Annotated in this window: 52 protein-coding genes and 1 riboswitch (2 of these 53 cut by a window edge); of the genes, 13 read left to right on the forward strand and 39 right to left on the reverse strand. The window is 64.6% G+C overall.

The genetic code is table 11. The annotated features are described in order from the left end of the window. From gcvP to KIO74_RS08485, 3 genes are all read right to left on the reverse strand, one after another. On the reverse strand, window positions 1–887 hold the start of the coding sequence (gene gcvP / locus KIO74_RS08475; protein ID WP_213331594.1) for an aminomethyl-transferring glycine dehydrogenase. Its footprint begins 1,987 nt before the window's first position; the window shows 887 of its 2,874 coding nt (coding positions 1–887); the start codon lies at window positions 885–887; its stop codon lies off the left edge, out of view. Window positions 888–1,120: 233 nt separating this feature from the next. Further along, window positions 1,121–1,212, reverse strand: a riboswitch (glycine riboswitch). 28 nt (window positions 1,213–1,240) lie between these two features. Beyond that, window positions 1,241–3,037, reverse strand: coding sequence for an ABC transporter permease (locus KIO74_RS08480; protein WP_213331595.1), 1,797 nt, complete (start codon window positions 3,035–3,037; stop codon window positions 1,241–1,243). 101 nt (window positions 3,038–3,138) lie between these two features. Beyond that, a complete protein-coding gene (locus tag KIO74_RS08485; RefSeq protein ID WP_502762107.1) occupies window positions 3,139–4,170 on the reverse strand; it encodes a Fe(3+) ABC transporter substrate-binding protein in 1,032 nt (343 codons plus the stop codon). 697 nt (window positions 4,171–4,867) lie between these two features. On the opposite strand from KIO74_RS08485, the gene urtA reads away from it, so the two are divergent. The 7 genes from urtA (at window position 4,868) to KIO74_RS08520 (ending at window position 12,139) form a co-directional block, all read left to right on the forward strand. Then, entirely contained in the window at window positions 4,868–6,178 is a 1,311-nt protein-coding gene (urtA, locus tag KIO74_RS08490; protein ID WP_213331597.1) for an urea ABC transporter substrate-binding protein, read from the forward strand. A gap of 251 nt (window positions 6,179–6,429) precedes the next feature. Further along, window positions 6,430–8,031 carry an urea ABC transporter permease subunit UrtB gene (urtB, locus tag KIO74_RS08495; RefSeq protein WP_213331598.1) on the forward strand — a complete coding sequence of 534 codons (1,602 nt, stop codon included), beginning with the start codon at window positions 6,430–6,432 and terminating at the stop codon, window positions 8,029–8,031. 265 nt (window positions 8,032–8,296) lie between these two features. Continuing rightward, window positions 8,297–9,439 carry an urea ABC transporter permease subunit UrtC gene (gene urtC, locus KIO74_RS08500; protein WP_213331599.1) on the forward strand — a complete coding sequence of 381 codons (1,143 nt, stop codon included), beginning with the start codon at window positions 8,297–8,299 and terminating at the stop codon, window positions 9,437–9,439. Window positions 9,440–9,444: 5 nt separating this feature from the next. Further along, complete coding sequence (gene urtD, locus KIO74_RS08505) at window positions 9,445–10,200, forward strand: urea ABC transporter ATP-binding protein UrtD (protein ID WP_213331600.1); 756 nt, start codon at window positions 9,445–9,447, stop codon at window positions 10,198–10,200. A 74-nt stretch (window positions 10,201–10,274) separates the two neighbouring features. After that, window positions 10,275–10,970, forward strand: a complete 696-nt coding sequence (gene urtE / locus KIO74_RS08510; protein WP_213331601.1) for an urea ABC transporter ATP-binding subunit UrtE — start codon at window positions 10,275–10,277, stop codon at window positions 10,968–10,970. Between the two features lie 61 nt (window positions 10,971–11,031). Further along, on the forward strand, window positions 11,032–11,391 hold the full coding sequence (locus tag KIO74_RS08515; RefSeq protein WP_213331602.1) for a GFA family protein: 360 nt from the start codon (window positions 11,032–11,034) through the stop codon (window positions 11,389–11,391). A gap of 43 nt (window positions 11,392–11,434) precedes the next feature. Then, window positions 11,435–12,139 (forward strand): urease accessory protein UreE, encoded by a 705-nt coding sequence (locus tag KIO74_RS08520; RefSeq protein WP_213331603.1) that lies wholly within the window; start codon window positions 11,435–11,437, stop codon window positions 12,137–12,139. A 108-nt stretch (window positions 12,140–12,247) separates the two neighbouring features. Here the strand turns inward: KIO74_RS08520 and KIO74_RS08525 are convergent, their stop codons facing one another. Continuing rightward, on the reverse strand, window positions 12,248–13,012 hold the full coding sequence (locus KIO74_RS08525) for an SDR family NAD(P)-dependent oxidoreductase (protein WP_213331604.1): 765 nt from the start codon (window positions 13,010–13,012) through the stop codon (window positions 12,248–12,250). A 212-nt stretch (window positions 13,013–13,224) separates the two neighbouring features. Here KIO74_RS08525 and KIO74_RS08530 point away from each other — a divergent pair, with 212 nt between their 5' ends. Next, window positions 13,225–14,472: an ArnT family glycosyltransferase gene (locus KIO74_RS08530; protein ID WP_213331605.1), complete on the forward strand. Its 1,248-nt coding sequence runs from the start codon at window positions 13,225–13,227 to the stop codon at window positions 14,470–14,472. 161 nt (window positions 14,473–14,633) lie between these two features. On the opposite strand, the gene KIO74_RS08535 is transcribed toward KIO74_RS08530, so the two are convergent. The 7 genes from KIO74_RS08535 to KIO74_RS08565 all read right to left on the reverse strand — a co-directional run bounded on the left by KIO74_RS08535 (window position 14,634) and on the right by KIO74_RS08565 (window position 20,275). Beyond that, window positions 14,634–14,918: a VOC family protein gene (locus tag KIO74_RS08535; protein WP_249730908.1), complete on the reverse strand. Its 285-nt coding sequence runs from the start codon at window positions 14,916–14,918 to the stop codon at window positions 14,634–14,636. A 50-nt stretch (window positions 14,919–14,968) separates the two neighbouring features. Continuing rightward, entirely contained in the window at window positions 14,969–15,427 is a 459-nt protein-coding gene (locus KIO74_RS08540; protein WP_249730909.1) for a GtrA family protein, read from the reverse strand. 3 nt (window positions 15,428–15,430) lie between these two features. Beyond that, entirely contained in the window at window positions 15,431–16,939 is a 1,509-nt protein-coding gene (locus tag KIO74_RS08545) for a UbiA family prenyltransferase (RefSeq protein WP_213331606.1), read from the reverse strand. A gap of 156 nt (window positions 16,940–17,095) precedes the next feature. Then, window positions 17,096–18,037: a sugar kinase gene (locus KIO74_RS08550; protein WP_213323952.1), complete on the reverse strand. Its 942-nt coding sequence runs from the start codon at window positions 18,035–18,037 to the stop codon at window positions 17,096–17,098. A 54-nt stretch (window positions 18,038–18,091) separates the two neighbouring features. Continuing rightward, on the reverse strand, window positions 18,092–18,565 hold the full coding sequence (locus KIO74_RS08555) for a nucleoside deaminase (RefSeq protein ID WP_213331607.1): 474 nt from the start codon (window positions 18,563–18,565) through the stop codon (window positions 18,092–18,094). 29 nt (window positions 18,566–18,594) lie between these two features. Further along, entirely contained in the window at window positions 18,595–19,641 is a 1,047-nt protein-coding gene (locus tag KIO74_RS08560) for an aldose epimerase family protein (protein ID WP_213331608.1), read from the reverse strand. A 193-nt stretch (window positions 19,642–19,834) separates the two neighbouring features. Continuing rightward, window positions 19,835–20,275 carry a VOC family protein gene (locus KIO74_RS08565; RefSeq protein ID WP_213331609.1) on the reverse strand — a complete coding sequence of 147 codons (441 nt, stop codon included), beginning with the start codon at window positions 20,273–20,275 and terminating at the stop codon, window positions 19,835–19,837. A 77-nt stretch (window positions 20,276–20,352) separates the two neighbouring features. On the opposite strand from KIO74_RS08565, the gene KIO74_RS08570 reads away from it, so the two are divergent. The 3 genes from KIO74_RS08570 (at window position 20,353) to KIO74_RS08580 (ending at window position 26,969) form a co-directional block, all read left to right on the forward strand. Next, complete coding sequence (locus KIO74_RS08570) at window positions 20,353–21,810, forward strand: cation diffusion facilitator family transporter (protein WP_213331610.1); 1,458 nt, start codon at window positions 20,353–20,355, stop codon at window positions 21,808–21,810. A gap of 44 nt (window positions 21,811–21,854) precedes the next feature. Beyond that, window positions 21,855–24,485, forward strand: a complete 2,631-nt coding sequence (pepN, locus tag KIO74_RS08575; RefSeq protein WP_213331611.1) for an aminopeptidase N — start codon at window positions 21,855–21,857, stop codon at window positions 24,483–24,485. A 285-nt stretch (window positions 24,486–24,770) separates the two neighbouring features. Then, window positions 24,771–26,969: a PAS domain-containing sensor histidine kinase gene (locus KIO74_RS08580; protein WP_249730910.1), complete on the forward strand. Its 2,199-nt coding sequence runs from the start codon at window positions 24,771–24,773 to the stop codon at window positions 26,967–26,969. 23 nt (window positions 26,970–26,992) lie between these two features. On the opposite strand, the gene KIO74_RS08585 is transcribed toward KIO74_RS08580, so the two are convergent. The 13 genes from KIO74_RS08585 to KIO74_RS08645 all read right to left on the reverse strand — a co-directional run bounded on the left by KIO74_RS08585 (window position 26,993) and on the right by KIO74_RS08645 (window position 43,028). Then, window positions 26,993–29,986, reverse strand: coding sequence for a bifunctional [glutamine synthetase] adenylyltransferase/[glutamine synthetase]-adenylyl-L-tyrosine phosphorylase (locus tag KIO74_RS08585; protein ID WP_213331613.1), 2,994 nt, complete (start codon window positions 29,984–29,986; stop codon window positions 26,993–26,995). A 42-nt stretch (window positions 29,987–30,028) separates the two neighbouring features. Further along, entirely contained in the window at window positions 30,029–31,426 is a 1,398-nt protein-coding gene (locus KIO74_RS08590) for an ATP-binding protein (protein WP_213331614.1), read from the reverse strand. Further along, window positions 31,410–32,093, reverse strand: coding sequence for a response regulator transcription factor (locus tag KIO74_RS08595; RefSeq protein ID WP_213334629.1), 684 nt, complete (start codon window positions 32,091–32,093; stop codon window positions 31,410–31,412). Before KIO74_RS08595 ends, KIO74_RS08590 begins: the two co-directional genes overlap by 17 nt. Before the next feature lie 339 nt (window positions 32,094–32,432). After that, complete coding sequence (locus KIO74_RS08600; protein ID WP_502762108.1) at window positions 32,433–34,031, reverse strand: Do family serine endopeptidase; 1,599 nt, start codon at window positions 34,029–34,031, stop codon at window positions 32,433–32,435. Between the two features lie 199 nt (window positions 34,032–34,230). Then, window positions 34,231–34,677, reverse strand: coding sequence for a cytochrome c-type biogenesis protein (locus KIO74_RS08605; protein ID WP_213334649.1), 447 nt, complete (start codon window positions 34,675–34,677; stop codon window positions 34,231–34,233). Between the two features lie 90 nt (window positions 34,678–34,767). Then, on the reverse strand, window positions 34,768–36,744 hold the full coding sequence (locus tag KIO74_RS08610; protein ID WP_213331615.1) for a heme lyase CcmF/NrfE family subunit: 1,977 nt from the start codon (window positions 36,742–36,744) through the stop codon (window positions 34,768–34,770). Continuing rightward, a complete protein-coding gene (gene ccmE, locus KIO74_RS08615; protein WP_213331616.1) occupies window positions 36,741–37,205 on the reverse strand; it encodes a cytochrome c maturation protein CcmE in 465 nt (154 codons plus the stop codon). The genes KIO74_RS08610 and ccmE overlap by 4 nt, the downstream gene beginning before the upstream one ends. Window positions 37,206–37,361: 156 nt before the next feature. Then, on the reverse strand, window positions 37,362–38,465 hold the full coding sequence (gene ccmI / locus KIO74_RS08620; protein ID WP_213331617.1) for a c-type cytochrome biogenesis protein CcmI: 1,104 nt from the start codon (window positions 38,463–38,465) through the stop codon (window positions 37,362–37,364). 139 nt (window positions 38,466–38,604) lie between these two features. Further along, window positions 38,605–39,387: an FkbM family methyltransferase gene (locus KIO74_RS08625; RefSeq protein WP_213331618.1), complete on the reverse strand. Its 783-nt coding sequence runs from the start codon at window positions 39,385–39,387 to the stop codon at window positions 38,605–38,607. Window positions 39,388–39,473: 86 nt separating this feature from the next. After that, complete coding sequence (locus KIO74_RS08630) at window positions 39,474–40,784, reverse strand: sensor histidine kinase (protein ID WP_249730911.1); 1,311 nt, start codon at window positions 40,782–40,784, stop codon at window positions 39,474–39,476. Between the two features lie 190 nt (window positions 40,785–40,974). Beyond that, window positions 40,975–41,643: a response regulator transcription factor gene (locus KIO74_RS08635; protein ID WP_213331620.1), complete on the reverse strand. Its 669-nt coding sequence runs from the start codon at window positions 41,641–41,643 to the stop codon at window positions 40,975–40,977. A 52-nt stretch (window positions 41,644–41,695) separates the two neighbouring features. Then, a complete protein-coding gene (locus KIO74_RS08640; protein ID WP_213331621.1) occupies window positions 41,696–42,181 on the reverse strand; it encodes a PepSY domain-containing protein in 486 nt (161 codons plus the stop codon). 85 nt (window positions 42,182–42,266) lie between these two features. Next, window positions 42,267–43,028, reverse strand: a complete 762-nt coding sequence (locus KIO74_RS08645; protein ID WP_213331622.1) for a glycoside hydrolase family 108 protein — start codon at window positions 43,026–43,028, stop codon at window positions 42,267–42,269. Window positions 43,029–43,127: 99 nt separating this feature from the next. Between KIO74_RS08645 and KIO74_RS08650 the strand changes: the two genes are divergently transcribed. Further along, the gene (locus KIO74_RS08650; protein ID WP_213331623.1) at window positions 43,128–43,307 is read left to right on the forward strand and encodes a hypothetical protein; all 180 of its coding nucleotides are present in this window, start codon (window positions 43,128–43,130) and stop codon (window positions 43,305–43,307) included. Window positions 43,308–43,353: 46 nt separating this feature from the next. Here the strand turns inward: KIO74_RS08650 and KIO74_RS08655 are convergent, their stop codons facing one another. From KIO74_RS08655 to KIO74_RS08720, 14 genes are all read right to left on the reverse strand, one after another. Then, entirely contained in the window at window positions 43,354–44,901 is a 1,548-nt protein-coding gene (locus tag KIO74_RS08655; protein WP_213331624.1) for a phage head spike fiber domain-containing protein, read from the reverse strand. 10 nt (window positions 44,902–44,911) lie between these two features. Beyond that, window positions 44,912–45,268 carry a hypothetical protein gene (locus KIO74_RS08660; protein ID WP_213331625.1) on the reverse strand — a complete coding sequence of 119 codons (357 nt, stop codon included), beginning with the start codon at window positions 45,266–45,268 and terminating at the stop codon, window positions 44,912–44,914. A gap of 23 nt (window positions 45,269–45,291) precedes the next feature. After that, window positions 45,292–46,008 (reverse strand): DUF2793 domain-containing protein, encoded by a 717-nt coding sequence (locus tag KIO74_RS08665; protein WP_213331626.1) that lies wholly within the window; start codon window positions 46,006–46,008, stop codon window positions 45,292–45,294. 15 nt (window positions 46,009–46,023) lie between these two features. After that, window positions 46,024–49,926 carry a baseplate multidomain protein megatron gene (locus KIO74_RS08670; RefSeq protein ID WP_213331627.1) on the reverse strand — a complete coding sequence of 1,301 codons (3,903 nt, stop codon included), beginning with the start codon at window positions 49,924–49,926 and terminating at the stop codon, window positions 46,024–46,026. After that, window positions 49,926–50,369: an NlpC/P60 family protein gene (locus tag KIO74_RS08675; RefSeq protein ID WP_213331628.1), complete on the reverse strand. Its 444-nt coding sequence runs from the start codon at window positions 50,367–50,369 to the stop codon at window positions 49,926–49,928. The genes KIO74_RS08670 and KIO74_RS08675 overlap by 1 nt, the downstream gene beginning before the upstream one ends. Further along, window positions 50,366–51,259 carry a phage/gene transfer agent baseplate hub protein gene (locus KIO74_RS08680; protein ID WP_213331629.1) on the reverse strand — a complete coding sequence of 298 codons (894 nt, stop codon included), beginning with the start codon at window positions 51,257–51,259 and terminating at the stop codon, window positions 50,366–50,368. Before KIO74_RS08680 ends, KIO74_RS08675 begins: the two co-directional genes overlap by 4 nt. Before the next feature lie 262 nt (window positions 51,260–51,521). After that, window positions 51,522–52,157: a DUF2460 domain-containing protein gene (locus KIO74_RS08685; RefSeq protein WP_213331630.1), complete on the reverse strand. Its 636-nt coding sequence runs from the start codon at window positions 52,155–52,157 to the stop codon at window positions 51,522–51,524. Between the two features lie 9 nt (window positions 52,158–52,166). Next, window positions 52,167–52,766: a phage tail tape measure protein gene (locus tag KIO74_RS08690; protein ID WP_213331631.1), complete on the reverse strand. Its 600-nt coding sequence runs from the start codon at window positions 52,764–52,766 to the stop codon at window positions 52,167–52,169. Further along, entirely contained in the window at window positions 52,759–53,028 is a 270-nt protein-coding gene (locus tag KIO74_RS08695) for a rcc01693 family protein (RefSeq protein ID WP_213331632.1), read from the reverse strand. The genes KIO74_RS08690 and KIO74_RS08695 overlap by 8 nt, the downstream gene beginning before the upstream one ends. Then, window positions 53,028–53,402, reverse strand: a complete 375-nt coding sequence (locus KIO74_RS08700; protein WP_213331633.1) for a gene transfer agent family protein — start codon at window positions 53,400–53,402, stop codon at window positions 53,028–53,030. Before KIO74_RS08700 ends, KIO74_RS08695 begins: the two co-directional genes overlap by 1 nt. 8 nt (window positions 53,403–53,410) lie before the next feature. After that, complete coding sequence (locus KIO74_RS08705) at window positions 53,411–53,821, reverse strand: phage major tail protein, TP901-1 family (RefSeq protein WP_213331634.1); 411 nt, start codon at window positions 53,819–53,821, stop codon at window positions 53,411–53,413. Between the two features lie 81 nt (window positions 53,822–53,902). Further along, a complete protein-coding gene (locus tag KIO74_RS08710; RefSeq protein ID WP_213331635.1) occupies window positions 53,903–54,355 on the reverse strand; it encodes a DUF3168 domain-containing protein in 453 nt (150 codons plus the stop codon). Then, the gene (locus KIO74_RS08715) at window positions 54,352–54,681 is read right to left on the reverse strand and encodes a head-tail adaptor protein (protein WP_213331636.1); all 330 of its coding nucleotides are present in this window, start codon (window positions 54,679–54,681) and stop codon (window positions 54,352–54,354) included. Before KIO74_RS08715 ends, KIO74_RS08710 begins: the two co-directional genes overlap by 4 nt. A gap of 1 nt (window position 54,682) precedes the next feature. Continuing rightward, entirely contained in the window at window positions 54,683–55,246 is a 564-nt protein-coding gene (locus tag KIO74_RS08720) for a head-tail connector protein (RefSeq protein WP_213331637.1), read from the reverse strand. A gap of 109 nt (window positions 55,247–55,355) precedes the next feature. Here KIO74_RS08720 and KIO74_RS08725 point away from each other — a divergent pair, with 109 nt between their 5' ends. After that, window positions 55,356–56,249 (forward strand): S1 family peptidase, encoded by an 894-nt coding sequence (locus tag KIO74_RS08725; protein ID WP_249730913.1) that lies wholly within the window; start codon window positions 55,356–55,358, stop codon window positions 56,247–56,249. Between the two features lie 6 nt (window positions 56,250–56,255). Here KIO74_RS08725 and KIO74_RS08730 read toward each other — a convergent pair whose 3' ends face one another. Then, window positions 56,256–57,377, reverse strand: partial view of a phage major capsid protein gene (locus KIO74_RS08730; RefSeq protein ID WP_249730914.1) — the 3' portion only. The gene runs 138 nt beyond the window's last position; the window shows 1,122 of its 1,260 coding nt (coding positions 139–1,260); the start codon falls outside the window, past its right edge; it ends in the stop codon at window positions 56,256–56,258.

Here is a 57,377-nt window from a genome sequence, read left to right on the forward strand (position 1 = left end):
GAGCGCTTGTAGGCGTCGCGGGTCGCCATGAAGGCGGCGTGCGGGCCGCCGAAGCCCATCGGCACGCCGAAGCGCTGGCTGGTGCCGATCGCCAGATCAGCGCCAAGGTCACCCGGAGAGGCAAGAAGGGTCAAAGCGAGCAGATCAGCCGCCACCACGGCGATGCCGCCAGCGCCCTTGACCGCTGCGATCGTCTGGCGAAGATCGCGCACATGGCCGTCAGTGCCGGGATACTGGAAGATGGCGCCGAAGACGGCGGCAGGATCAAGATCCTTTTCAGGATCGCCGACGATGACCTTCCAGCCGAGCGGCTCCGCGCGGGTACGGATGACGGCGATGGTCTGCGGATGGCATCCGGCATCGACGAAGAAGGCATTGGCCTTCGATTTCGCAACGCGCTTGGCCATGGCCATGGCTTCGGCGGCGGCCGTGCCCTCATCCAGCAGCGAGGCATTGGCTACGTCGAGGCCCGTCAGATCGGCAATCAGGGTCTGGAAATTGACCAGGGCCTCGAGCCGGCCCTGGCTGATCTCCGGCTGGTAAGGCGTGTAGGCCGTATACCAGGCCGGGTTCTCAAGGATGTTGCGCTGGATCACAGCCGGCAGCAGCGTGCCGTAGTAGCCCTGTCCAATAAGCGAGGTGAAAACCTCGTTCTGCGCCGCAACCCGGCCGAGCTCGGCAAGCGCCTCGCGCTCCGTAAGTCCACGCCCGAAATCGAGCGGCTTTTCCTGCCGGATGGCACGGGGAAGCGTCTCATTGATGAGGCCGCCCAGACTACCTCCGCCGACGGTTTGCAGCATCGAGGCGATATCGGCCGCGGACGGACCGATATGGCGGCGGGCGAAGCCGGAGCCTGTCCGGCTGAGGAGAAATTCGGGATCGGTCATCAATAACACCTCGGGCGCAGGGTCAGGCGGCTCAGAATGGCGGACCCGGAAGGACCTCGCGCCTCAGGAAGCAAATCATGGACCGGAGATCACCGGGATCTCGCCGGACCATGGCTTACCGCCTTCGGCCTCGCGGCCTCCGTGGTGCCCCATCTGTTTCTTTGCCTGAGAGCGTTATCCCGTCGGCGGATGCACGAAGCGCTGGGCTCCGGGCCTCTCTTTCCAGATGTAGTCGCGCGGCAGCGGTCCTTTTGCCTGAGAGATTCCGGGGCGGTTGCTCCTTCGGCGCTCGACCCAAAGGCCGAGTCTCTCCCGCTGCTGCCGGCTGCAAGCTACTCAAAACAGCCAGGAAGTCAAAAGCCAGGTTGGCGCCCGGCGGACAAGTCCCCATCAATATCGTCGGCACGACCCGATGTCGCACGGCGCGACCGCACAAAGCCATGACGGCTGAGCCGTGCCAGCCACACCACCGGAAGGAAGCCGACAAGGACAATGAGAAGGGCCGCAATCGCCCCATCCTCATAGGTACCGCGTGAGGCCTCCGCGTAGAGCTGGGTTGCGAGCGTCTCAAAGTCAAGCGGCCGCAGCAACAGGGTGGCTGGCAGCTCCTTCATGCAATCGACGAAAATGAGAATGGCGGCGGAGGCGATCGCCGGCCACAGAAGCGGCAGATGAATGCGCCTGATCAGCCCGCCGGAATGGGCGCCAAGCGTTCGCGCCGCATCATCGAGGGTGAGCGGCACTTTCGCGAGCCCCGCCTCCAGTCCACCCACAGCGAGAGCGAGAAAGCGCGCGGCATAGGCATAGATCAGGGCAACGACCGTTCCCGAAAGGATCAGTCCCGTCGAAATGCCGAAGCTCGCGCGCAAAGCCGCGTCGATCGTGTTGTCGATGGTGGCGAGGGGCACCATCAGGCCGATGGCGAGGACGGTACCGGGCACCGCGTAGCCTAGGCTTGCGACCCGCGCCGCCAGCCCGGCGCGCCGCACGTCACTCGGGCTGCGGTGGGCGGCGAGCCGCAGCGCGACAATCACACAGGCGCCGAGCGCGAGTGTCACGGCGGTCGCGACGAGCGCGAGGGAGGCGGTATTGCGGATCGCATCCACGAGGCTGTGCGAGAAGCCAGCGAAACGCAGGCGCTTGTAGGCCTCGTTGCACAGGTGCAGCACGGGAACGACGAAGCCGACGAGGACCGGCAGCGCGGCGATGGACATCGCGGCCATGGCGGCCCACCCCGTGAGCTGCTTTGGCTTGAGCCTCCCGGGCTCGGCATCGGCGTAGTCGGCGTGCCGGCGAACGATGCGCTCGATCACGACGAGGGTGATGACGACGGCGAGCATGAACAATGCGATCTGCGCCGCGCCGGCGAGGCTCGAGCGGTTGATCCAGGTCGCGTAGATTGACACCGTCAGCGTTCTGACGCCGAGAAATTCCGACGCACCGATATCGTTCAGGGTTTCAAGGAGAGCAAGCGTGGCTCCCGCCACGATCGCCGGACGGGCCAGGGGGACCGCGATGGACAGGAAGGTTCGGAAACGTCCCGCACCGAGGGAATGCGAAGCCTCGACCACCCCGCCGGCCTGCACGAGGAAGGTCGCCCGTACCGAGGCATAGACATAGGGGTAGAGAACGAAGCTGAGGAGAATGATGCATCCGCCCATCGAGCGAACGTCGGGAAAGCTCAGATCGCGCGGGTTGGTGATCCCAAGCACCGTGCGCAGGACGCTCTGCACGGGGCCGATGGGGTGCAGCACGTCGAGATAGACATAGGCGACAATATAGGTCGGCATCGCGAGCGGCAGCAGCAGTGCCCATTCCAGCAAGCGGCGGCCGGGAAAATCATACGCGACGACGAGCCACGCGAGGCACGTTCCCATGACGATGACGAGGATACCGACCCCCGTCACCAGCATGGCCGTCTGGCGAATGGCCTCAGGCAAGACATAAGCAACAAGATGTGGCCAGACGCTCTCCGCCGCGCCGCCGGCAACCGCCACGATGGCAAGGATCGGGGCCAGCGCGACAAGAGCGACAGCCATCCCCGCGAAAAGCCAGCCGCGCCCGTGCGGCCCGCGCGTGCCGGCACGCGCCGCTGCCCGGCCGTATGTCACGCCGGTCCGATTGGTAGGTGCGGAAGACCCGATAAACATTCAGAGGGCTCTGATACAGCACGAAGCCGCAGCCCTTGCGCAGGGCCGCGGCTTGAACATGGCGCGGCTCCCTCCCCGCAACAGGGAGGGGCGCGTCACGATCAGTTATCGAAGCCGACCTTGTCGGCGAGTTCGCTGGCGGCCTTGCGGTTCTTGCCGATGGCGGTGAGCTCGGCCGGATCGATCTTGAGCTCGCCGAAACTGGCGATGATCGGATCCGCCTTCACACCGGCCTTGACCGGGTACTCGAAGTTCGCCTTGGCATAGAGCTCCTGCGCGTCATCCGACGCCAGGAATTCGATGAGCTTCACGGCGTTGGCCGCATGCGGGGCGTTCTTGGCGACAGCCGCGCCGGACACGTTCACATGCGTGCCGCCCTTCTCGAAGGTCGGCAGGATGACGTTGATGGCTTCGCCCCACTTGACCTGGTCCGGCCCGCCGGCGCCCGAGCGCATCAGGCCGACATAATAAGAATTGGCGAGGCCCACATCACAGATGCCGCCGAGAATATCGCGTGCGACATCACGATCGCCGCCGCCGGCCTTGCGCGCGAGATTGGCCTTCACACCTTTCAACCATTCCTCAGTCTTCGCCGCGCCGTCCTTGGCGATCATGTTGGCGATGAGAGCCGTGTTATAGGGATGCTGACCGGCGCGGATGCAAACCTTGCCCTTCCACTTGGGATCGGCCAGGTCCTCATAGGTGAACGACTTGAGATCCGTGCGATCCTTGGAGGCATAAAGCACGCGCGCGCGCGTCGACAGCGCGAACCAGCGGCCATCCGCGTCACGCAGATTGGCGGGGATCGCCGCATTCAGCGCGTCAGACTTCACGGGCTGCACGACGCCCTTGTCGACGAGATCGATGAGATTGCCGAAATCGACCGTCATCAGGACGTCGGCCGGTGAGTTCGCGCCTTCAGTCGCCACGCGCTCAGCAAGGCCGTCCTTGACGAACAGCGTCTTGACCTGGATCCCGCTCTTCTCAGTGAAGGCGTCGAGCAGCGGCTTGATCAGGCCGGGCTCACGGGTCGTGTAGAGCGTTACTTCTTCCGCAGCCGAAGCCGCCGTGGAGAAGCCTGCGGAAAGACCTGCAATGCCGGCGAGGCAAGCAATCCTGGCGATCCGATTGATGGACATGAACTCCTCCTGACTCTTTCCATTCCGCCGTTGATCCATGACTGCCGCCGCCAATTGCGCGACGACAGCCTCTTCTCACTTCACACTGACGCCGGTTGGGAATACGGCACCGAATCCCGGCCCCGCACCCGCAACGTCATCGCGCGCAAATCGGAAATGGTCATATTTCAAACGAGAAAGCAACGCGCCCATCGCAATAAAAAAAACTATACCCCAGTTTAGATAAATTCTAAATTTACTCCGCGCATGCAAAATAATTATTCACCGATGTAATAAACAAAATATCTCGGACAACACCGATATAAATACTTTATAATACGTTCAAGACAAAGATACTCCCGTTCGGCTACACGAGACCTCATGAGCAGGCCGCCCCCAACCTCGCGATCACAAATTCGTGTACGTACCTCTACCGGGTCGCTGTAATTGCCCAAAACTGCAGGTCTATCGTTGAGCTTACGCCCAAGCATCATCCAGAATGCATAATTTATAGTCGTTTTTTGTGCCTCAGATCGATGCTGCCTAAAATTCAGCCAAGCCAATTTACAGGTCGTTTCAGGGTTTGCCGCGCGAGCCGGCCGTGGACAGCATTTCCTATAGAAGAAGAGGCTCCACACCTATTTCCCATCCGCTGGCACAAGCCTTGCGAGATTTCCCCCGCCAAACAATCCCGAGGTGGGAGACGTCAAACATGAAGAATGGCTTGAGACGTGCATGCGCCGCCCTTGCTCTTGCAGCAGGCCTGGCGATTTCAGGGGGAGCCCCTCACGCCGCAGACGACACCATCAAGGTCGGTGTCCTTCATTCCTTGTCCGGCACGATGGCGATCAGCGAAACGACGCTGAAAGACGTGATGCTGATGCTCATCGAAGAGCAGAACAAGAAAGGCGGGGTCCTCGGCAAGAAGCTGGAGGCGGTGGTCGTCGATCCCGCGTCGAACTGGCCGCTCTTTGCCGAAAAGGCCCGCGAACTTCTGACGAAGGACAAGGTCGCCGCAGTCTTCGGTGCCTGGACCTCGGTATCCCGTAAATCAGTTCTTCCAGTCTTCGAGGAACTGAACGGCATCATGTTCTATCCGGTGCAGTATGAAGGCGAGGAATCCTCGCGCAACATCTTCTACACCGGCGCGGCCCCGAACCAGCAGGCCATTCCGGCTGTCGACTACCTGATGGAGAACGAAGGCGTACAGCGCTGGGTCCTGGCGGGCACGGACTATGTCTATCCGCGCACGACCAACAAGATCCTGGAGGCCTATCTCCAGCAGAAAGGCGTCAAGGCCGAAGACATCATGATCAACTACACGCCTTTCGGACATTCCGACTGGCAGACGATCGTGGCCGACATCAAGAAATTCGGCTCGTCCGGCAAGAAGACCGCCGTTGTCTCGACGATCAATGGCGATGCCAACGTGCCGTTCTACAAGGAACTCGCCAACCAGGGCATCAAGGCGACGGACATTCCGGTCGTCGCGTTCTCGGTCGGCGAGGAAGAACTGGCCGGCATCGACACCAAGCCGCTCGTCGGCCATCTCGCCGCCTGGAACTATTTCCAGTCCGTCGACGTGCCGGAGAACGCCGCGTTCATCAAGGCGTGGAAGGCCTTCACCAAGAACGACAAGCGCGTGACCAACGATCCGATGGAAGCGCACTACATCGGCTTCAACATGTGGGTGAAGGCCGTCGAGAAGGCGGGTTCCACGGATCCGGACAAGGTCATCGATGCGCTCATCGGTGTGTCCGTGCCCAATCTCTCCGGCGGTTTCTCGGCGATGATGCCGAACCACCACATCACGAAGCCCGTACTGATCGGCGAGATCCAGGACAACGGCCAGTTCAACATCGTGTCGCAGACGCCCGGCCTCGTCGTCGGCGACGAATGGTCCGACTACCTCGAAGGGTCCAAGGACCTGATCTCCGACTGGAGAGCGCCCATGTCTTGCGGCAATTTCAACGTGAAGACAGGCAAGTGCGGCGGCCAGGGCGCCCAGGCCGCGGCGAAGTGACCGGAACGCGCTCTCCCAATCGTGCAGGGGAGCGCATAGGCCGGAGCGGCTCTTCACCTCTCCCCGGCGGGGAGAGGGTCGGCCAAAAAGCGGCCGGGTGAGGGGAAATTCCCTCCGCAGAGAGACTTGTTCCCCTTCGCGGAAGGGCATGTTCCCCCTCACCCTGTCCCCTCTCCCCGCCGGGGAGAGGGAACCCAAACTCTCCATGCGATGACGCTGCTATCCACGAAAGGCTGGGCGGGCTCGATCCCATGTCGTCACTGATCAGGCTTTTATCGCTTCTTGGCATCCTCGTGGCCGCCATCGTGCAGCCGGCCTTGGCGCAGGAAACGCGCGCGGCCTTCGCCACTCTCGCCACAGACAACTACGGGGATATTGAGAAAGGCGTCGCGGCCGTCGCCGAGAGCGGCGCACCAACCGCGGAAGCCGTGCTAAACGCGCTCGGCGACAACCGCCTGCTCTACCGTCCATCGGACAAGGCCGTCTTCTACAGGGATGCGAGCGGAACCTTCCGCGACGCGGCCACCGGCGACGCCGTGACACCGGCTCCGACCGGTCTCAGGCCTGTGCGTCTCAACAACCGCGTGCGGCGCGCGGTGGAGGCGGCGGTCGGCACGCTGACGCTGATGTCGCCGGAAGCGTCCAAACGGCGCCAGGCGGCCGAAGCCGTCTTCCGCTCCCGCGACGCGGCGACATTGCCCGCTCTCGCCAAGGCCATCGCGACCGAACGTGACAGCAGCGTGAAACAGGCGCTGCTTCAGGCCCAGGCCGCCATTTTCCTGACCGCCGACGGCATCGCGGATGCCGATCGCATCGCGGCCGTCGATATCGTCGCTGCGCGGGGCGACCAGGACGCGCGCTCCATGCTTACCCAGGTGGCGGGCCGCGGGTCGCCGGTGCTCAAGCTCGCCGCCGATACCGCCATCGCCGCCATCGACCGCCGGCTCGCCATCGCCGCCACCGTCCAGAACATCTGGTACGGGCTGTCACTCGGCTCCGTCCTGCTGCTCGCCGCCATCGGCCTCGCCATCACCTTCGGTGTCATGGGCATCATCAACATGGCGCACGGCGAGATGGTGATGATCGGCGCCTACACCACCTTCGTGGTGCAGGAAATCTGCCGCACCCGTTTCCCGGGGCTGTTCGACTGGTCGTTGCCCGTTGCCCTGCCGCTCGCTTTCCTGGTCGCCGGCGGCGTGGGGGCGCTCATCGAGCGTCTGGTCATCCGCCATCTCTACGGCCGGCCGCTGGAAACACTGCTCGCGACCTGGGGCATCAGCCTCATTCTCCAGCAGGCCGTGCGCTCGATCTTCGGGCCGACGAACCGGGAGGTCGGCGCGCCCTCCTACATGGCAGGCGCCTTCGACGTCCTTGGCGTCACGATCACCTACGGCCGGCTGTGGATCGTCATCTTCAGCCTCTGCGTCTTCCTCGGCCTGATCGCCGTGCTCAAGCTGACGCCGTTCGGCCTCCGGATGCGCGCGGTGACCCAGAACCGCCGCATGGCGTCCGCGATGGGCATCCGCACGCCACGCGTCGACATGCTCGCCTTCGCGCTGGGTTCGGGGATCGCCGGCGTCGCGGGCGTGGCGCTGTCGCAGATCGACAACGTCTCGCCGAACCTCGGTCAGAGCTACATCATCGATTCCTTCATGGTGGTGGTGTTCGGCGGCGTCGGCAATCTCTGGGGGACCTTCGTCTCGGCGCTCACGCTCGGGGTCGCCAACAAGTTCCTCGAACCCTACGCGGGCGCCGTGCTCGGCAAGATCCTGCTCCTCGTCTTTCTGATCCTGTTCATCCAGAAAAGGCCCCGCGGGCTCTTCGCCCTCAAGGGCCGCTCGGTGGAAGCATGATGATCGATACCTCCTATGGCATGCACCGTTCCATGAGCACCCCCTATCCAATCGAGACCGGTGGATTTGGCTTGCGTGAATTGCACTTGGAAGTGCTGCGCCGAGATCCCTCCCCTCCAGGGGAGGGTGGCTCCGAGCAAAGCTCGGAGCCGGGTGGGGCCGATATCGCCCTGCCTGTCAGCCCCCCTCCGTCGCCGTTTCACGGCGCCACCTCCCCCCGGAGGGGGAGGATCATGGCCGCGCTCGGCCATACGGGAGCGGCTTCATGATCCGCCAGCCCTTCATCCTCACGCTGATCGACGGCAAGGGGCGGATCTTTCTCGCCATTCTCGCGGCCGTGACCGTGCTTGTCGCCGCCTCCAATCTCATGCTGCCGCCGACCTCGCCGCTGCATGTGCCGACCTACGCCGTCTCGCTGATGGGCAAGTATCTCTGCTATGCCCTGCTTGCCGTCGCCCTCGATCTCGTATGGGGCTACTGCGGCATCCTTTCGCTGGGACATGGCGCGTTCTTCGCGCTCGGCGGTTATGCCATGGGCATGTATCTCATGCGCCAGATCGGCACGCGCGGCGTCTATGGCAATCCGGTGCTGCCGGATTTCATGGTGTTCCTGAACTGGCAGGAGCTGCCCTGGTACTGGTACGGCTTCTCGACCTTCCCCTTCGCGATGGTGATGGTGGTGCTCGTCCCGGGGCTGCTCGCCTTCGTCTTCGGCTGGCTCGCTTTCCGCTCGCGGGTCACGGGCGTCTATCTCTCCATCATCACCCAGGCGATGACCTTCGCGCTGCTGCTCGCCTTCTTCCGCAACGACATGGGTTTCGGCGGCAATAACGGCCTGACCGATTTCAAGGACCTGCTCGGCTTCAACATTCAGGCGCAGGGCATGCGCGTCACGCTCTTCGCCGTCAGCGCGCTGGCGCTGGCGCTCGGCTATCTCATCGCGCGGGTGATGGTGACCTCCACCTACGGAAAGGTGCTGGTGGCGATCCGCGACGCGGAATCGCGGGCGCGCTTCCTCGGCTATCGCGTTGAGCACTACAAGCTCCTCGCCTTCACCGTTTCGGCGATGATGGCGGGTATCGCCGGCGCGCTCTACGTGCCGCAGGTCGGCATCATCAACCCGCAGGAGTTCGCGCCCGCCAATTCCATCGAAGCCGTGATCTGGGTCGCCGTCGGGGGGCGTGGCACGCTCGTCGGCGCGGCCCTTGGCGCGGTCGTCGTGAATTTCGCCAAGACCTGGCTCACGGGCGCCCTGCCGGAAATCTGGCTCTTTGCCCTTGGGGCGCTCTTCGTCGTTGTCACGCTCTATATGCCCAAGGGCATCCTGGGCCTCTTCCAGAAATTCAGCCGTCGCCGTGCCGATGATGGCGTGGCCGGCACGCCCGTGCCGCAACCGGCCGCGGAGTAGAGGTGATGCTCAATACCACGCTGACCAGCGCGCTTCTCTACCTCGACGGTGTCAATGTCACCTTCGACGGGTTCCGCGCCCTGAACAACCTGTCGCTCGCGATGGCGCCCAATGAAATGCGCGCCATCATCGGACCGAACGGCGCGGGCAAGACCACGATGATGGACGTGATCACCGGCAAGACACGGCCTGACGAGGGCGATGTCATGTTCGGCGGCACGGTCGATCTCACCAAGCTCGACGAGGCGGCCATCGCCGAGCTCGGTATCGGCCGGAAATTCCAGAAGCCGACGGTCTTCGAGAGCCACACCGTCGCGGATAACATCCGGCTCGCCCTGAAGGGTGAGCGGGGGCCCTGGTCAGCCTTGTTCGGCGCGCGAAACCATATCGCCGAGGACAAAATCGACCAGGTTTTGACAAAGGTCCGGCTGATCGACCATCGCGAACGGCCGGCCGCCGACCTCAGCCACGGCCAGAAGCAATGGCTCGAGATCGCGATGCTGCTCGCCCAGGATCCCAAGCTCCTCCTCGTCGACGAACCGGTGGCCGGCATGACGGATGCAGAAACCGAGGAAACCGCGCGCCTGCTGCGCGAGATCGCGCGTGATCATACGGTCGTGGTCGTCGAACACGACATGGCCTTCGTGCGCGATCTCGACTGCAAGGTGACCGTGCTGCACGAGGGGTCGGTGCTGGCCGAAGGCTCCATCGATGCGGTCTCCGCGAATGATCGTGTCATCGAAGTCTATCTGGGACGGTGAGATGGCATTGACCGCAGACCGCCTCTTCCACCTCCCACACCTCCCCGCAAGGCGGAGGAGCGAAAGCGCCGGCCATGCTCACCGTTAACGCCATCGACCTCCACTATGGCGCCGCCCAGGCTCTGCGAGGCGTCTCGCTCAGCGCGGCCGTCGGCAAGGTTACCTGCGTGCTTGGCCGCAACGGGGTCGGCAAGACCTCGTTGCTGCGCGCCATCGTCGGGCAGCAGCCGATTTCGCGCGGGAGCATCAGCCTCGACGGGCAGGATCTGAAACGTCTGCCGCCCTATGAGCGGGCGCGCCACGGCATTGCCTTCGTGCCGCAGGGGCGCGAAATCTTTCCGCTTCTCAGCGTCAAGGAAAACCTGGAGACGGGCTTCGCGCCTCTCAAGCGGCGCGACCAGACGATCCCCGAGGACATCTTCAACCTGTTTCCTGTGCTGAAAGACATGCTGCACCGGCGCGGCGGCGACCTGTCGGGAGGGCAGCAGCAGCAGCTCGCTATCGGCCGCGCCCTCGTGACCCGTCCACGGTTGCTCGTGCTCGACGAACCGACCGAAGGTATCCAGCCATCTGTCATCAAGGACATCGGCCGCGCGATCGACTATCTCAGGAACAAGGGAGACATGGCGATCCTGCTCGTCGAACAGTATTTCGAGTTCGCACGCGATCTCTGCGACAGCTTCGCGGTGATGGAGCGCGGACAGGTGGTATTGGCGGGCACGCGCCCCGAGATGGTCGACACCGAGGTGCGCCAGAAGCTGTCCGTCTAGGCCACTTCGTGCTAGTCATGCCGCTGCCGCATGTCGATGCGGCCCAGCGAGCGGGTGACCGATGAGCGAAACGCAGCATTTCGAGGGGCGCTGTCATTGCGGTGCCGTGCAATTCTCGACAGAAGCCGACCTGTCCAACGTCATCAGCTGCAATTGCTCGATCTGCTCGAAGCATGGGCTCATCCTGACCTTCGTGCCCGCGGATCAGTTCGCGCTCGCGGCGGGCGAGGACACGCTGAAGGACTATCAGTTCAATACCATGCGCATCCGCCATCGGTTCTGCGGCAACTGCGGTGTTGAGCCCTTCGCGGAAGGCGCAATGCCGGATGGGACGCCGATGCGCGCCATCAACGTGCGCTGCCTCGACGGTGTCGATGTCGCGGCCTTGAGCCCCGCGCCCTTCGACGGCCGCAGCCGCTGATACATCAGGTCCAAGAGACACAGGGTCCAAAGAGGTATAGGCAATGACCAAGGCTACGGCCATCGTTCGCAAGGCAGCCGTGAAGGCTGAGCGCGTCGTCGATACGGTCACGCTCGACCATGTCGCGCGCGACAACCCTCCCGCGCATTTCACAGCAGCGGCCGGCCTGCATGTCCATCTCCACCTTCCCGACGGCTCGCAGCTCAATGACGGCGATGCGCTGAAGCTCGAGGACGGTGGCCTGGTCACGGTGAAGGCCGCGGACGAAAAGCTGATCGAGGCGAAAGCGGAAAATCCTCTCCGGCTGATGCGCGTGCTCTGGCATCTCGGTCAGAACCACACCGCCGTGGAAGTGACGAACGACGCGATCTATGTGGCGGAGGACAATGCCGTTGCGGAACTGATCCGCGGTCAGGGATGCAGCCTTGCCTCCGTCGAGCGTCCCTTCCGGCCGGAGCGCGCGATCGCCGGCCACGACTGTGGACATGATCATCACGGACATCATCATCATGGTCATCACCACCACGATGATGATCATCATGACCATGGTCATAAGCATCATGACCATCACGCGCATGAACACAAAGATGCTCACGCGCATCACGATCACGGGGCCTGCGGCTGCGGCCATGACCATGGCCATCACCATCACGATGACCATGATCACCACAAGGATCATCACGGCGAAGAGCACGGCCACCGGCACCACAGCCACGCCCATCACGGACATGACCACGGCAAGGACTGACCGTAGGCCGTGACCGGATCGCCTCGTCTATGCAAATCAGCTGCGGACGAACGGGCACAACGCATTTCCGGGACCGATAGTCGATCCCGGACGTTGCGAGCCGGCGGATCAGGGCATCAGCTGTCCGCCGTTGACCTCGATGACCTGGCCGGTGATGTAGCCGCTCGCGGACGCGGACGCGAGGAAGAGATAGGAACCCACACATTCCTCAGGCTTGCCGAGCCTGCCCATGGGAATGGTGAGCCGCATGGTTTCCAACTGCTCCGCTGTTGAGAAACGTTCGTGGAACGGCGTCAGGATGACACCCGGAGCCACAGCATTCGCGCGGATGTTATGAGGCGCGAATTCCTTGGCCATGTTGCGCGTGATATTGGCGACGAAGGCTTTCGCGCTTGCATAGAGGGCAGCACCCGGCCCGCCTCCGTTCCGCCCCGCGATCGACGCGGTGTTGATGATTGCGCCACCTCCTGCCGCCTTGAGGTGTGGAATGGCGGCCTGGGTCGCCGCGATCACGGACCGGACATTCAGATCCAGCACCGTATCATAAAGAGCATCGTCGATCTCAAGAAGAGGCACGCGCTTGACCAAAGCGCCAGCGTTGTTGATGAGCACATCGAGCCCGCCGAGCGCGGCGACCGCCCCATCGACGACTTGTCTCGCACTCGCGCTCTTAGCGACATCACCCAGCACGAGTTGAGCATCTCCGCCCTGACCACGAATCGCCTCGACGACTGCATTCGCCTCTGCCTTGCTCGCATGGCCATGCACCACGACGCGCGCACCGGCCTCGGCAAAGCCACGGGCGACGGCCGCACCGATGCCGGTGCTCGAGCCAGTTATCAGTACCCGCTTGCCGGCCAGATCCTTGAACATGTCGCCTCCATCAGCGCTAGTAGATTACTTTCGTTCAGTCAGTGAGAAAAACACTGTCCGCCAGTCTATTGCGGGTGATCGCCTGCGGGAAGCCAGGGGCAATGGCATGGCTTCTGCTGATAGGCTGTACAGGACCATGACGCCGTGCCATTTCGATACAGGATGTGCGCGCTTGCCCAACGCCACGCTAATGACCCAGACAGGATCGCGCGATGACAGCCGCCGTTGATCAGCCCGCCAAGCGTGGCTTCACGCTCGACCGATGGACGCTCCTGACCCTGGCGGCGCTCGCCATGGCGGCGTTGTTCGTTACGGGCATACTGATGCGTGTCCTGCAGGAGAGCGGTGGCACCAACAGCTACGCACTTCTTGCCGAAGCCTTTCTCCATGGCCGCTTTGACGTCGATCGCTGCTTCGATGGCGACTGCGCCATGGTGGCCGGGCGAGGCTATGTGATCTTTCCGCCCGTGCCGGCCCTTGTCGCCATGCCCTTCGTGGCCCTGTTCGGCCCGCATTTCGCCGGCTTCATGATCATTGGCCTCCTGTTCTTCGCCGCGACGCTGGCCTTGTGGTGGCGTCTTTTCTCTGCCATGGGCGCCCGCGGCGACACCCGTCTGTGGTTGATGCTGGCGCTCGCCTTCGGCTCGCCGGTCTATTTCATCACGCTGCGGGCAGACGGCATCTGGTTCTTCGCCCAGGTCGTCGGGCTTTTCCTCTTGACGCTCGCCCTCCACGAAACACTGAACAAGCGACTCGTCGCGGCGGGCATCGCCATCGGCCTCGCCTTTCTTTGCCGGCAGATGGCCATACTCGTCGTACCCTTCCTGTTCGTGCTGGCCCTCGACAAGGACGAGGGCCTGTTCAGTCTCAATCGTGCGAGCTGGTGGCGGAAGTTCATCGCGTTCGCCATGCCTGTCGCCATCGCGCTGATCGCCTATTTCGTCTACAACGGCGTGCGCTTCGGCAATCCGCTCGAAACCGGCTACAGCTATATCGTCCCGGACGGACATAGCTATCTCGGCCAACGCATCGCGGAAGCCCTTTTCTCCCCGCGTTATGTGCTGTTCAACCTGTTCTATCTCTTCGTCCAGGGGTTCCACGCGGAGTTCACCGGCCCGCTGATGACGCGGCTCGCGGGCCTCGATTCCAACGGCACGTCCTTGTTGGCAGCGAGCCCTTTCGTGCTCTTCGCCTTCTTCCTGCCATGGCGGCGGGACGTGGTCATCGCCGGACTGACGGCGCTGGTCATCGGCGGGGCGACGCTGTTCTACCACTCCAACGGCTATTCCCAGTACAATGTCCAGCGCTACACGCTGGACTGGCTGCCTCTCCTGTTTCTCTTCCTGCCGCTCACATTGACGAGCGAGCGCCTACCGGTCTTCCGTCTGCTGGTGACCTATGCGCTTCTGCTCAATGTGGCGACGATGGGCGTGCTCGCCGTTACAAGCGGCGGCGCGTGACCCGAAGCGACTTCAGGGCGACCCGGGACGGTCGCGAACAAGCGCGCTTTGTTCGCGGGAACCGCTATCGGTCTCGGCTGACGGGCTCCGCGATCTCAATGAGGGTGAGATCCCGATCATGGATAAAGACCGACCGGATCGGCCCCGTTGCGTCACTGCGCTCAACTGACCCATCGACGATCGTGACCACGCACACGGTCAGATGTCGTCAAGCCGCAGGTGCGACAGAAACGATAAATCTGCGGATCCCGGCGTGGGACGCTTCGCTTTCGCCTCAAACTCTCAACCATGTTCGTGCAGGTTGATTTCCGATCACCAAACGCGAGCGCTTTGCGATCATCGCCGAAGGTCACCGCCCGCATACCAGGGACGTCAACATAGAAAGCGATGCTGGTGTCGATGGAGTCGACCATCAGGACAATATGGTCGAGCCGCACGATATTCATGTTTCACGCTCTGCAAAACGTGCTGCATGTGCACGATACCAGCGTCGCTATCACCCCTGCCTGAATGTCAGGAACTTGTGTCCCACATAGCTCGTCGCGGCGCCCACACCGATCGATACACCATGCGCGATAGCCTCATGCTGCCAGCCAAGGCCAAGCCAGGGCAGCAAGGCGGCGAGGCCCATGGTCATCAGCCAGACCTGCACCCCGCTGACGCAATTGACACCGACGAAGCGCATGATCTGGCGGCTGAGCGGCAGATCCGACGCCGGGAAAACATAGGCGCGGTACAGCGTGAAGCCGGCCGTCATGCCGATGATTTGCGCGAGGGCAACGGCGGCGCCGAAGGGCATGAACCACGAGAGGGGGAAGCGCACGAGCCAGTTGACGGCGGCGGCTGCGAGGCCAAGCACGAGGAAACGCACAAGACGCCGCAGCTCTTCCTGGCGCCCTTCCTCGCCGCGTGCTGGATCCGACGCGATCGCGGGCGCTGCGTCAACACCCGGCATCGCTCAGACCATCCCGAGATGCGCGGCGAGAAACGCCAGGACCATGACACCGCCAAGCGCGATACTGGTGCGATCCTTCAGGGCGAACGCCACGGGATCATCCTTGAGTTCACCACGTTGGCACAGTAGCCAGACGCGTCCGACCCAGAGGAAGAGGACGGCCGGGAAGGCCCACAGGAAGGCAGGCTTGGTGTAGTATCCCGCAGGGAAGGCCTCCTGGATCAGATAAAGCACCATGACGAGCACGGAGCCGACACCCGCCGATGCCCCGACTGCCAGGAGAAGCGGTCCATCGCCAGCGCGGTAGCCACGGCCGGCCGTCTTCTTGAGGCCATGCTGGACCATCCGCTCCACTTCCGTATGTCTCTTGGCGAAAGAGAGGGACAAGAAGAGGAACATCGAGAAGGTCAGCAGCCAGGGCGATGTCACCACCTGCGCGAGCACGATGCCGAAGCCGAGCCGCAAGGTGAACAGGCAGGCCAGCACGAAGCCATCGACGATCGGCTCACGCTTCAAGCGTAGCGAGTAGGCCAAAGTCAGAGCGAGGTAGACGCCCAGCATAACAACCGCCGCAGGTCCGAGGGCGGCGCCGATACTGAAGCTCGCGGCGAGCCCGAGTGGCGCGAGGATCAAAGCCGTGCGGATCGGCAAGCTGCCCTTGGCCAGGGGCCGCTCACGCTTCGACCAGTGCCGCCGGTCATCGGGTAGATCGGTCAAGTCGTTCAGGAGATAAGTGGCAGAAGCCAGGAGCCCGAGCGCAAGGAACCCGGCTCCGGTCGTGGTCCATGCGCCCATATCGAATGTTTTGCCGCCGAGGATAAGCGGCACGAAAATGAGAAGGTTCTTCGCCCACTGATGAAGACGTAGTGCCTTCGCATAGAGCCGGAAACCCGTCGCGGATGGCGGAAAGACGGCCACGGGTTCGCCGATCGCGCGCGCCGCTTTCTCCACACCGGGCGACACGCCAACCAGCAGGATTTCACTGCTCTTGCGCCAAACCGCAAGATCGGCCCGGCAATCTCCGGCATAAGAGAAACCATCCGGGAACTGCACCGCGAGCGCCTCAGCCTTATGCGGGCCTTTGAGATTCGTCATCCCATCGCTGGCGATGATACCGGTCAGGAAGGGAAACCGGGCAGCGATCCGATGGGCAAGGTCTCCGTCGGCCGCCGTCGCGAGATAGACAGGACGGCCGGCCTCGCGGGCCTCGGCCGCATAAGCCGCGACCTCTTCATTCACCGGCAGGCTCTCGAGATCGAGCGGAGCGGCCTTCGCCAGCTCGCGCTTCAGGTTGGCCTTGCCTTTCGCAACCCAGCCAAAGACCCGCCAGAAGCCGAACGGATTGTGTCTGAGATAGGCGACGAGGGACTCGTACAGCAGATCAGTGCGCAACAGCGTGCCGTCGAGATCAAGCACCAGCGGTGTACGGTCGGCGGCTGTCCCCGCTGACGCCGGAACGGCTTCGTCGGCGTGATCCGGGCTCCGATTCAGAAGCTGCAACGAGACCGACATGGCATCTCCTTTTTCCCGCCGGCAAACCGTTCCAGATCGGGACAAATGATCGTGTCAGAGATACGCTGTGCAAACTTGGTGCCGTACAACCCTTGCTAGCCACCCGGCATGGGGACATTCCGTCGGCGACGCGTTGGAATGCCCCTCTAGGGAAGCCTATTTTCCTTTCAAGAATGCTTCGACGTCACGGCGATAGGGCAGCGGCGCGACCGCGCCCTTGCCGAGCGTCGACAGGGCAGCGGCGGCATTGGCGAACTCAGCGGCGGCGAAAGGATTGCCGCAGCGCAGCCACTCCGCGAGAAAGGCTCCTCCGAAAGCATCGCCTGCGCCACTCGCGTCGACCGCGTCGACCGTCTTCGACGCGATGACCTGGCGCTCACCGGGGATCGCGACCATGGCCCCCTCCTTGCCGAGCGTGAGCGCCACGATCCGGCATCCCAGATTGAGATAGAAGTCGCAGATGTCCTCGGCGCGATCGAGGCCGGTCAGTTGCTGTGCATCGTCCAGGCCGGGCCTTGCAATGTCTGACAGCGCGACCGCCGCGTGGATCACAGCGCGCGCGCGGTCGAGCGGCCACAGGCTCAAGCGGAGATTGGTGTCATAGCTCACGGTCGTGCCGTTCGCCTTCGCATGACGGATCGCGGCAAAACCCGCATCCGCCGCGGTCGTGGAGATGGCCTGGCTGATCCCGGAGAGATGGAGGATCTTCGTGGATGCGATGAGATCGAGCGGTAGATCAGCGGGTGTGACGAGGCTCGCGGCCGAACCCGCGCGATAGTAGCTGAACAGGTGGCCGTCGGGCCCGTAGCTGATGACATAGACGCCCGTCCGGGTCCCCGGCACCGCCTTAACTCGGGAACGGTCAACGTTCTCCCGGTCCCAAAGGTCGAGGAATTTCTGGCCGAAGGCATCGCTCCCGACAGCCGTGAAATAGCCCGCGCGCGCACCCATGCGCGCCGCCGCGATAGCCGCGTTCGAGGTGTCGCCGCCAAAACCCGGCAGGTAAAGCGCCTCACCCTGCCGCTCGGTCTCGGCGAATTCCATCAGAGGTTCGCCGAAAGCGAGAATATCCAATGCTTCGCGCTGCAACGATGCCATCGCAATCCTCCCACGCTTGCCCCTTTGCGATTCACGCGGTCAGGGCGCGCGCCTCTAATAAGCGATGCGATCCGCTTTCGCCAGCCAAGCCGCGAGGGTATCCGTCGCGGTTGCATTTGGACGATGTTCCATTGCCATGCTGCGCGCTTCAGGCTCCTTCGGGATCTCATCATAGATGAAGGCGTCATCGAAGCCGGCAGCGGCGGCCTCGGCCCGCGTCGCCGCGTAGACGATACGGGACACGCGTGCCCAATAGCAGGCGGCAAGGCACATCGGGCACGGTTCGCAGCTGGTGTAAACCGTCGCGCCAGCCAGGGAGAAGTTGCGCTCGGCGGTGCAGGCGGCGCGAATGGCGACCACCTCCGCATGTGCGGTGGGGTCATTGATGGCCGTGACGGCATTGACCCCCTCGCCGATGATGCGCCCATCGCGAACTACAACGGCCCCAAAGGGCCCGCCAACCGCTCCGCCCAGCGACCGGCGAGACAGCTCGGCCGCATATTGCAGAAAGTGCTCATCGCCGCTCATGGACATCCCCTCGCGCAGCCCCCCGCCGATCAGGCCGATTGGAACCGATACTCGCTGATCTGACGATAGACGTCGTCCGGTTGCAAGATGATGGAGGGGAAATGCGGGCGGTTGGGACTGTCGGGGAAATGCTGAGGCTCAAGGCACAGGCCCGAACTCGCCTTGTACACGGCCCCATCAAGGCCGGGCACCGGCACGTCAAGCTTGCGACCGTCATAGACCTGCACGCCCGGTTCGGTCGTCCACACGTCGAGCGCGAGCTTCGTGATCGGCGAAGAGAACTTGGCGGCGTGGGAGAGCCACAGACCGAGCCAACCGGCGGGCTCGATGCGATCGCGTCTCAGCACAAAATTCGCATCATAGGCATAGGGCGCGCCCGTCTCCGCATCGGGAAAACGCACGCTGCGGTTGGATCGGAAATCGTAAGGCGTGCCGCCGACCGACCGGACTTCACCGGTTGGAATGAGCTCAGCATCGGTCGGTGTGTAGAAATCAGCGGAAACCGTAAGACGGTGATCGAGGATCGACGGCGACCCGTCCAGGTTGAAGTAGGAATGATGGGCCAGATTGACGGGGGTTGGCGCGTCGGTAGTCGCTGTGAGCTCCACCCTAAGCGTGGCGGGCTCCACGAGGCGATAGATACAGGTCGTCGTCACCGTGCCGGGAAAGCCGCTGTCGCCGTTCGGCGAAACATGGGTCAGGGTCACGCTGGAACGATCGCGATGAGCGAGCTGCCACAGCGATTTGCCAAAACTCTTGCCGCTGTGGAGCGTATGCTTGTCGCGGAAGTTGCGCTCGAGCTCGTAGGTCGTGTCACCGATCTTGAAGCGGCCATTGCTGATGCGGTTGGCGCAACGCCCGGCAATCGCGCCCATATGCGGCGAGTGCGCGAGATAGTCATCGATGGTGTTCAGACCGAGAACGACGCGTTGCCTGGCGCCGGTCTGCAATGGCACCGTCATGTCGCGAACCACAGCCCCCCAGCTGAGGATCTTCGCTTCCGCCCCGGCGGCAGACCGAATCGTGATCTCCCAAACCGGCGCGCCCTCAATTTCACCAAATTGCCTGACGGACATCCGCCCCCACCCCTTTCATGAATGGCTCCCCGGAATCAAATCGTCGAACCCGACATCCCCCTGCCGGTCACATCGCCGCTACACCGCATGCGCGATCTCGCGGCGCTTCGGTGCAGTTAAAAACAAGGTCCGGTTGGGGAATACAGGAGCGCCCGTCAGCCCAGGCGGACACTCCCACCAACCCGGCGGCCTTCTACCATTTGCCTGTGTTCGGCATCGACGCCCATGGCTCTTGCGGAGGCAAGGCGTCACCTTCCTGCAGAATCTCGATCGAAATGCCTTCCGGCGACCGAACGAATGCCATATAGCCATCGCGCGGCGGGCGATTGATGGTGACGCCGGCCTTCATCAGCCGGTCGCAGAACGCGTAGATATCATCGACGCGGTAGGCAAGATGACCGAAATTGCGCCCGCCGGTGTAGACTTCCGAGTCCCAGTTGTAGGTGAGTTCCAGCTCCGGCGCGCGGTTCTTCTCGACAGCCGACTTATCACCCGGGGCCGCAAGGAAGACCAGCGTGTAACGCCCCTTCTCGTTTTCCGTCCGGCGTGTCTCAACCAGGCCGAACTTGTTGCAATAGAAGTCGAGCGCGTCGTCCAGGTTCGCGACGCGAACCATTGTGTGCACATAGCGCATCTGGCATCCCTCCAAAGAATCTGCACACAGGACAGCCTCGATGGCCTTCTGTCAAACTCCTCTCCGGTATAGGTGCCATGAATAGGGCGACTGGAACTTCCATCTCGGCTGAGAGCGCGGCGCAAATCAGCGCCACCGAGCGGCGCAAGGAACGAGTCGCCCTCGTCTCGATCTTTGTGTCGGCGCTCCTCACAATTGCCAAAGGTTTTGCCGGCTTCACCACCGGATCACTGGCGCTCATTTCGGACGCAGCCAACAGCCTCCTCGATATCGCCGCGACGACGATGACATGGCTTGCCATCCGCGCCGCACACAAGCCGGCCGACGACGAGCATCATTACGGCCACGGCAAGTTCGAATCCCTGTCGGCGCTCATCGAAACTGCCTTTCTGTTCCTTCTTTCCGGCGCCGTTGCCTATGAAGGAATTCGGCGGCTCATGAGCGGGCAAACCGAGATCCTGTTCTCATGGATCGCCATCGCCGTGCTTGTCGGCTCGATAATTGTGGATGGCTGGCGCTGGTGGACCCTGAGAAAGATTGCGGCGGAGACCAACAGCGAGGCGCTGGCTGCGGACGCCCTGCACTTTTCCTCGGACCTCATCAATTCGATCTTCGTGCTGATCGCCATCGGCGCGGCCCAGCTCGGTTTCTCCCAGGCAGATCCGGTCATTGCGATCGGCGTCTCGGTCTTCATCGCGATCGCCGCCTTCCGGCTTGCGCGGCGCACCATCAACACCCTGCTCGACACCGCACCTAAAGGCCTCGGCGACAGCATCGCGGCCGAGGTGGAGGCCCTGCCCGGCGTGGTCGGTGTCGATCACGTCCGCGTTCGCCCGGCGGGCGGCCACGTCATCGGCGAGGTTGGGGTTCGGGTGTCGCGCACCCTGCCGCTGGAAGGTGTGCAGATCTTGAAGGATCGCGTGCGTGACGCTCTGGACAAGGAGCATCCTGGTTCGCTCTTCACCGTGACGACCAACCCGGTGCAGCTCGATGACGAAACCGTGATGGAGCGCGTGATGCTGATCGCTGCGCGTCTGCGGGTCCCTCTGCATCACGTCACTGTGCAAAGCCTTGCACGCCGCCTGTCGGTCAGTTTCGACCTCGAGGTCGATCAGCGCTTGACGCTGGGAGAGGCGCACAAGATCGCGAGCCGCGTCGAAATCGCAATCCGCGAAGAGCTGGGACCCGACGTCGAAGTGGAGAGCCATATCGAACCCCTGGTGCCACAACTCGATGGCCGCGAGGCGGATGCGGCAACGGTCGCACGCGTAGCACTTGCACTGGCTGAGCAGGCGACGGCGACGGATGCCATCCGCGAGGTCCACAGCGTTCGGGTGCGCGAAACGCCAGCCGGCCTCGTGGTGAACTATCATTGCCGCGCGAACGGTGAACTCAATGTCGCGGAGGTCCATGAGCAGGTGGATGTGCTGGAAAGGCTTGTGCGTGCCGACCATCCGGAGATCTGCCGCGTGGTGGGCCATGCCGAGCCGCTCGCAAGCGAACCATTGCGCCTGACGATTGGACACCCGACCTAAGGCAAGAGTTCCCCATCTGCCTCGTAGATCATTCGAGAAACGACATGCGCACCGAGACCGCTCCGATCGTTCGCCTGGAAGACTATCGCCCCACCGATTTTCTCATCGATACGGTCGCGCTCGATGTCATTCTCGACCCGACCGCGACGATGGTCCGCGCGGAACTGTCCTTACGCCGTAATCCCGACGGGCGCGCCGATGCGCCTCTCGTCTTGCAAGGCGATGAGCTAACACTCCACTCCATCGCACTTGATGGCACGCCGCTCGCGACGGAACTCTACCTGGCCGACCCCCAGGGCTTGACTATTCGCGGCCCCTTGCCCGCGAGCTTCAACCTCACCGTCGAGACCGTGGTGAACCCATCCGCGAACACCAAGCTCATGGGGCTCTACCGGTCTGGCGGCAATTACTGCACGCAATGCGAGGCCGACGGCTTCCGCCGGATCACCTATTTCCTGGACCGTCCGGATGTCCTCTCGGTCTACACAACGCGCCTGGAGGCCGAACGCGACGACGCGCCCCTCCTTCTCGCCAACGGCAATCTCGTGGAGAGCGGCGACATCCCGGGCGGCAGCCGTCACTATGCCGTCTGGCATGACCCGCACCCCAAACCCGCCTATCTCTTCGCGCTGGTCGGCGGCACGCTGGATACTGTCGCCGAGGATTTCGTGACGGCCAGTGGCCGCAAGGTCGAGATCGCCATCCATGTCGAGGCGGGCAAGCGCGATCGGGCGGCCTACGCGCTTGATGCCCTCAAGCGCTCCATGCGGTGGGACGAGACAGCCTTCGGCCGGGAATACGATCTCGACGTGTTCAATGTGGTCGCCGTTTCCGATTTCAACATGGGCGCGATGGAGAACAAGGGCCTCAATATCTTCAACGACAAATACGTGCTGGCGAGCAGCGATACGGCGACCGATGCCGACTATGCCGGCATCGAAACCGTCATCGCCCACGAATATTTCCACAACTGGACCGGTAATCGCATCACCTGTCGGGACTGGTTCCAGCTCTGCCTGAAGGAAGGGCTGACCGTCTTCCGCGATCAGGAATTCTCGTCGGACGAGCGTTCTCGCCCTGTCAAGCGCATCGCGGATGTCCGCACCCTGCGCACCCAGCAGTTCGCCGAGGATTCCGGGCCGCTCAGCCATCCCGTTCGCCCGAGAACCTATCGCGAAATCAATAATTTCTATACCGCCACCGTCTATGAGAAGGGCGCGGAGATCGTCCGCATGTTGCGTGGCTTGATCGGCGCCCCCGCTTTTCGACGCGGCATGGACCTGTATTTCGAGCGCTTCGACGGGACGGCCGCCACAATCGAGGATTTTCTCAGCTGCTTCGCCGAAGCCAGCGGCCAAGACCTCGCGCATTTCGCGCAATGGTACGAACAGGCCGGTACTCCGGTCGTCACGGCATCGGGGGAGTATGAGGCAGCGAGCGGTACTTACCGTCTCACCCTGCGACAGAGCACGCCGCCCACGCCCGGCCAGCCGATCAAGAAGCCGATGGTTATTCCGATCGCTCTCGGCCTCGTCGGCGTGTCCGGCGAAGCGCTGCCGATGGTGACCACGAACGAGGCCTCCGTGGATGACGGGCTGTTTGTGCTCGACACGGACGCCGCGACGATCACCTTCACCGGGCTCCCGGAACAGCCCGTGCCCTCGCTCTTGCGAGGGTTCTCGGCGCCTGCACGGCTCGAGGCCACCCTCAGCGATGATGAGCTCTTGGTTCTCTTCCGCCACGACAGTGACCCGTTCAATCAGTGGCAGGCTGGCCAGACGCTGGCGACCCGCCACATCCGGGCGATGATGCGGGGCGAGCGTGTCGGGGCAGCCTTCGGCGAGGGGCTAGGGCATTTTCTGGACCGGTACGCTACGAATGATCCCGCCTTCGCCGCACAGGTCCTCGCGCTTCCAAGCGAGGCCGACATCGCCCGCGAGATCGGCCGCGATATCAACCCGACAGCGATCCATGAAGCGCGGCTCGCTGTGAAGCGGGCGTTGGGCGCCGAGCTCGCGCCCCGCCTCAAGTCGCTCCATGCCGCGTTGCGGTCGGCTGACGCCTATAGCCCCGATGCGGCCAGCGCCGGGAGACGTTCCTTGCGCAACACGGCGCTCGACCTTCTCGCCGGCGGCGCGCCAGCCGAAGGCGAAACCCTGGCAGCTGCGCAGTTTGATCAGGCCGATAATATGACCGAGCGGTTCGGCGCCCTCGCTGTCCTTGCCCTGATCCCCGGACAGGCCCGCGAGGAAGCACTGGCCGCTTTCGCTTCACGCTATCGGGATAATCCGCTTGTCCTCGATAAATGGTTTGCGCTGCAGGCCGGAATCCCCGAAGAGGCTATCCTCGATCGCATCGCCGAGCTTGCCCGCCACCCAGCTTTCTCGATGGGCAATCCCAATCGCGTCCGGTCGCTCTACGGTAGCTTCGCAATGACGAATGCGACACAGTTCAACCGTGATGACGGCCGCGGCTATGACCTTATCGCGGACACGGTGCTGGCGCTGGACCCGCGGAACCCGCAAATCGCCGCGCGTCTTCTGACCGCCTTCCGGACCTGGCGGATCCTCGAGCCTGTGCGTCGTGGCAAGGCGGAAGCGGCGCTTCGGCGTGTCGCCGCGACCCAAGGTCTATCCCCCGATGTATCCGATATCGCCGGGCGTTCACTCGACTAGAACGGTTCCCTCCTGCGCATCACGTTGAGCACTTAGGCCCGGGGCACCGCTCCGGGCTTTTGTTTAAATCTATCAACACTTCATCAACCTCTGGACAAATTGCTCAGAGAGGATTCAGATAGGCGTGATTCGGAGAGATGCGGCACGTCGAACCGAAGCGACGATTGGATTCCGAAAGGGTGAGGCATGGCGCGTATCGACGCGACGTGCGTGCCTGCACGCGCGGGCACGATACTAGGGATAGCACGTTCAATTGCTAATCCCGCCTACAGGCGCCTGGCCAGGATGGAACCCTGGCTACGCCTCGCGGTGCCTGCCCTTCTCGGTATCTTTCTCACTTCCTTGATCGCTGGCGCCATTCTCCAGGCGCTTGATGCGCGCCGTGACGCCGTTCAGGACGCGACCCAGAACATCGCGCTTATCGCCGCCCTGACGGAAAGCTTCGTCGTCCAGCGGACGCCTGATGTAACCCGCCTTGGTGAGACGGCCGTGGGCATACTTGCCAACGCCTTGCCGGATGCCGCAACCGATGACCAGCGCAACATCCTCGTTGCCAACAAGGACGGAAGCATCGTCGCGGCGTCCCATGTCGAGTTAGGCCAAAAAGCTTCGCTTATCGACATCCTTGGTCCTGGCCAGCCGCTCACGACCTTCACCGACCGTGCCGGCGTGATGCAGATCACGCTTCCCGATGGACAGGATGCGCTCGCCACAGCCCGTAGCCTGCCCGGGCTCGGGCAAATCGTCGTGGTTCAGCCCATGAGCGGCGTACTGGCCGGATGGAAGTCGCGGCTCTATGGGCAAGCCACGCTGCTGGCAGCCGCGGCATTCGTGCTCATCTCGATCGCCCTCGCCTATTTCATGCAGGCGGAACGAGCGCGTGCCGCCGACGAGGTCTGCGACCGCGTGAAGGACCGTGTCGACGCCGCGCTCAACCGCGGGCGATGTGGCCTGTGGGATTGGGATATCGCGAGGGGCCGGCTCTACTGGTCGGACTCGATGTACGCCATGCTCGGCTACGAGCGCCGGAACGAATTCCTCTCGTTCGGCGAGGTGAACCGGCTGGTGCACCCGGACGACACGGACCTCTACGGCATGGCCGACCTGCTTGCCTCCTCTCAGGCCAGCGCGATCGACCATGATTTCCGCATCTGCAACGCGACTGGCGACTGGGTCTGGATCAAGGCGCGCGCCGAGATCGTCGAGGGCGAGGAAGGCGAAGGCCCGCATCTCGTCGGCATCGCTATGGACATCACGGAGCAGAAGCGTCTCGCCGAGCGCACCGCGACCGCCGACATGCGCCTCCGGGACGCGATCGAGACGATCTCCGAGGCCTTCGTTCTCTGGGATGCCGACAATCGGCTCGTGATGTGCAATTCAAAATTCCAGAGATTGCGTGACCTCTCCCCCGATGCCGTCATCACCGGCATGGCCTATCAGGATCTCATGGCTGCGAGCGATGCGCCGCTTGTCGCCACCCATCCCGTCGCCCATGACACGCCCAAGATTGGCGCCCGATCGTTCGAGGCAGAGCTCGGAGACGGACGATGGCTCAGGATCAACGAGCGTCGCACGAAGGACGGGGGCTACGTCTCCGTCGGCACCGATATTACCGACCTGAAGCGCCACGAAGAGCAGCTGATCGATTCTGAGCGCCGCCTGCTCCTGACCGTCTCGGATCTCCGTCGCTCGCGCCACAAGCTCGAGGCCCAGGCCACTCAGCTCGCGGACCTGGCGGAGCGCTATCTCGAACAGAAAGCGGCCGCCGAGAGCGCCAATCGCGCCAAATCGGAATTCCTGGCCAACATGAGCCATGAACTCAGGACGCCGCTTAATGCCATCATCGGCTTCTCGGAGGTCATGGAAAGCGGCATCTTCGGCGCCCTGGGAAGCCAGAAGTACAACGAGTACTGCCGGGATATCCGCCACAGTGGCCAATACCTCCTGAGCGTGATCACCGATATCCTCGACATGTCGCGCATCGAGGCGGGCCGCGTGCGCCTCGACAAGGAAGCCCTGACGGTCGACGACATTCTTGCCGACGCCGCACAAGCGGTGAGCAAAGACGCCGAAACCAAGGACATAACGCTTGAGGTTGAGGCGCTACCTGGTGTTGGCCTGCAGGCCGATCGGCGCGCCATGCAGCAGATGCTGGTCAACATCCTGCGCAACGCCGTGAAATTCACGCCGGACGGAGGGCGCGTATCGGTCCGGGCCCGCCTCGCCGCCGAGTCGTTGAACATCTATATCGAGGACAACGGCATCGGCATTCCCGGCGAAGCCGTGAAGAAGCTGGGCCGCCCCTTCGAGCAGGTCGAGACTGAGATGTCCAAGACCTACAAGGGATCGGGGCTAGGCCTCGCCATCGCGCGGTCGCTGGCGGAGCTGCATGGCGGCTCGCTCAAGATCCGCTCAAGCGTCGGCGCCGGCACGATCGTGCTGGTCCATCTCCCGCTGGAACAGATGCGCCGTCGCGCCGCTTGACGCGGTCGCCCGCCCCTCCCCCCTCACGTCTTTCGAGCGACCTTCCCGATAGGTCCGATGACCTGCTCGAAACTGTGGCGCACGCGGGACCGCGTATCCTTGAGGTCACTCGCCAATACTTTCACATCCGGCACGCCGATGGCGGTCGCGATCCGCTTCACCACGGAAGGCGCCACCGCCTTGACATCGAAGGGGCCGTCGACAGTCAGCCGCTGCCATTGAAAGACATCCGAGAGCAGGACGTAGGACGCGCGCAGGTCCTCTCCCTGTTCCGGCGCGACGAGGCCGTTGCGTGCCGCGAAGGCCAGCACCTCTCCGGTCCCGACGAGCCCGCTGATCGCGGGATTGGCGTGAGCATAGGCGAGAACGAGATATTGGGCGATGAACTCGAGGTCGACCATTCCGCCTGGAGCCATCTTGAGATCCCACGGCCCGGTGTCGCCCTTCTCGGTGGCGATGAGATGACGCATGGACGCAACGTCATGGGCCACCGCAGCGGCGTCGCGCTTAGTCCGCAAGATGGACTGCATCGCCGCCGCCGCGTCTTCGGCAAGACCCGGGTCACCCGCAATGGGGCGGGCGCGCGTCAAAGCCATGCGCTCCCATGTCTCGGCCTCACCATCGGCATGATAAGCGAGGAAGCTGCGGAATTGCGTTGCGACCGGCCCCTTGTTGCCTGACGGCCGTAACCGCATGTCCACCTCAAAGAGGCGGCCACGCCGCGTCGGCACGGTGAGCGCACTCACGAGCCGCTGGGTCAGGCGCGTGTAGTAGACGAGCGCCTCAAGCGGCCGCTCGCCATCGCTACGGCTGTTGTCCTGGTCGAAATCATAGAGCACGACGAGGTCGAGATCGGAGGTCGCCGTCATCTCGCGCGAACCAAGGCGGCCGAACCCGAACACCGCGGCGCGCCCACCCGGCACGCGACCGTGCTGCGCGGCGAATTCCGTCTCGACGGCCGAGAGGCAGAGGCGGACGACCGCCTGCGCAACGGCGGAATAGGCCTCGCCGACAGCCTTCGGCGACAAAATGCCGGTGAGGAACTGCGCTCCGACGAGAAAATTTTCCTGGCGCGCGGCGCCGCGAATCCGGTCGAGGAAATCCTCGAAAGACGCGGCCTCGCCAACGAGCCCCCTGAGGCGCGCTTCCGTTGATTCTTCGCTACGGGTGGGGTCCAGGAAGGCCGGATCAATCACCGCGTCGAGCACGTGCGGGCTTGATGCGACGACATCGGCAAGCCGCGGCGCGCTGCCGAGAAGATCCGCGAACAGCGTCAGGAGCCGCTCGCTGGAGCGCAGCATGGAGAGCAGTTCGACGGCCGCCAGCATATGCCCGAAGGCCTGATCCAACGCCGCGAGCGCGGCATCTGGATCGGCACTGCGACCAAGCGCGGTCAGGAGTGCCGGCGTCAGCTCGGTGAGCACCTCGCGCGCGCGAGCGGTGCGCACGGCAGGGCGGCGCCCGAAATGCCAGCCGCGGATCGTTTCGGCAACACGTGATGGATCCTGGAAGCCAAGCGCGCGCAAGGTCTCCAGGGTCTCTGGATCATCGCTTGTGCCGGTAAAGACCAGGCTCCCGACATCGCTCGCCAGCTCTGGCGCCTCCTCGAACAGGAGCGCGTAGTGCTTTTGCACCGCCTGCGCCTCATGGGTGAGCGCATCTGCGAAAGCCGCTTCATCTTGGAAACCACAGAACCTGGCGAAATCGTTGAGATCGCCGGCTTCGCGCGGCAGGCGCTGGGTCTGCTCGTCGGCAACCATCTGCAGGCGATGTTCAACCATGCGCAGGAAGCGGTAAGCCGCGGCAAGATCATCGCGCGCCTGCGCCGTGATCCATCCCTCGGTCACGAGCGCGTCGAGCATCTCCAACGTGCGCCTGCCCCGCAACGCCGGGCGCCGTCCGCCGAACACAAGCTGCTGCGTCTGCACGAAGAATTCGATCTCACGGATCCCGCCACGCCCGAGCTTGATGTCGTGGCCCGCGACGGCGATCGCCTCGTGACCACGCGCCGCGTGGATCTGCCGCTTCATGGCATGGATGTCGGCAATCGCGGCGAAATCGAAATATTTCCGCCAGATGAACGGTGTGAGATCCGCGAGGAAGCGCTCGCCGCGCGCGATGTCACCCGCGATCGCGCGGGCTTTGATGAAAGCAGCCCTTTCCCAGTTCTGGCCGACTGTTTCGTAATAGGTGAAGGCAGAAGGAAGGGAGACAGCAACGGCGGTTGAGCCCGGATCAGGGCGAAGCCGCAGGTCGACCCGGAAGACATAACCATCTCCCGTGCGCTCCTGCAGGAGCTTCACGAGGCCCTGCGCCAGCTTGATGGCGAAGGACGGCGGCTCGGCGCGACCCGCCACGGGGACGTTGTCGGGATCGTAGAAAACGACCAGATCGATGTCGCTGGAGTAGTTGAGCTCGCCCGCGCCATGCTTGCCCAGAGCCAGGATGACGACGCCGCAGTCCTTCTCCGGATGCTGGGGATCGACCGGCGCAAAGCGACCGGCAACCGTCGCCTCCTTCAGCAGAAAGCGCACCGCGGTGCCGACGGCCGCGTCGGCGAAGTCTGTGAGTGCCCCCGTCGTCAGTTCGAGCGGCCAGAGGCCACCGCAATCCGCCAAGGCCACCAGCAAGGCATGCTCGCCGCGCAGGTGACGCAGACGCTTCATAAGCGCCGCCTGATCCTCCGCGTCCTGCCAGCATGTGCTGACCTCCGCCAGGATGCGCTGCCGGCGGGTCTCCGGATCGTCGTTGAGGAGGCCGAGCAGCCTCGCCGGATCAGCCGTGGCGAGAGACCAGAGGAAGGAGGAATGGTCGGCGAGCGCCAGCAGCATGTCGCGGGCGCTGGGCCATTGTGTCAGGCGCTCGGCGAGTTGAAGCGAGGGGACATGCCGCGCCACGTCCGCGATGAGATCATCAAGGCGACGCCCGGCGGCCTCGGCGTCAAAAGGTATCCGCCCGGGCGCGAGCATCGCCGCCAGCCCTTCCGCCGTTTCCCCGCTCTGCCCGCGCTTGGCCATTCTCTCGATCCCCGGCAATGCCTACCCATCTCAGCGCCCTTTTCAGGGAGCCTTGGCAGGCAGAGCTAGCACGGCTTTCAAGCCGGGAGAATTGTCCTCAAGCCGTAATTCGCCACCATGCAGGCGCGCGACGGCGGCAACGAGGCTGAGTCCGAGACCAAATCCGGGCCGCGATCGCGCGGCCTCCAACCGGGCGAAACGCTCCAGCACATGCCCGCGCGCACTTTCGGGAATGCCCGGACCATGGTCGGCGACCGCGATCTCGACGTGATCGCCCTGACGTCGGGCGGCGATGGTGATTGAGGGCGGCGTGCCCGCCGCATCGTCCGCTGCCACACCGTATTTAAGGGCGTTGTCGAGAAGATTGGCCAAGGCTTGGCCAACCAGTTCGCGGTTGCCGTGCAGAGACAGGTCCGGCTCGATATCAACCTCAAGGGGAATCGATGCCTCGTCCGCGACGGCGTCGTAAAGTTCCGCGACACTGTGGGCCACTTCGCTGAGATCGAAATCCGCCATCGTCGCCGCGGCATTCCCGGCCTCCAGGCGCGCGATCATCAGAAGCGCATTGAAGACCCGGATGAGATTGTCCGATTCATCGATGGTGCCCTCCAACGCGCGGGCATAGTCCTCGGGTGTCTTGGCCGTGCGCAACGCCTCTTCCGCGCGGTTGCGCAGCCGGGTCAGGGGCGTTTTGAGGTCATGGGCGATGTTGTCCGAGACCTCCTTCATGCCCGACATGAGTTCGCCGATACGGTCCAGCATGGCATTGAGATTGGTCGCCAGGCGATCAAGCTCATCGCCATTGCCGCTGACTGCCAGCCGCCCATCCAAGTCTCCAGCCATGATTGTGCGCGTCGTTTCCGTCATGGCATCGACGCGTTTCAGCACACGCCTCGTGACGAACCAGCCACCGAGACAGGCGAGTATCGTGACGAGGCCGAGTGACAGGCCGAGCGCCTGCCGGATGACAGCGCCGAGCCGCTCCCGTTCCTCGACATCGCGGCCAACGAGCAGCCTGAAGCCGCCAGGCAGAATGAAGACACGCACGAGGGCACGGCGGACTTGCGCGTCTGGTTCGTCGCTCTGGCGATAGTCCGTCTCGCGGACGCCCGGATCGTCCAGCACGCCTGCCGGCAGGCTGCCGACATTGCCCGCCAGGCGCTCGCCGGCATTGGTGGTGACGAGATAAAGGGAGGCGCTCGGCTCGCGTGTGCGGCGGTCGATGACGCCGACGAGGCGACGGATGCCGCCGAGGCGATACTGTTCGGCGAGCCCGGTGATCTCGGCCTCGATGGTGCCTTGGATCTGGTCGTCGAGGACCTGGCGCGCGTTCCACGCCACGTAGCCCAGGATGAAGCCCGCGAAGAGCGCGAAGACGAGAAGATAGGCGACGGAGAGCCGGAACGCCGTTGCGCGGAATAGCTTAGTGAGCGCTGTCACGAACCATGTATCCCGCACCCCGGATGGTCTGGATCAGCGGGCGCTCGTGGCCTTTGTCGATCTTGGAGCGCAGGCGCGAGACATGCACGTCGATGACATTGGTCTGCGGATCGAAATGGTAGTCCCAGACATTCTCGAGCAGCATGGTGCGCGTCACCACCTGCCCCGAATGGCGCATCAGATATTCAAGCAGGCGAAACTCGCGCGGCTGCAGGACGATTTCCTGGCCGGACCGCGTGACCCGATGTGACAGACGGTCGAGTTCGAGATCCCCGACCCGATAGGTCGTCGCCTCGCCAGTCGGCGCCGCGCGGCGGCGGGACAAGACCTCGATACGCGCGAGAAGCTCGGAAAAGGAGTAAGGCTTCGGCAGGTAGTCATCGCCACCGGCCCTGAGGCCCTTGACGCGATCATCGACCTGTCCCAGCGCCGAGAGGATGAGAACCGGCGTGTCGACATGCTGCTCACGCAGCGATCTGATCACCGACAGGCCATCAAGCTTCGGCAACATGCGGTCGACGATGAGCACGTCGTAGCCACCCTCGCGGGCGAGGGCATAGCCTTCCAGCCCGTCCGGCGCGAGGTCCGCGACGTGGCCGGCTTCGCGCAGCGCCTTCGCGAGATAGGCGGCCGCTTCCTGATCATCTTCGATAACGAGAATCCGCATGAAGTCGAGTGTAGGCGAAGAGTCGTGTTTAGGGAGCGGAAATATCTGCATTTTCGCCTCTTCGCGCCACGCATTCACAAGAAGAGCGGCAGGCTGGCTGATGGCTGCCGGCCTGCCGCGTTGTGGAGAGCCGGTACGCGGTCACGGTCCCCGGCAGGGGTCCGGCTCTCCGGGGATAGGGTGTGGGTGTGGACTGGCCGCCTGTCGCCGGGACCCGCACCGTCACGGGCCGCGCCGTCTCCGGCGGTCAGGCCGGGTTTCGCGGCTGGCGGGATTTCGGGCGTGGCGAAGGGGGCCGACACGCCGCCTGCGCGGCGCGCCGTCCTCCCCCGTCAAGCCTTACGCCACCGGCAGGGCGACGAAGCGTGAGCCGTCCTCGGTCTTCAGGCGGAACAGCACCGCCTTGCGGCCTTCCTTCTTGACGTCGGCGATCACCTTGGTGATGTCGGCCGGCCGCTCGACCTTGCGGCCCGAGGCCTCGACGATGACGTCGCCGGTCTTCAGGCCCCGCTCCTCGGCGGGCGAGCCGGGCTGGACGCCCATCACCACCACGCCGTCCTGGCCGGCACCGCCGACGCTGGCCGCGGGCGCCAGTTGCAGCCCGAGCTTGGCCTGGCCGGCGCCCTGCTCCTCGCCCAGCGCCGCCGTCTTCTCACCCGGCATCGTCGCCAGCGTCAGCGCGATCTTCTGCGTCTTGCCGTCGCGCCACACCGTCAGGTCGAGCTTGGAGCCCGGCGCATGGCCGGCGATCTCCCGCGACAGGGCGCGCGCGTCACTGACCGTCTTGCCATCGAGCGCCACGATCGCATCGCCCGTCTTCAGGCCCGCCTTGGCCGCCGGACCATTGTCCTCGACGCGCGCCACGATCGCCCCTTCCGCCTTGTCCAGCCCGAGGCCCGCCGCGATATCCGCCGTCACCGGCTGGATCTGCACGCCGATATAGCCGCGGCTCACCGCGCCCTTGTCCTTCAGCTGCTGCACCACCGACTGCACCGTCTCGGACGGGATGGCGAAGGCGATGCCGACATTGCCGCCCGACGGCGAGGCGATCGCCGTGTTGACGCCCACCACCTGGCCGGACAGGTTGAAGGTCGGGCCACCGGAATTGCCCTTGTTGATCGGCGCGTCGACCTGGATGAAGTCGTCATAGGGACCGGCCCCGATGTCACGGCCACGCGCCGAGACGATACCCGCCGTCACCGTGCCGCCAAGCCCGAAGGGATTGCCGACCGCCACCACCCAGTCGCCGACCCGCGGAGCAACCCCCGCCAGCGGCACATAGGGGAACGGACCCGCCTCGTCGACCTTCAGGAGCGCCAGATCCGTCTTCGGATCGGTGCCGATCACCTTGGCCGACAAGCTGCGCCCGTCATCCATCTTCACCTGGATCTCGCTGCCCTTCTCAACCACATGGTTGTTGGTGACGACATAGCCGTCCTGGCTGATGAAGAAGCCCGAGCCCTGCGCCTCGCCGAAGCGGCGCGGCTGCTGGCGCTGGCCGCCCTGCGGCCCGCCCTCGCCACCGAAGCGGCGGAAGAACTGCTCGAAGGGGTTGTTGGGGCCACCCATGCCAGGACCCATGCCAGGACCCATGCCGGGACCACCGAACTGTTCACCGCCCTGGCCGCCGAAGCGCTGCATGCCGCCGTCATCGCGGACATTGTCGATCGCCACCTTCACCTGCACCGACACGACAGCCGGCTTCACCCGGTCGACGAGATCGGCGAAGGAGGCCTGGCCGGGCACCGTCACCGCCGGCGCCGGCGCGATCTGCTGCGCATAGGCCGGCCCATAGGGCGGGGCCACCAGACCCTGCAGCACACCCGCCGTGCCCAAGGCCGCCAGCGCAACCGCGCCCAGCAACAGCGACTTGCGCGGGCTCGACTTGCGGAGGTTCGACCGCGGCGTGGCAGGGCTCTGCGAATTCTTGTCCATCATCATCGTCTTTCCAGTCACGCTCGCACCAGGCCCAATCCCCCAGGGTTCCGGTGCGGGGACGCGGATATCGCGCCCCTCTTCGCTACAGACAATGACAAACCCCCGATTACAGCACCCTCTCAAACCCATGAATTCTTCGTAAGATTCACGCGCCCATCGGACAGGCAAAAAGCGCAAGCCTTTCCACCGCCTAAACGCCTCAATCGGCGCCGAGTGCAGCCTCCAGCCGCGCTTTCTCCTCGTCACTCAGGGGAACGGCGAGAGCCTGCCGGCGTCGACGTCTGACGCCAAGCGCGATGGCGATAGCTCCACAGCCAAGGATGAGAAACGGTGCGCCCCAGAGCAGCACCGTCGTCGTCGTCACCGGCGGCCTGAGCAGCACGAACTCTCCGTAGCGCGCGACCAGGAAGGTCCTGACCTGCTCGTCGCTGTCCCCCGCCTTCAGACGCTCACGGACGAGAATACGCAGGTCACGTGCAAGCGGCGCATTCGAATCATCGATGGACTGATTCTGGCAGACAAGACAGCGCAGGCCGGACGAGATCGCGCGTGCCCGCGCTTCCATGGCCTTGTCCGGCAAGATCTCGTCAAACTCGACGGCGCGCCCCACCGAAAGCCCCCCCGCCAGGAATACGAGGAGAGCCATCAGGACACCAAAGGCAGCCCCCCCACGCCGCGCCCGGTCGCGCGGGCCAGAGACAGTGATAGGGGCTGCAAGCAAGAGGCCGCGCATCCCCTACTCCGCGGGCACGGCAGCGACATCCAGGCGGCGGCGTGGAACGCCGACACGGATGCGCCGATCGGTCAGGGACAACGCCCCGCCTGCGGCCATGATGATAGAACCGAGCCAGATCAAGGTCACATAAGGCTTCCAATAGGCCCGCAGGCCAATGGCTCCTTCGGCTTCATTGTCGCCGAGGCTCACATAGAGCTGTCCAAGACCGATCGTCCTGATACCAGCCTCGGTCGTCGGCATGCCGCGCGTCGTATAAAGGCGCTTGGACGCCTCCATGGTGCCGAGATCGCGACCGTGACGCGAAAGCGTGAAACGCGCGACGTCCTCGCGATAGTTGTTGGCGGCCCTAGGAAACACACCGTCCAGGCGCAGGGTATAGGGACCGGTCTGGACGGTTCCGCCCGGCTTTACCAGCGCGATGTCCTCGGTGCTCCAGGCCGAAGCAGCGATGCCGATCACCACCACGCCAACCCCGGCATGCGCCAGGGTCGTCCCCCATGCGGAGCGCGGCAGGCCAACGGCACGACGCCAGACAACGCCGAGCTGTGCGCCCTTCGGCCAGCACCGCGTGAGCGTATCGGACAGGGAGCCGAAGATGATGAAAAAGCCGAGGCCGATGCTCACGACGGCCAGGACCGGGCCGCCCTCGGTGATCGCGATCACAGCCAGAGCCACCGCGATGGCGAGTGCGAAGGCCCCCATCAGCCGCTGGGCCGCTCCCAGCAGATCCCCGCGCTTCCACGCCAGTGTCTGGCCAACAGGAATGATGAAGAGCAGCGGCAGCATGATCGGCAGGAAGGTCGCCTCGAAATAGGGCTCGCCGACCGAGATCTTCTCGCCCGTCAATGACTCGAGAGCGAGCGGATAGAGCGTGCCGATGAAGACCGTCGCGCAGGCTGTCGCGAGGAAAAGGTTGTTGAGGACGAGGGCCCCCTCGCGCGACACCGGCGCGAAAATCCCCCCTTGCCGCAGCAACGGGGCACGCCACGCAAACAACGCGAAGGCGCCGCCAATGAAAAAGATGAGGATGCCGAGGATGAAGGCGCCGCGCGCGGGATCGGTCGCGAAGGTGTGCACGGAGGTCAGCACGCCTGAACGGACGAGAAAAGTACCGAGCAACGAGAGCGAAAAGCTGACAATCGCGAGCAGGATCGTCCAGACTTTCAACGCATCCCGCTTCTCCATGACGACCGTGGAGTGAAGCAGCGCCGTCGCGGCCAGCCAGGGCATGAAAGACGCGTTCTCGACCGGATCCCAGAACCACCAGCCTCCCCAGCCGAGCTCGTAATAGGCCCAGTAGGAGCCCATCGCGATGCCGAGCGTGAGAAAGACCCACGCCGTCAGGGTCCAGGGCCGCACGGCCCTCGCCCACAGCGCATCGATACGCCCTTCCACGAGGGCGGCGGCGGCGAAGGAGAACGTTATCGAGATGCCGACATAGCCGATGTAGAGGAGCGGCGGATGAATGGCGAGACCGATATCCTGAAGGATCGGGTTGAGATCCTGCCCCTCGAAAGGCGCCGGGCTGATCCGAGCGAAGGGATTGGAGGAGGCCAGAAGGAAAAGCAAGAACGCACTGGCGATCAAGGCCTGGAAACTCAGCGTCAAAGCCTTGAGGCGCAAGGGCAGCGAGTGACGGGCCATGGCGACGAGCGCCGCGAAGAGCACGAGGATGAAGATCCACAGCAGCATGGAGCCTTCATGGTTTCCCCACACACCGGTGATCTTGTAGAGCATCGGCTTCAACGTGTGCGAATTCTCGACCACGTTGAGAACGGAGAAATCCGACGTGACGTAGGCATATGTGAGCGCAAGGAAAGCGAAACCGACCGCGACGAAAGTGCCGAGGGCCGCTGGAGCGGCGACGTTCATCAGGGGCTCGTCGTTAGCAAGAGCCCCCCAGAGCGGCAGGACGAATTGCACCAGCGACAACGCGAAAGCGAGCGTGAGCGCGAAATGGCCGAGTTCGACTATCATTGCGTCGCCCCGGCCTGACCTGCCTCACCCGTATGTTGCCAAAGCCCCTGCTGCTTCAGGGCGTCGGCGACCTCGCGGGGCATATAGCGTTCATCATGCTTGGCAAGGACGCTGTCTGCCGTGAAGCGCCGGTCCGCGCCGAGCACGCCCTCCGCCACCACGCCCTGCCCCTCACGGAAGAGATCAGGGAGCAAACCCGTGTAGTTGACGGTGATGGCGTGGTTGGCGTCCTTCACAACAAAAACGACCCGCTGCCCGGGCTCACGCATAATGGAGCCCTCCGCTACCAGCCCCCCAAGGCGCAGGCGCGTACCGGGCTTGATATCCATGCTCACGATGTCGCTCGGCGCACGGAAGAATACGATCGTATCCCGCATCGCGACCAGGACGAGCGCCAGCGCCATGGCGATGACCGCACCGCCGGCAACGATCAGGGAAAGGCGGCGTTGCTTACGGGTCATTGGCACTCACGAGGATCGCGGCTCTAATTTTTAGACTCGCGGAGAGGCTATGCAACCTCCACCGCATACACACTTCCGGCATCCCCCCCTCGGGGAGCCAACGCCAGGAGAGCCAACGTCTGGAGATCCAACGCCCGGGGACTCGTCTCTTGGGCATCATGGCGACTTATCCGATGACGACTGAAGCGCGTCCGCAAGAGGAGCGAGCCGCGCCAGCGCGGCCTCGTCGTCCTTGAAGCGCTCCCGGGCCTTGGTGAGCGCGGCCAGAGCCTCTGCCCTCGCGCCAAGCACGATCTGTGACCGGACAAGCCTGACCCAATCCTCGATGCTGCCGCCGTCAGCCTCCAGACGTGCCGCAAGGCCGGCGACCATGCCCCGGATGGCCTCGTCACGTTCGGCATCTGGCAAGCGAGCGATAGCCTCGGCGGGCGCATTGCGCTGCAGTTTGGCGATATGCGTATCGACGATGGGTGCCCAGGGGTCATCCTGACCAGCATCGCCCCGCAGCTCCCTGAAAAGGCTGAGGGCCTCAGCGACGCGACCATCCTGCTCAGCCGCCAGCGCGACGTAGTAGCGTGCTTTCGGGAGCTTGGGCTCCAGCTTCAGCGCGGCTTTGAAATTTTCAAGGGCATCCGCGGTGACGAGCCCACCGCTGCTCATCACCTGCGCCTCGGCCAGACCAGCTCGGCGTGCGGCGTTGTCACCTTCCAGACGAATAGAGGCCGTATAGGCACGCACTGCGTCGTCCGAACGGCCCATCCGCATGTAGATCGGCGCGAGGATAGTCCAGCCGCGTCCATCCTCCGGCGCGTTGGCAAGATGCGCCTCAACCCGTCCAACGGCCTGCTGGAGGTCCATCTGCGCAGTATCCGCGATCCGGTCGGAAAACGGCGCGGCGGGCAAATGCGGAGATCCACGCAAGCTGTAGAAAGCAAGCGAGACAAGCGGAATCATGGACAGGGCTACAGCCGATGCGGCGCGCCGACGGCGAAGGGCCAATTCGCCTTGAGCCGGCGATTTGGATGGCTCGTTCGCCACGGCTTTCAGGAAGCGACGCCCGACTTCGGCGATCGCCACGTCCTTCTCCGCCGGGGACAGAAAACCCCGCGCCACATCCCGTTCAATTTCGCGGATCTGATCTTTGACGAACGACTTTTCTCCCGTCGATGGACCACCGACGGAAAGCGGCCGCGAGAGCGGCCAGAGCACGGCGAGAATAGCCGCGCCCATCATCAAGGCGAAGACAAGCCAAAGCACCATGCCCTCTTCTGTACAGCAGGATGCCGGCCGACTTCAGGGCATGATCAGGCGACATTCTGTCGCGGGATTTTTCATCAGCAATATCAGCCTGTTAATGGGCAGCAGAAACGCCCGCGCCACAGGCGCCCCTCGCCCTGCATCAGCCGATGCGGAAGGTGTGCTCGCTAAAGAAACTGGTATAGATCGTCCGCGAAATCATCTTATATTCGACCGATTTCATAAATGCAAAAATCGGTGACATCTCCGGATTGCAAAAATCGAAGTCAAAATCTTCGACCGCAACGATCGTTGGCCGGAATTTTTCCCAATCATTGGATTGAATGACTTCCAGATCAAGGCTTTCGACGTCGACATTCATGAAATCAGGCGCGCTTTGCGCGAAGTATTCCTCCATCACATCGGCAAGCGTGACAACCTTTGTAGGGATGCGACGTTGCACCTGGATCTTCTGGCTTTCGGCGATCTTGTCAGAGAAATCCGGAGAAAGCGTATTGCTCGACCCCCATTCGTGGAACACGAAAAAGTCAAGACAGCCGCGCTCCCGCGCAACAGCCATGTTCAAGTTTATGTCGTCTGGGCGGCGTTCACGGAACTGCTCGATCATGAAGGGATTGGGATCGATATTCACGCCGCTCCATCCCTTCGCATGGAGAAGCCGGGTATTCGAGTACAAATCGGGGTGGAAGCAGCCAATATCGAGATAACGCCCTGACGGTCGATCTCGGAACAGATAATCGATGACGGCATCTTCGCCCCAGTGGGCGAATGCCACTTTTCCGCAATCGGGTATGATCCGCGCTTGTCGCGCCTCAATCTCCGCCAGGCGCACCATTGCCTCGTCGCGCTGCTGGAAAAGCCTCCGGAGAGGTGGAACCTGCACGGCAATCGCTTTTATGTGCTTTTTCAGTGCCAATTTATTCATGAAACGCCCCTATTTTGCGAAGATTACGGGGGTGCCATGGATGCAGCATCGCAAATTGCACGATTGCTATCGCGTTTCGCGCGCGGTCAGGTGGCCGGAAGGGTCAGCACCGCGCGTAATCCACCAAGGGGGGCATCCTCAAGCTTGAGGGAGCCATCATAAAGACCGGCGAGTTCCACCACGATCGCAAGGCCTAGGCCCGAGCCCGGCTTCGACTCGTCCAGCCGACGTCCACGTCGCAGAACCTCGGAGCGCGCCTCGGTGACAAGTCCAGGGCCATCGTCGTCGATCGTCACGACGAGAAGTGAACGCTCGCCGCTGACCTCCAGCTCGGCCCGGAGCTCGACTCGCGATTCCGCCCATTTGCAGGCGTTGTCCATCAGATTTCCGACCATCGCCTCGAAGTCCTGCCTCTCGCCACGAAAGCGAATACCGGCCGGGACGGTGGTGGTAATGGCGATATCGCGCTGCCGATAGATCCGCTCCAGCGCGCGTTGCAGTCCCTCGATCACCGGCACGACCTCGGTGATCGATCCAAGGGCGCCAGCAAGGGCCGCGGCGCGAGCACGATCGAGATAGTAATTCACCTGATCGCGCATGATGGCCGCCTGCACGCGTACCGTATCCGCCAGTGGGCCCCCGTTGGCGGCGGCCTCGTTGAGGATGACGCTGAGCGGCGTTTTCAACGCATGCGCCAGATTGCCCACATGCGTGCGAGCCCGCTCCAATATCTCTCGGTTGGCTTCGATCAACACATTCAGTTCGTCGGCAAGCGGAGCGATGTCTTTTGGAAAGCTTCCCTCGATGCGAGCAGCGTCGCCACGCCATACATCCCCGACCGCTCCCCGCAAACGCACGAGCGGACGCAGGCCAAACCGGACCTGGAGCAGTGTGATGATGGCAAGCGCAAGGCCGAGGGACACGAAGGTGACCGCCAGGGTAATCCCGAACCGTCGTGTCTCCGCGTCGATCTCATCAGCGGGCGCGGCGACCGTCACGCGGTAGCTGCCTTCCTCCGCGAGATCAATGACCCGCTCGATGGTACGCAGCTGGCGTTCGTCCGGGCCGGCGATATAGGCCTTGCGGATAGCGCCCGGCGAATCGCCAGGCACTGTGGGCAGTTCTGCGAGTTGCCCGCCGAACAGCGAACGGGATGTGCGGATCTCCGCGTCGCCCGCCGTGCGGGCGACCTGCCAGTACCAGCCCGACAAGGGGAGATCAAATCGCGGCTCGGCCGTGACGGCAATCTCTTTGCGATCAAACGGCCCGGGAACCGCGAGATCCGAGACGAGATCGGTCAGATAAACATTCAGGCGTTCGTCGAAACCACCTTCCGTCGTCTGGCGATAGAGTGTCGACAGCACGGATCCCGCGATTGCCAGAATGATAATGCTCAACAATCCTCCGGACCACAGCAAGCGCGTGGCGATGGAACGTGGAGGAAGCGTCGAGAAGAGTTTGCGTCGCATCAGAAGATTGGGTCGGACAAGGGCTGGGGACGCTCGGAATGAAGGCAACCAGGGACGATTTCGAAGGCGCGCTCAGTCGCCCCCCTGAGCGTTCCACGCCCCGGAGAGATCCGCCAGGTCATGCGGTATCCGGGGGCTGCAGCAGATAACCAAGCCCACGGACCGTCTGGATGACGTCCACGCCGAGCTTGCGCCTGAGACGTCCCACGAAGACCTCAATGGTGTTGGAATCACGATCGAAATCCTGGTCGTAGAGATGCTCGACGAGTTCGCTGCGGGAGATGACGCGCCCGGTATGATGCATGAGATAGGCGAGCAACCGGTACTCGTGGGAGGTGAGCTTGATCGCCGTCCCATCAACCACGACCCGCCCGGAGCGCGTGTCGAGGCGCACCGGTCCGCAGGCGAGTTCGCTGGTAGCGTGCCCCGCCGCCCGCCGCAGCAGGGCTCTCACACGCGCCAGCACCTCCTCCATGTGAAACGGCTTGGCGACATAGTCATCAGCGCCGGCATCGAAGCCCTGGACCTTGTCGCTCCAGCGATCGCGGGCCGTGAGAATGAGAACGGGCATCGTGCGACCCGCCGCCCGCCAGGCCTGCAGCACGGCAATGCCGTCAACGGTGGGCAAGCCCATGTCGAGGACGATCGCGTCGTAGGGCTCGGTCTCTCCAAGGAACTGGCCCTCGGCGCCGTCGAAGGCCTTGTCGACGACATATCCCGCCTGCGTCAGCGCGTCCGACAGCTGACGGTTGATGTCCCTGTCATCCTCAACGATCAGAATACGCACGGCTCTGTCCTATAAGCTCTACGTACGGGACGCCATCCGCAACTTGACGGTGTCACAGGCCCGACTTTCCGGGCGCAGGCGCGGCGGGTGTTGTCGAATCAGGAGGCTGCTCGTTCACCGGTTTAGCGTTCTTTCTCTGTCCCACATGTTCCCGGCGCCGCATCACCTTGCCGCTCACCGCGTCCAATGTCAGACGCACCACCTTCCCATCAGCTCGCAATATGGCAAATTGATAGATCAAGGCATTGCTGTCATTTCGGCACAGACGCGCCTGCACCGCCTGCCCTCCGCCCGTCGATGCCCGCGCGGCGCGCAGGGCGACCGCTGGGGACACCACAAGCTTCTGCGCCACGGCGTCCCGCGTTTCCTTGGCCGACAGGCACTGGACCGCCGCCTGGGAAGAGCTGGGAACACCAACGGCGGCGACGGACAGCAGACCCAGGCTACCGACCATGGCGCGCACCAGGAAAAGCCCACCCCGGGGCAAAGAGCTGTCGCGCACGAGAGGCGATTTGGCCGCGGATGACAACTTGGCCATGGAACTCCAACATCAGCAGCGGATCATAGGACCGATCGGTCCCCTATACATCTCATGCCTCGGCCCTTGGGTGCAATTGCATCAATCACGTGTTGCGTCTGCGCAACTGGAGCACACTGGACGCGATGAAGCTGCCGCCAGCGATCACCTGCAGAAGCGCATCGGAAAAGCCCGCGGTGTCGAGGCCTGTCGTATCGAGCCCAGCCAAGGACAACATGATCGAAGCCAGGCCCACGAGATTGGCCCAGATCGGCCGGCTGAGCAGGATTGTACGCAGTTTGCCCATTTGTCCGTACTCCTCATTTTTTGATGAAAGGGGATCAGGCGCGGCCGAAGATGCCATCGCCAATGCATTGCGCTGCACAGCCGCGACACGCTTGCGCCAGCCGTTGCCGAACACGGATGCTGTTGGAAGCCTGCCGAGAAACGCGAGCCGGAGCGCGGAGTAGCGTTCGATCAGGGCGGTCGGCTCGGTGGCGCCGGCCGCGCGCAGTGTGACAGGACCGATCAATCCGTCACGGGACATGCCAAGTGCCTCCTGCAGAATGAGGATGGCCCGCCGTGGCCCGGAGTTCACCGCGCAGTCGAAAACGACAAAGTCAACGCCGCTCGGCAAGGCGTCGGCCTGAACAGCTCTCCAGTAGTCCTGCCGGTAGATGGCTGTCGCCTCGGTGAGGCCCAGCGCCCGCACCTCGGCCTTCGAGACCTCCCGGCCACGAAACCGCCCGAGGGTCGCCCGCGTGATCCCGAGATTGGTCGCACCACCGGGGTCCTGCGGATGGTCGACATAGCCGCCCTCGCTGGCAAGCACATGATCCACCGCTTTTTGGAAGTTGGTTGCCACCATGATCGGCTCCCCATAAAAATGCCGCCTTTCGGCGGGCATGGATCAATCGCGCGGACAGTGGAGACAGGATGCCTCCCCGCCCAACATGAGAGTTTGAGAATGCTGAAGATCGTCGTGGCGCTCGGCGCCGCTGTGGCTGCCTGGGCCGTTGCCGGCTGCGCGAATGACCCGCAGCGAGAGGCTCTGCGTCGACAGCAGCGCGCCGAAGGCGTTCCAGAATATGTGCAGGTGCAGACACGTCAGCGCGCGACCGACTCGTTCAGCGAGCGGCGCTGGTAACAGGCAGGCGGTGCTTCCGCCTCGCGTCGCCTTGAGGGGGCCGCTTCTAAAGCGTCAGGGCCTCAAGGTCCGCGTTGGCGAGCGACGCGTTGAATTCGATATCGCTCGCCAAAGCTCCCCACCACTCGGCGGCGGTCACCGAACCGCCGCCCCACCGCTCCGTCGTGACCACGGGCATAATTCCACTGGTATCGGTGACCACCGCCGCCCCGTTCAACGAGCCCGCGAAGTCATTTGGCGCGGCTCGGATCGCGACCTTGAACAAGGCATTATCCGCGACGCTGCCGAGCATCAGATTCGCCTGGGGCGTGCCTCCGGTGGTCACGATATAGCGGAGTACGCCTGCCGCATCGCGGAGCAGCCGATGGCTGTTGGCTTCGCTGCCGTCGTCCGCCTGCCACAAGACCTGATCACCCGATTTTCCCGCGGAGGCGCGGGCCGTGAGCATGCGGCTCGTGGTTCCGAGGACTGCGCGGGGGCGTTGCAGGCGCTCCGTGCCGCGTTCCACCGCGCCAATCTCGGTGGCGATCGGCGAGGACGAGAAGGTGCCCAGCTCCAGCTGTGGAAGGCCAATGCGCAGGGTGAAATCGATCGCCGCCCCAACCGCGTGATTCATGGCGAAGCGCGGCTGAATATGGGTGATGGCCGTGGCGAAGCTGAATGTGAAAGCGAAGCGCTTCAACTCGCTCGTCAGTTCCGGCGCGATCGAGGCGGAGGCGGCAGCGACGCCCGATGGCTGCGGCGGAATATAGAACCGGAAGCTTGATACATTGGCCATCGAGCCGCCGACGAGCGCCAGATAGGCGTTCATGGTCCAGTTCTGTCCGTTCAATGCGGCAATCACAGATGTCGGCTCGAAGATCAACGGATAGCCGCCGGTATCCGTCGTCGTGCCGTGATAACGGACGTCGATACAAGTCATTCCACGGTACTGAAAGGGCGCGGAAATGGTGCGGGTGAGACCGCTGGCGCCTCCGTTCTGCCAGTTTGTCGGCCATGCTCCACCAGAACCGATCACGCCGGGCGTGGTCCCGCGAAAGAGACTGTTGCGAATGGCATTCGTGCGCGCGCCCTCGAGCAGAAGACCATCCGCGCCGCCGCTGTTGAAGCGATATTCAAATCGCGGAACATCGATGCCGGCGGTCTGTAGGTCACCGCTCTCCCCCCAGCAGACAGCGGGTGTGGCGCGGGAGAAAGTCACGCCCAGCCCGGCAACGATCGCAGGCCATGAAGCCGTTGCCAGGCTGTGCCGCAGAAAAAAAACGCCATTGGCGAAGTCGATGACGCGGCTTGGTCGTCGTATCACGCCGCTCGCGCGCAAGGCCGCGAGCGAAGCGCCGAGTTCGGCCGCAGCGGCGGTATTGGGACCACCTCCGTCCGGCAAGGTCAGGTTGAGAACTTGGTTCGGCGCCAAGCCGGTTATCGTCGCGGCAACCGCACCGGTGGAAACACTGCCGATCGACAGTTGGTTCGGCGGGCCGCTTGGCCCGGGCGGCCCGGGCACGACAATCTCGATGACCAAAGGCTCATCGGCCCCTGGAACCATGGCGATCGGACCGTCGGCGTCACAGATTACGTCATCGTCGCAGGACATGGGACCTCCATCAGTCATCGCCTAGACCGCCGACGCCCGTGATCGCGCCGCGCAGGAGGGTGAGTTGCTGGCCATCCGGCCGCCGCCACTCGACTTCGTAGCTCGATCGCCGCCCTTCGGGGATTGCGCGTGTCTCGGCAAGGGTGGGCTGCCAGACGACCTCACCAGCGGGGGCGCTGACCGTCAGCCCGTCGGCATCGCCGGTGGATTTACGCAGGACGCCTAGACGGGAGACGACGGTCAATACGATCTCGCCGCCGCTGAAATCGAGCGGCTCAGCCTCCCCGTCCCTGTTCGTCTTGAAGCGGAAGGTGATCGGCTGGTTGTTGCCGCGCACTATCGCGAAGTCATAACATACCGGCTTCATTGATTTTTTCCTGAAGGTGACAATCAGGAGGATGCGGCGTCGAAGCGCGCATAGTGGATAGAGACGCGCAGCTTGCCGCCGGTGAACGCGCCCCCGTTCGCCGTGATCAGGAGCGCCGTGTTCGCATAGAAGGCGGTGGGGCCGATCACCCCGATGTTCTCAGAAGCGAGGCCTACGCCGAGCAGATCGCCGAATTTCGTGGGCTCGCTGGCAATGCCGATTGAAAAGGATGTCGCGCCTGTCACGGCCTCGATCACACGTTCTGTCACCGCCAGTACGATCGCACGGTCGGGAATGACGATGCCCGAGGTGACACTGGTGCCGGTCAACGCGCGCTCCTCCTCCGCGATCGCGAAGCCGCCCGTCGCGCCATGCTCGGAACTCGCCACGATGCCGCTGCCGCCCACTGCCGCTATCCAGGCGGCGCCGGTCCAGGTCACGCGCAAATCCTCGTCGCACACATAGGCCTGCCAGCCGACGCGCGGGATGAGGAAGGTCCAGGCGCCATCCTGGAAGGCCGCGATCTGCTGGGCGTGGCCGGCCCAGGCCCCCGTCGCGGACGCCGCGACGATCCAGGCGGCACCATCAGCCGGCGAGGCCGGTGGGCTGGCGAGATGCCGATCCTCCACCGCCAGCTGAACCAGCGTGTCGAGCCTCGACAAGGCTTCGTTGTGGGTGACGTGTTTTTGCGCCTGCGCCGCCGCGATGAACGGCAGCGCAAGATTGGGCGTCTCAGTCATGGAAGGATCCGGAAACTAGAGGATGGGAATGGTGACGCGGGCCTCGAAGCCCCGGCCGACCACCGTGCTCATCTGCGCCAGCGCGAGCGTGAGCGCGGTCTGGGTGCCGCCGAAATCTGCCAGTTCGTCCGCGACGGCATAGAAGATGGCGGGCGATCCGCTCGTCAGCCGGCGCCTGACTGCCGCGCCGTCGAGGATGTCGAGCGCGTAGTTTTCCACCTCCTCTCCGAGCGGGATCTCCGCCGCCTCCCAGCCATCCCCGTCGATGCGGCTGCGCCTGATGAAGGTGATCGCGATGCCGCCCGCTACGCGGCGCGCGCGAATATGGACAGGCGTGAAGGGCATCAGCGCCAGTGGCCCGACCGTGGCGCTCACCGCGCGCATGATAGGATCGCCGTGGTCACGCCCCACCGGCCCGACGCGATAATGCCAGCTGCGACCGAGATCCGCCGGGCTGTCGGTGAGCCCGACAATCGCGCGATCGAGACGCACGATGGTCGCGCCCGGCGGCACCGGCCGGGCGGCGGCTTCCTCCGAACCGCCGAGACCGCGCAGCAGACGGCTGAGGCGGTAAGTCCCGTCGCCGATCAATTCGGCCCGCGCGGCACTCAGGATTTCCCACAGCCCGTCGGGTCCCTTCAGCGCGAAGCTGTTGGCGCCCGCCAGCGCGGCCGTGTCATCGACGCTCGCCAAGGCGCCGCCCCACAGCCGCACGGTCAGGCTGTTAGCCTTATCCCAGCGCCAGAGCGGCCCGGGTGCGAGACTGTCCCACGTTTCGCCGACGGCGGCGGACAACGGGGCGACGGTGTGCTGAACGAAGCTCGTGCCATCCGCTGAACGCCAGACCATCTGGCGACCCGGCCACGGGTCCGCCGCGACGGCCATATGCTGCAGCGTCGGTGGGCTTTTCGTCACGATCGGCAAATCGAGAACGATCACCGCCGGCCGGCCCGGAACTGGCGGCGACGGCGCCGTATGGCGGGGAATGTCAGGCATCGTCCCGTCATGCAGCGTGGGCTCGATGGCGCGCAGGCCGACACGCCGGGAGAGGCCATCGGTGACCCGCTGGATCTGGTAGATCCGGCGACCACCGCCAACGGGCACGTCGAGAAGATCGCCCGGCTCGAGCCCCACCATCCGGGGGCTCATGCCGAGATCAAGCGTCTCGCGGCCTATCCAGGCGTCCTGTAAGGCGAGATCCGCGAGGCGCTGCGCCTCGGCGGGACCGGTGATGACGGCGAGGTCGGTGCCTTGCTCGCGGGCGCTGCCGGCGCTCAGACGCCGTGACGCGGCGGCGCTGCGCCTGTACTCACGGTCACCATCGGTAAAGCCGATGCGATATTCGCGCGGCAGGTCGGTCTCCTGCGCGCGGCGCAATGCCATGCCGGCGCCCGCATCGTCGGGAACGAGCGCGCCCGGCTCCACCGCGATGAGAGCGCGCCGTCCAGTACCGCGGAAATGGACCGCCTGCCCGCTGGCAACCGCATCGAAGCCATAGGCGCCCGCCAAAGGCTCCAGGATCGCACGGACGCTCATCGGACGCTCCACGACATAGCCGTCGAGAAAGCCATCGATCGCAAGTTCGGAGGCCGGGGCGAGGCCGAAGTCAGCGAGAACCTGGGCCACGAGCCGGTCGAGCGGCAGGCCCTCCAGGCGTCCGGTCAGCCAATGGCCGCTCTGCCAATTCGTTCCATCCGCCCAGGTGCTCGTCTGGTCGGGAAAGGCGGGGAATGGCCGAGCATCCCACGCCCAGACGAAGACGCCGGCAGGATCGACCATAGGCCTCCCATAGAGCGGCGAGATCGGATTGGCCGCGTCTGCGCCCTCGCCGTAATGGCCGATGAGGACCTCCAAGGCCCGGCTCTGAATGAGATCATCTCTCACCCGGCGCGAATAGGGCGGATAGGCTGACTCCGATGACTTCGGGTCCGGGAAGACATTTGGCCCATTGGTGCCCTTGTCCACCGCCGGGATGCCGATCTCGGTGAGCCAGATCGGCTTTGCGCAAGGCACCCAGGCGGTTTCACCCGTCTCCACGCCGCCGACCCGCTCGACATGGGGGTTCTGCCACCACCCGGCGAGGTCCTTGGCCCTGTAGATCCAGGGTTTGCCGTAGTCACCGTCGGCGATCGGCGTGCGGATCTGCGCGTCGCGATCGGCATCGCTGGCGTAGTACCAGTCAAAGGCCTCGCCTGCCGTGATCCGCCGCTTGAGATAGTCCTGATCGTAGATCGAATAGGCCTCCGCCGCGTCGCGGTGGGCAGTGCCGTCGCGCCAATCGGTAAAAGGGGGATAAAAATCGATCCCGACCGCGTCGATTGCCGGGGACGCCCAGAGCGGATCGAGCGGGAAGCGCACCTCGCCGCCCTCACGGACATGCGCGCCGTATTCGGTCCAATCAGCCGCATAAAGGATCGTCGTGTCCGCTCCGACGACACTGCGGACATCAGTCGCCAGCGTCATCATTTGCTCGACCGCCGGGTAAAGTCCGGCGCCGCGCCGCACACGCGTCAACCCCACGAATTCCGAGCCGATGATGAAGCCATCGACACCACCAGCCACCATGGCGAGATGCGCATAATGCAGGATCTGCCGGCGCAGGCTCCATTCGTCCGGCCCCGCATAGAGGACCGTATCGGCGACGGCCATGAAATGGCCGGGCAAGGCATCGCCAAAGAGCTGGGCGATCTGTTCACCGGCATCAGGGGTGCCATCCGGCGAGCCCGCTTGCCCCGGCGCGGGATGGCAGGTAATGCGGCCACGCCACGGGAAGGCCGGCTGGCCTGGTTCGTCCGCATAGGGGTTCGGCAGATCGTTGCCCAGGCTTACGTCCATCATGACAAAGGGATAAAGGACGACCTTTAGGCCGCGTGCCTTGATCACGCGGATGAGATCAATCACCGAGCTATCCGAGGGCGTGCCACCATAAGTCGGGCGCGCGTCGAGCTGGCTGACCTGCCGCGCAGACAGGCGGTCGAGCCCGGCGACCTGCCAGGTTAGATCCTCCGTCGTCTTCAGATAGGTCTCGACGCGCGGCGTGATCGTGCAATGGCCGGCGCGCAGATCGTCACCGAACCAGCTCACGACGAGGGCGATCCGCTCCAGATTGGGACAGAGCGCCTGCAACACGTCGAGTGAGGCAATGACATCGCTTGGCCGGAAGAGCTGGTGGCGGTTCTCCGAGCGTGTAACGCCCGGGCCCAGCACCTGCGACACCGCCTGCGGCTCGTAGATGAATTCGCTCGCTCCTGGGATGAAATCCACGGCGCGTACCATCTCGGCGAGGCCGGAGACCGGCCGCAGCACCTCGAAGGAGAATTGCGGGATGCGGTTGCCGAAATCCTCAAGCGGCAGGCGCTCGAACACGACATAGGCGAGACCGCGATAGCGCGGTGCATTGTCCGCGCCTTCCTTGGCGACGATGAGCGGGTCGGCCTCCTGATCCTCATGGCCCGGGTGGACGCGCATGACGAACGTGCTCTGGTCGAGCTCGCGGCCATCGGCCCAGACGCGGCGGACGAAGGCGATCGGCCCCTCGCACAGACCAACGGCGAGGTTGGCGAAATAGCTGTAATTCGTGGTGACGGTTGAACCGCCGCCGCCAAGCTTGCCGCCGCCCGCGCTCGCCTCGCTCGTATGGGCGACTTCCTCAAGCCGGGTCGCCCAGATGAGCTGGCCGCCGACACGGGCGCGGCCGTAGACGCGCGGCACGCCCGCCCCTTCGGTGGAGGTGAGCCCCTGCACGTCATTGAGGCGCGGCCCTTCCACATAGCGCGTGCCGCCGCCGGAAGAGAGCAGCGCGGTGTCGATGGCGGCGCCCGCGAGCCCACCGATGGCGCGGCCGATGATGGCGCCGAACGGCCCGCCGATGGCCCCGCCAAGCGCCGAGCCCGCAACCTGAAGGACGAGTGTGGCCATCAGTCCAGGATCTCCGGAAAAGAAAAACTTGCGACGTGGTGGCGACGCCACCAGCCGCCGAGGGCGACTTCCGCGACGCGCGCGCCGGCATGGGCATGCACCATGCCCGCCTTCGTCGTCGCGATGGCGAGATGGGTGGCCGGCAGATGCGCGCGCCAGCGGAAGAGAAGCACGTCGCCGGGACGGGGCGGGACGCTGTCAAGCGGCCGGAAGTGGCGCAGCATAGCCTCCGCCAGGAGCTCCCGGTGGCCGGCTTCGGCCCAGTCCGGGCTGTAGGCCGGGGGCGACTCAGGCTCGGCACCATAGAGCTGCCGCCAGACACCGCGCACGAGGCCGAGGCAATCGCAGCCGATACCGCGCAGCGAGGCCTGATGTCGGTAAGGCGTGCCGATCCAGCCGCGCGCGGCCTCGGCGACCTGCTCCCGAGTGGGCGACGTGCTCATCGGAAGAAGCTGCCGCCGTCGTGGCCAGCCTCGCCCGGCAGCGGATAGCGCACGACGAAGTCGTTGCCGGGCATGTGCGGAAAGCCGCGGAAATTGGCCGCATTGCCGAATTTCGCCCGACAGGTCGCGAAACGCTTGTCGCAGCCGGCCGTGATGCGCAGACGGTCGCCGACGGCGATGTTGCGCGGCACGGGCTGCCAGAGCAGCACCTCGCCGCGCCCGGTCGCCGCGCGATGCGCCTTCACATCCACGCGCATCCCCGCATTGGCCCCATCGAGCCAGCGGACCTGGCCCGCCGTGAACCAATCATCCGCATAGCCGCCGAGATCCGTCGCGCCGAAGCCGAGGCGGCCGTCGGTCGACGTCACCGCGACCTCGGCGGCGAAGGCCGGATCGGCAAGGTCGATCCCGCAATGGCCGTCGCCGAGATCGGCCGAGCAGGTGGTGCGATAGACGCGCCCCCTCTCCTCCCCGTAGCGATGCATCAGCCCGCGCACTTCCGCCGCGAAGGCATGTTCCGTGCGCCGCACCTCGCCGGTCGAGCCGACCTCCAGCAACAGGCGCGCGCTCACTTCAGCCCAGTTCACGAGCCACAGCTCGACATTGGCATCGTCGTAGAGGCCGGAGGCCAGATCATCTTCGGTGAGGCTCGCGGCGGTCAGAACCCCCGAGACATCGCCGCCGCCGACCGCAAAGCCCCGCTCGGCCGTGATTTCAGCCGCCTCCAGCCCCGTGCCAGCCCGGAAGACGACATCGGCGAAGGTGAGATCGCGATCATGGTCGGTGAAGCCCATCGCGACGCCGTCGCGGCGCGTCAGCTTCCAGCAATGGCACAAGGTCGTCACCCCGCCGGCGAGATGGCCGGCGAGCCCGGGATCGATCAGGCGCATGGAATGGCTCCAGTCGTTTTTTTTAGGTCGCGTGACAGTTGCCGCAGTTGAGGAGCAGGAAACGGCGTCGTCATTCCGGGGCGGGCCGCAAGGCCCGAGCCCGGAATCCATGAACACGACGGCAAACCAACGGAGCGCCGTAGGGACAGACGCATCTTCCTGTCAGACATGGTGTTCATGGGTTCCGGGCTCTTCGCTGACGCGAAGCCCCGGAATGACGGCGATGCTTTGGCAAGGCCGCCGCGACCAACTGTCCACAGCGCTAGTCGATGAGTTCGACCAGGGGAATCTTCGGAATGCTGCCGGCCGTGAAGGCGGCGAGATCCACCTCCAGCCGGTCGATGTCGAAGCGCACCGGCACGTCGAAGACAAAGCCCGCCGTCGCGACCTGCCCCGCTTCCGGCGGCGCGGCAAAAGTCACGAGACCTGTCGCGGTATCGCAGGTGAAAGTCTCGGCGGACTGCTCGATACCGTCGATCGCCACGCGCACCGAGCCGTTGACCGGCTTCGTGACACGGCGCTCATAGGGGTCATGGACGGCGCCATAGGTCTTGACGAGCGGGAAGACGAGGCGCTCGCCGTCGCCTTGCCCGATCACCTGATCGGTCGGCTGGGGCACCCCGGAGGGCACGCAGGATTTGCCGTCGAGCCTGTCGTGCCAGCGAAAGCCGAAGAGGCGGCCGCGGCGTTCCTCGAAGAAGGCGAGCACCGCCGCCAGCGCGTCGAGCGACTTCACGCCGTAGCCCGCGTCATAGCGGCGGCGGGAATGGGCCCAGCGCGCATTGCGGTGCTCATGGCCCGAGCCGAGGATGACGACGTCCGTGCGCCATTCCGGCCCCCCGCTTGCCGCCAGCGCGACATCGAGCGGAAAGCGAACGTCATGAAAATCATCGGGCATGGCGGCTCCTCACAGGGCGCGCTGGCCGCGTGCCACGGCACGAGCAAGGGCTGCTGACACCTGCGCCTCGGATCGGCGGAAGCTCTCGGCATCGCTGGCGGCGATATTCACAACGATGGACGTTGCGGTCCCGCCCCCCGAGGCGGCGACCCCGAGCCGGCCGTCCGGCCCTCTTGCAAGCGGCAGGATCGCCTCCGGGCCGCTCTCGCCCATGAGCCCGACGCCGCGCTGCATGGGGAAATAGGTCGGCGTCGCCACCACGCCGCCGTCCGCGAAGGGCTGGACGCGTCCCTGGGAGAAAGCATTGCCCTTCGCATTGAGGGACAGACCGCCGAACAGCGAGCCACCCGCCGTCGTCACGAGGCTTTCGAGCCCTGAGGTCAAGGCCTTTCCAAGGGGCCTCAGCGCCGCCTTCAGTCCGATCTCGGTGAGCCGCGAGCCAACCGTGCGGAGCACATCGTCGAATTGCCGGCTGCCCGTCGCGGCCTTGGCGAAGGAATCGCTGATGGACCGGCCGAACTGGCGTGAAAGGCTGTCGAGGTCCTTCAGCGCATCACGCGCATTGGCCAGCGACACAGGGTCGTCGTCGGGCAGATAGCCGTCAGCCATGATTGTGCTTCTCCTGATGGTGAGGCCCGATCTCGTCGGGGAAAGTCGCCATGAGTTGCGCGAGCCGCTCCCGGCCGAGCGGTGGGGGACGCGCGTTTCGTCCTGCTACGCCCTCGATGGCGGCCGCGAGTTCACGCGGCGTCATGGCCCAGAGATCGGCAGGCGCAAGCCGCAGGACGCCGAGGCCTAAGGCCATCACCGCGTCCCAGGGTAGCGGGGCGGGGGATGGTGCGGGTCCGGCTTCGGGGCGTCCTGCGGCCATCAAGGGTTTGTGGTGGCCTGGGATCGCTGAACCTCGGATGGATTGGGATTCGCCATACCGAAGGCGGCCGCGAGCAAATCCGCAACCGCTCGCGCATAGGCATCAAGATCGCCGGCGACAGGCAACCCGGCCACCTCCGCGTCCGAGAGTGTCGTGCCGGCACCGCGCAGCCCGGCGCCGATAATGCGGATGATGTCGCGGGCCGACAGCCGCCCCTCGCTGAGCCGCTGGCCGAGCGCCGCGAGATCCTCGGCGCCGAAGGCGGTCTCGAGCTCGGCGAGTGCCCCGAGCGTGAGGCACAGCACGTGGCACTCACCCCCGAGCCGAGCCTCGACCTCGCCCCGATGGCGGTTGGCGCGTCGCGTGGTGGTCATCGCCGGCCTCATAGCGCGGTGAACGCCAAGGCGCCGGCCGATTCCAGCGCGAGCTCGAACGTGACTTCCGCAGCGTGGTCACCGGAGTATTCGAGGGAAAGGATCTGGAACGGGCCTTCGATGATGCCGAAATCGGGTATGGCCACCTGCCAGTTCACGATGACCGCGTCGAAGAAGATCTGCCGGACGCGCTGATCCGACGCCTCATCCTTGAATACGCCTGATCCCGCGATGCTGGCGCGGCGCACCCCCGCCCCCGCCAGCAGTTCGCGCCAGCGCCCGGCCGATTGCTGGTGGGTCATATCGACCGTCTCGGCGTTGAAGGCCAGCCGGTTGCTGCGCAGGCCCGCCACGGTCACGAAGCCGGATGGGTCCCCCGCCACCTTCAGCAGAAGGTCCTTGCCTTTCTGGGCACTCATATCCAATCGTCCTCTTGGCTGAAATCTTGGCTGAATTTTTGGCTGGAAAATCTCTGCTGAAAATCAGGAAGCCTCTGGAGGTCAGGGCGTCGCGAGACATTCCGTGACGGCCCGCAGCCGCACCGTCACGCGGGCGAGGTCGGCGCGCTCGTCGCGCCGCACTTCCGTCGCCGTGACACGCAGATTGACCAGGCGATGCCCTGCGAGCGGGAGCGACGCGTCGTGGAGCAGCCGCTCGATGCAAGCGGCGGCGGCAAGCGCCGGCCGCGCCCCACCCGGCCTGGACCAGACCGTCAGGCTGATGTCCTGTTCATGGCCCTGGTCTGTCATGGTCGACCAATCGCGGCAGCGGGTCTCGCCGAAGACCACGAACACGCCTGACGCACCGCGCGGCACCGCGTCGTGGATGCGGGCTCCACCGAGGATGACGGTGAGATCCGCATCCGCAGCGAGATGGAAGACGATGGCGCGGCGGAGCGCCAGCACCGGGCTCGCCAGTTCGGCCGGCGTTGGATCGCCTGGAGCCTCGCTCATGGTGTCACCTCCTCGACGACGCAGACGAGCCAGCGGCGGCGGCCGTCGGGGTCCGCCGCGCTCAGGATGGCGAACAGCCGTTTGCCGTCGCGAAATCGATGATTGCCGGTGATGTCGCCGCGCCAGCGCAGCGTCACGCGATAGGCCATCGCGAGCTCGCGGCGGTCACTGCGGTCGCGCTCGCTGGAGGCGCCCTGCGTCCGCTCCAGTGCAGCCCACAGCCGGGCGATCCTGCACCAGCGCCGGGAGACGCCGCCGACGTCGTCCGGCGTATCGACCGCCCGCTCCAGGACGAGTGGGCGGCGCATCATGCCGATCTCCGTCATGTCAGAGCCTCATCGGACGGTAGGGCGCCAACAAGGCCGCGACCTCCGCCGGAAGCGTGGCCGCGGCTGCCGTATCGCCCCGTCGCTCGTACCAGCCGGCGACGAGCTGGCGCAGCGCCTGCCGCATGGGCATCGGCACGCGTTCGGGATCGGTGCCGTAGCCGACAACGAGGTCGAGCTCGATACCGGCCGTGGACAGGCCCGGCGCCGGAACATCGGGACCGAGCGCGATGCGGCCTGCGCCTGACAGGACGTCCACCACGAAATAGCCCGGCGGCACCGCCTGCAGGCCGCCGCCTACATCGGCGACGCGGGCTGCCGCGAGCCCAAGCAGGGGGCCGATCGGAACGCGCAGGATGCGCCCCTGCGGCCAGCGGTCGAGCACGAGCCGCCAGGTCTGGCGCATCATCAGGCGCCCGGTCGTGGTCTCGATGGCCACCCGCGCCGCCGTGATCAGCGAGGCGATCAGATCGTCATCACCATCATCGCAGACACGCAGGTAGGTCTTCATGTCGATCAACGAGACGGGCTCCTGCTCCGGCCTCTCGATCACTGTCGCTGTCATTCTGAGATCCTCAGCGAAAACTGCGCCTCCTCGGGCACGTTGCCAAATCGACACTTCCCTTCGCGTGCACCGGCGCTTAAGCCTTGGCGCGCCGACTGGGAGCAACCGAATGTTTTTGATGAGCGCCTTGAGCCGTCCCCCTGCCATACGGGCGGTGCGGCATGCCCTGACCAAGGAAGGCTCGATCAGGCAAGCCTCGATCAAAAAAGCCCCGACGAGGACGGCCTTGATCAATCATGCGCTGGCGCTCGGCCTCGGGTCGGCGGGCTTGCTCGCAGGCTTGCCGCCGGCAAAGGCGGTGGTCGGCGCCTCCGGCAGCGGCGGGCCACTTGGCGCGGCGAGCGTCATGGTGCTCGGGTCGCGCGGCAGCGTCTGCTCGGCGGTGGTCGTTGCCCCCGACGCCGTTCTGACGGCCGCCCATTGCGTGACCGGCGCGGATGCCTTCCGCGTGCATTTCCGCGAGCGGGGCGAGCCGGTTCTCATCGAGCCGCGTGCGATCGCGGTCCATCCCGGCTACGTCCCGAATGCGATCCGCACCCGTCAACGCTCGATCGATCTCGCGCTGGTACGTCTGCCGTCGCCCTTGCCGGCGAATTTTTCCACGGCCAGTCTTGTCGCGGCCCAACGTTCTCCCGCGCTTGGCACCTCCCTGATGCTCGGCGGCTGGGGCGTGGCGCGCGAGGGAGATGGCGCGTCGAGCGGCACCTTCCGCACGGCGCCCCTCACAGTCGTCGAGCCTTACGGCCCGAGCAGCATTCTGATCTGGGCGGCAGACCCGCAAGGGCGCGGCAAGGCAGCCGGCGCGGGCGTGTGCCGCGGCGATTCCGGCGGGCCCATCGCGCTTCAGTCGGGCGCCGTCATTGCCATCAGCACCTGGTCCAAGGGGCAGGGAAAGCGGGACTGCGGGCTCCTCAGCCAGGGCGTGCTCGTCGGCCCGCAGCGCGCCTTCATCGACAGGACGCTGGCGAGCTGGGGGCGAAGCGCGAGCTGGGTCGGGGAGTGAACCGCCTCAGCTCGCGGCGAATTTCAGGAGCTTGATGGCCGCGAAATCCTGTACGCCGCCTCCGACACGCTTGGTGGTGTAGAACAGCACATAGGGTTTCGACGAGTAGGGATCGCGCAGGACGCGCACACCCGCGCGATCCACCACGAGATAGCCACGCCGGAAGTCGCCAAAGGCGATCGAGAGGCTGTCCTCCGCGATGTCGGGCATGTCCTCGGCCTCGACCACGGGGAAGGACATCAGCGTCGCCGGCTGCCCGACCGAGGCCGGCGGCTGCCAGAGGTAGTTACCGTGGCTGTCCTTGAACTTGCGGATCGCGCTCTGGGTCTTGCGGTTCATCACGAAGGTCGCGTTCTGGCGATAGCCGGCCTTCAGCGCGTAGATGAGATCGATCAGGATGTCGGAGGGATTGCTCGCCGCGAAGGCGCCATCGACGCCGGTCGACACCGTGCCGAGCCTGCCCCAGCTCCAGCTCGCCTCGGCCACCGTGTCATAGGCCAGGAAGCCTTTCGGCTTGTTGGTGCCATCACCGGTGACGAAAGCCGTACCCTCCTGTTCGGCGAAAACCGTCTCGACCTCGTCCGCGAGCCACTGCTCGATATCGACGACGGCGTCGTCGAGGAGCGTCTGGGTGGCGGCCGGCATGGCATAGAGCTCCATCGCCGGGAAGCTGAGTTCCGCGAGTGTCGGGCTGTTGGTCTGCGGCCGCGCAGCGGTTTCCGCCACCCAGCCGGAGGCAGGCCCGGTGGTCGAGAAGGCGCGCTTGTAGAGGCCGCCCGAGATGACACGGTTCGCCGCGATGGCGCGGATCGGCGAGATCGCCGCCAGCCGCCGCAGCACCTCGCGCTCGACGGTCGCCGGCACCAGATAGCCGCCGTCGGGGCCGGAGCCGGCCGACAGCGCCTTCGCCTCCAGACCCTTGAGGCCGGCCGCCTCGCCGGATTTCATGTAACCGGCGAAGGCAACCTTGTGCTCTTGTGTCATCGCATCATTGGCCCCCTCCCCGGCCCCCGGCGCGCCGAGCGCAGGCCGGCGGGCGGCCAGCGTCAGCCGGTCGAGCCGGCGCTTGGTATCGTCCAGCGCCTGGTCGATGCGGCCGAGCTTCTCCTCGGTCACCACGTCGGCGCC

The sequence above is a fragment of the Chelatococcus sp. HY11 genome (assembly GCF_018398335.1).
Lineage (GTDB): Bacteria > Pseudomonadota > Alphaproteobacteria > Rhizobiales > Beijerinckiaceae > Chelatococcus.

Coding starts and splice junctions, on each gene's coding strand:
- KIO74_RS08645 (WP_213331622.1), bottom strand. CDS start 43,028: ATGGTGGCAACCAACTTCCAAAAAGCGGTGGATCATGTGCTTGCCAGC.
- KIO74_RS08550 (WP_213323952.1), bottom strand. CDS start 18,037: ATGGCATCGTTGCAGCGCGAAGCATTGGATATTCTCGCTTTCGGCGAA.
- KIO74_RS08705 (WP_213331634.1), bottom strand. CDS start 53,821: ATGAGTGCCCAGAAAGGCAAGGACCTTCTGCTGAAGGTGGCGGGGGAC.
- KIO74_RS08565 (WP_213331609.1), bottom strand. CDS start 20,275: ATGCGCTATGTGCACACAATGGTTCGCGTCGCGAACCTGGACGACGCG.
- urtD (WP_213331600.1), top strand. CDS start 9,445: ATGCTCAATACCACGCTGACCAGCGCGCTTCTCTACCTCGACGGTGTC.
- KIO74_RS08585 (WP_213331613.1), bottom strand. CDS start 29,986: ATGGCCAAGCGCGGGCAGAGCGGGGAAACGGCGGAAGGGCTGGCGGCG.
- KIO74_RS08725 (WP_249730913.1), top strand. CDS start 55,356: ATGTTTTTGATGAGCGCCTTGAGCCGTCCCCCTGCCATACGGGCGGTG.
- KIO74_RS08710 (WP_213331635.1), bottom strand. CDS start 54,355: ATGAGCGAGGCTCCAGGCGATCCAACGCCGGCCGAACTGGCGAGCCCG.
- urtA (WP_213331597.1), top strand. CDS start 4,868: ATGAAGAATGGCTTGAGACGTGCATGCGCCGCCCTTGCTCTTGCAGCA.
- KIO74_RS08540 (WP_249730909.1), bottom strand. CDS start 15,427: ATGCCGGGTGTTGACGCAGCGCCCGCGATCGCGTCGGATCCAGCACGC.
- KIO74_RS08525 (WP_213331604.1), bottom strand. CDS start 13,012: ATGTTCAAGGATCTGGCCGGCAAGCGGGTACTGATAACTGGCTCGAGC.
- KIO74_RS08655 (WP_213331624.1), bottom strand. CDS start 44,901: ATGTCCTGCGACGATGACGTAATCTGTGACGCCGACGGTCCGATCGCC.
- KIO74_RS08690 (WP_213331631.1), bottom strand. CDS start 52,766: ATGGCTGACGGCTATCTGCCCGACGACGACCCTGTGTCGCTGGCCAAT.
- KIO74_RS08570 (WP_213331610.1), top strand. CDS start 20,353: ATGAATAGGGCGACTGGAACTTCCATCTCGGCTGAGAGCGCGGCGCAA.
- KIO74_RS08545 (WP_213331606.1), bottom strand. CDS start 16,939: ATGTCGGTCTCGTTGCAGCTTCTGAATCGGAGCCCGGATCACGCCGAC.
- KIO74_RS08700 (WP_213331633.1), bottom strand. CDS start 53,402: ATGACCACCACGCGACGCGCCAACCGCCATCGGGGCGAGGTCGAGGCT.
- KIO74_RS08665 (WP_213331626.1), bottom strand. CDS start 46,008: ATGACTGAGACGCCCAATCTTGCGCTGCCGTTCATCGCGGCGGCGCAG.
- KIO74_RS08560 (WP_213331608.1), bottom strand. CDS start 19,641: ATGTCCGTCAGGCAATTTGGTGAAATTGAGGGCGCGCCGGTTTGGGAG.
- KIO74_RS08680 (WP_213331629.1), bottom strand. CDS start 51,259: ATGCGCCTGATCGATCCCGGGCTCGCCGGCCATCTCGCCGGCGGGGTG.
- KIO74_RS08530 (WP_213331605.1), top strand. CDS start 13,225: ATGACAGCCGCCGTTGATCAGCCCGCCAAGCGTGGCTTCACGCTCGAC.
- KIO74_RS08580 (WP_249730910.1), top strand. CDS start 24,771: ATGGAACCCTGGCTACGCCTCGCGGTGCCTGCCCTTCTCGGTATCTTT.
- KIO74_RS08555 (WP_213331607.1), bottom strand. CDS start 18,565: ATGAGCGGCGATGAGCACTTTCTGCAATATGCGGCCGAGCTGTCTCGC.
- KIO74_RS08660 (WP_213331625.1), bottom strand. CDS start 45,268: ATGAAGCCGGTATGTTATGACTTCGCGATAGTGCGCGGCAACAACCAG.
- KIO74_RS08640 (WP_213331621.1), bottom strand. CDS start 42,181: ATGGCCAAGTTGTCATCCGCGGCCAAATCGCCTCTCGTGCGCGACAGC.
- KIO74_RS08715 (WP_213331636.1), bottom strand. CDS start 54,681: ATGACGGAGATCGGCATGATGCGCCGCCCACTCGTCCTGGAGCGGGCG.
- KIO74_RS08675 (WP_213331628.1), bottom strand. CDS start 50,369: ATGAGCACGTCGCCCACTCGGGAGCAGGTCGCCGAGGCCGCGCGCGGC.
- KIO74_RS08720 (WP_213331637.1), bottom strand. CDS start 55,246: ATGACAGCGACAGTGATCGAGAGGCCGGAGCAGGAGCCCGTCTCGTTG.
- KIO74_RS08595 (WP_213334629.1), bottom strand. CDS start 32,093: ATGCGGATTCTCGTTATCGAAGATGATCAGGAAGCGGCCGCCTATCTC.
- KIO74_RS08685 (WP_213331630.1), bottom strand. CDS start 52,157: ATGCCCGATGATTTTCATGACGTTCGCTTTCCGCTCGATGTCGCGCTG.
- urtE (WP_213331601.1), top strand. CDS start 10,275: ATGCTCACCGTTAACGCCATCGACCTCCACTATGGCGCCGCCCAGGCT.
- KIO74_RS08605 (WP_213334649.1), bottom strand. CDS start 34,677: ATGGCTCTCCTCGTATTCCTGGCGGGGGGGCTTTCGGTGGGGCGCGCC.
- KIO74_RS08670 (WP_213331627.1), bottom strand. CDS start 49,926: ATGGCCACACTCGTCCTTCAGGTTGCGGGCTCGGCGCTTGGCGGGGCC.
- urtC (WP_213331599.1), top strand. CDS start 8,297: ATGATCCGCCAGCCCTTCATCCTCACGCTGATCGACGGCAAGGGGCGG.
- ccmI (WP_213331617.1), bottom strand. CDS start 38,465: ATGGTGCTTTGGCTTGTCTTCGCCTTGATGATGGGCGCGGCTATTCTC.
- KIO74_RS08695 (WP_213331632.1), bottom strand. CDS start 53,028: ATGGCCGCAGGACGCCCCGAAGCCGGACCCGCACCATCCCCCGCCCCG.
- KIO74_RS08535 (WP_249730908.1), bottom strand. CDS start 14,918: ATGAATATCGTGCGGCTCGACCATATTGTCCTGATGGTCGACTCCATC.
- pepN (WP_213331611.1), top strand. CDS start 21,855: ATGCGCACCGAGACCGCTCCGATCGTTCGCCTGGAAGACTATCGCCCC.
- urtB (WP_213331598.1), top strand. CDS start 6,430: ATGTCGTCACTGATCAGGCTTTTATCGCTTCTTGGCATCCTCGTGGCC.
- KIO74_RS08625 (WP_213331618.1), bottom strand. CDS start 39,387: ATGAATAAATTGGCACTGAAAAAGCACATAAAAGCGATTGCCGTGCAG.
- ccmE (WP_213331616.1), bottom strand. CDS start 37,205: ATGACCCGTAAGCAACGCCGCCTTTCCCTGATCGTTGCCGGCGGTGCG.
- KIO74_RS08610 (WP_213331615.1), bottom strand. CDS start 36,744: ATGATAGTCGAACTCGGCCATTTCGCGCTCACGCTCGCTTTCGCGTTG.
- KIO74_RS08650 (WP_213331623.1), top strand. CDS start 43,128: ATGCTGAAGATCGTCGTGGCGCTCGGCGCCGCTGTGGCTGCCTGGGCC.
- KIO74_RS08480 (WP_213331595.1), bottom strand. CDS start 3,037: ATGTTTATCGGGTCTTCCGCACCTACCAATCGGACCGGCGTGACATAC.
- KIO74_RS08600 (WP_502762108.1), bottom strand. CDS start 34,031: ATGATGGACAAGAATTCGCAGAGCCCTGCCACGCCGCGGTCGAACCTC.
- KIO74_RS08515 (WP_213331602.1), top strand. CDS start 11,032: ATGAGCGAAACGCAGCATTTCGAGGGGCGCTGTCATTGCGGTGCCGTG.
- KIO74_RS08520 (WP_213331603.1), top strand. CDS start 11,435: ATGACCAAGGCTACGGCCATCGTTCGCAAGGCAGCCGTGAAGGCTGAG.